Annotated in this window: 57 protein-coding genes and 1 pseudogene (1 of these 58 running past the window's edge); 10 read left to right on the top strand and 48 right to left on the bottom strand. The window is 71.3% G+C overall.

What is annotated here, in order from left to right; translation table 11 throughout:
* Positions 1–94: 94 nt before the first annotated feature.
* Positions 95–412 carry a hypothetical protein gene (locus tag Q0963_RS15210; protein ID WP_299447686.1) on the bottom strand — a complete coding sequence of 106 codons (318 nt, stop codon included), beginning with the start codon at positions 410–412 and terminating at the stop codon, positions 95–97.
* Between the two features lie 52 nt (positions 413–464).
* Positions 465–1,022: a DUF4245 domain-containing protein gene (locus tag Q0963_RS15205; protein WP_299447684.1), complete on the bottom strand. Its 558-nt coding sequence runs from the start codon at positions 1,020–1,022 to the stop codon at positions 465–467.
* Positions 1,023–1,149: 127 nt separating this feature from the next.
* Here Q0963_RS15205 and Q0963_RS15200 point away from each other — a divergent pair, with 127 nt between their 5' ends.
* Genes Q0963_RS15200 through lhgO form a run of 6 tightly spaced genes read left to right on the top strand, consistent with a single transcriptional unit; the run spans position 1,150 to position 7,698 of the window.
* A complete protein-coding gene (locus Q0963_RS15200) occupies positions 1,150–2,079 on the top strand; it encodes a carbohydrate kinase family protein (RefSeq protein WP_299447682.1) in 930 nt (309 codons plus the stop codon).
* Positions 2,076–3,782 (top strand): fumarate hydratase, encoded by a 1,707-nt coding sequence (locus tag Q0963_RS15195; RefSeq protein ID WP_299447680.1) that lies wholly within the window; start codon positions 2,076–2,078, stop codon positions 3,780–3,782. Before Q0963_RS15200 ends, Q0963_RS15195 begins: the two co-directional genes overlap by 4 nt.
* A complete protein-coding gene (locus Q0963_RS15190; RefSeq protein ID WP_299447678.1) occupies positions 3,779–4,300 on the top strand; it encodes a carbonic anhydrase in 522 nt (173 codons plus the stop codon). The genes Q0963_RS15195 and Q0963_RS15190 overlap by 4 nt, the downstream gene beginning before the upstream one ends.
* Positions 4,297–5,133, top strand: coding sequence for an MOSC domain-containing protein (locus tag Q0963_RS15185; protein ID WP_299447676.1), 837 nt, complete (start codon positions 4,297–4,299; stop codon positions 5,131–5,133). Before Q0963_RS15190 ends, Q0963_RS15185 begins: the two co-directional genes overlap by 4 nt.
* Positions 5,134–5,143: 10 nt before the next feature.
* On the top strand, positions 5,144–6,517 hold the full coding sequence (locus Q0963_RS15180; protein ID WP_299447675.1) for a GH1 family beta-glucosidase: 1,374 nt from the start codon (positions 5,144–5,146) through the stop codon (positions 6,515–6,517).
* A complete protein-coding gene (lhgO, locus tag Q0963_RS15175) occupies positions 6,514–7,698 on the top strand; it encodes an L-2-hydroxyglutarate oxidase (RefSeq protein ID WP_299447673.1) in 1,185 nt (394 codons plus the stop codon). Before Q0963_RS15180 ends, lhgO begins: the two co-directional genes overlap by 4 nt.
* A gap of 29 nt (positions 7,699–7,727) precedes the next feature.
* Here the strand turns inward: lhgO and Q0963_RS15170 are convergent, their stop codons facing one another.
* The 4 genes from Q0963_RS15170 to rplM all read right to left on the bottom strand — a co-directional run bounded on the left by Q0963_RS15170 (position 7,728) and on the right by rplM (position 10,683).
* Positions 7,728–8,141 (bottom strand): Ohr family peroxiredoxin, encoded by a 414-nt coding sequence (locus Q0963_RS15170; protein ID WP_299447671.1) that lies wholly within the window; start codon positions 8,139–8,141, stop codon positions 7,728–7,730.
* A gap of 116 nt (positions 8,142–8,257) precedes the next feature.
* On the bottom strand, positions 8,258–9,607 hold the full coding sequence (gene glmM, locus Q0963_RS15165) for a phosphoglucosamine mutase (protein ID WP_299447669.1): 1,350 nt from the start codon (positions 9,605–9,607) through the stop codon (positions 8,258–8,260).
* A gap of 114 nt (positions 9,608–9,721) precedes the next feature.
* Complete coding sequence (gene rpsI, locus Q0963_RS15160) at positions 9,722–10,240, bottom strand: 30S ribosomal protein S9 (RefSeq protein WP_299447667.1); 519 nt, start codon at positions 10,238–10,240, stop codon at positions 9,722–9,724.
* A complete protein-coding gene (gene rplM, locus Q0963_RS15155; protein WP_299447665.1) occupies positions 10,240–10,683 on the bottom strand; it encodes a 50S ribosomal protein L13 in 444 nt (147 codons plus the stop codon). The genes rpsI and rplM overlap by 1 nt, the downstream gene beginning before the upstream one ends.
* Before the next feature lie 233 nt (positions 10,684–10,916).
* Here rplM and Q0963_RS15150 point away from each other — a divergent pair, with 233 nt between their 5' ends.
* Genes Q0963_RS15150 through Q0963_RS15140 form a run of 3 tightly spaced genes read left to right on the top strand, consistent with a single transcriptional unit; the run spans position 10,917 to position 13,515 of the window.
* On the top strand, positions 10,917–11,534 hold the full coding sequence (locus Q0963_RS15150; protein ID WP_299447663.1) for a winged helix-turn-helix domain-containing protein: 618 nt from the start codon (positions 10,917–10,919) through the stop codon (positions 11,532–11,534).
* On the top strand, positions 11,531–12,817 hold the full coding sequence (locus Q0963_RS15145) for an MFS transporter (RefSeq protein ID WP_299447661.1): 1,287 nt from the start codon (positions 11,531–11,533) through the stop codon (positions 12,815–12,817). Before Q0963_RS15150 ends, Q0963_RS15145 begins: the two co-directional genes overlap by 4 nt.
* A 35-nt stretch (positions 12,818–12,852) precedes the next feature.
* Entirely contained in the window at positions 12,853–13,515 is a 663-nt protein-coding gene (locus Q0963_RS15140) for an LmeA family phospholipid-binding protein (RefSeq protein WP_299447659.1), read from the top strand.
* A gap of 19 nt (positions 13,516–13,534) precedes the next feature.
* Here the strand turns inward: Q0963_RS15140 and Q0963_RS15135 are convergent, their stop codons facing one another.
* From Q0963_RS15135 to rpsJ, 40 genes and pseudogenes are all read right to left on the bottom strand, one after another.
* On the bottom strand, positions 13,535–16,621 hold the full coding sequence (locus tag Q0963_RS15135; RefSeq protein ID WP_299447657.1) for an alpha-amylase family glycosyl hydrolase: 3,087 nt from the start codon (positions 16,619–16,621) through the stop codon (positions 13,535–13,537).
* Between the two features lie 115 nt (positions 16,622–16,736).
* On the bottom strand, positions 16,737–18,431 hold the full coding sequence (locus Q0963_RS15130) for an ABC-F family ATP-binding cassette domain-containing protein (RefSeq protein ID WP_299447654.1): 1,695 nt from the start codon (positions 18,429–18,431) through the stop codon (positions 16,737–16,739).
* Between the two features lie 51 nt (positions 18,432–18,482).
* Positions 18,483–19,313 carry a tRNA pseudouridine(38-40) synthase TruA gene (locus Q0963_RS15125; protein WP_299447652.1) on the bottom strand — a complete coding sequence of 277 codons (831 nt, stop codon included), beginning with the start codon at positions 19,311–19,313 and terminating at the stop codon, positions 18,483–18,485.
* Between the two features lie 2 nt (positions 19,314–19,315).
* A complete protein-coding gene (locus Q0963_RS15120) occupies positions 19,316–19,783 on the bottom strand; it encodes a hypothetical protein (RefSeq protein ID WP_299447650.1) in 468 nt (155 codons plus the stop codon).
* Between the two features lie 85 nt (positions 19,784–19,868).
* Positions 19,869–20,579 (bottom strand): 50S ribosomal protein L17, encoded by a 711-nt coding sequence (gene rplQ / locus Q0963_RS15115; protein WP_299447647.1) that lies wholly within the window; start codon positions 20,577–20,579, stop codon positions 19,869–19,871.
* Between the two features lie 42 nt (positions 20,580–20,621).
* A complete protein-coding gene (locus Q0963_RS15110; protein ID WP_299447644.1) occupies positions 20,622–21,656 on the bottom strand; it encodes a DNA-directed RNA polymerase subunit alpha in 1,035 nt (344 codons plus the stop codon).
* Between the two features lie 149 nt (positions 21,657–21,805).
* Positions 21,806–22,414: a 30S ribosomal protein S4 gene (gene rpsD, locus Q0963_RS15105; protein WP_299447641.1), complete on the bottom strand. Its 609-nt coding sequence runs from the start codon at positions 22,412–22,414 to the stop codon at positions 21,806–21,808.
* Between the two features lie 35 nt (positions 22,415–22,449).
* Positions 22,450–22,854: a 30S ribosomal protein S11 gene (gene rpsK / locus Q0963_RS15100; RefSeq protein ID WP_299447639.1), complete on the bottom strand. Its 405-nt coding sequence runs from the start codon at positions 22,852–22,854 to the stop codon at positions 22,450–22,452.
* A gap of 55 nt (positions 22,855–22,909) precedes the next feature.
* Positions 22,910–23,287, bottom strand: a complete 378-nt coding sequence (rpsM, locus tag Q0963_RS15095; RefSeq protein ID WP_299447637.1) for a 30S ribosomal protein S13 — start codon at positions 23,285–23,287, stop codon at positions 22,910–22,912.
* 228 nt (positions 23,288–23,515) lie between these two features.
* Entirely contained in the window at positions 23,516–23,629 is a 114-nt protein-coding gene (rpmJ, locus tag Q0963_RS15090) for a 50S ribosomal protein L36 (protein WP_006592630.1), read from the bottom strand.
* A gap of 33 nt (positions 23,630–23,662) precedes the next feature.
* Entirely contained in the window at positions 23,663–23,884 is a 222-nt protein-coding gene (gene infA, locus Q0963_RS15085; protein ID WP_006946284.1) for a translation initiation factor IF-1, read from the bottom strand.
* A gap of 240 nt (positions 23,885–24,124) precedes the next feature.
* On the bottom strand, positions 24,125–24,793 hold the full coding sequence (locus Q0963_RS15080; protein ID WP_299447603.1) for a hypothetical protein: 669 nt from the start codon (positions 24,791–24,793) through the stop codon (positions 24,125–24,127).
* 280 nt (positions 24,794–25,073) lie between these two features.
* Positions 25,074–26,093 carry a methylmalonyl Co-A mutase-associated GTPase MeaB gene (meaB, locus tag Q0963_RS15075; protein ID WP_299447600.1) on the bottom strand — a complete coding sequence of 340 codons (1,020 nt, stop codon included), beginning with the start codon at positions 26,091–26,093 and terminating at the stop codon, positions 25,074–25,076.
* On the bottom strand, positions 26,090–28,243 hold the full coding sequence (scpA, locus tag Q0963_RS15070; protein ID WP_299447597.1) for a methylmalonyl-CoA mutase: 2,154 nt from the start codon (positions 28,241–28,243) through the stop codon (positions 26,090–26,092). Before scpA ends, meaB begins: the two co-directional genes overlap by 4 nt.
* Complete coding sequence (locus Q0963_RS15065; protein WP_299447594.1) at positions 28,240–29,925, bottom strand: methylmalonyl-CoA mutase subunit beta; 1,686 nt, start codon at positions 29,923–29,925, stop codon at positions 28,240–28,242. Before Q0963_RS15065 ends, scpA begins: the two co-directional genes overlap by 4 nt.
* An 87-nt stretch (positions 29,926–30,012) precedes the next feature.
* Complete coding sequence (gene map, locus Q0963_RS15060; RefSeq protein ID WP_299447593.1) at positions 30,013–30,867, bottom strand: type I methionyl aminopeptidase; 855 nt, start codon at positions 30,865–30,867, stop codon at positions 30,013–30,015.
* Positions 30,868–30,976: 109 nt separating this feature from the next.
* Positions 30,977–31,927, bottom strand: a complete 951-nt coding sequence (locus tag Q0963_RS15055) for a hypothetical protein (protein WP_299447591.1) — start codon at positions 31,925–31,927, stop codon at positions 30,977–30,979.
* 131 nt (positions 31,928–32,058) lie between these two features.
* A complete protein-coding gene (locus Q0963_RS15050; RefSeq protein WP_299447588.1) occupies positions 32,059–32,619 on the bottom strand; it encodes an adenylate kinase in 561 nt (186 codons plus the stop codon).
* On the bottom strand, positions 32,619–33,932 hold the full coding sequence (gene secY / locus Q0963_RS15045; protein ID WP_299447585.1) for a preprotein translocase subunit SecY: 1,314 nt from the start codon (positions 33,930–33,932) through the stop codon (positions 32,619–32,621). The genes Q0963_RS15050 and secY overlap by 1 nt, the downstream gene beginning before the upstream one ends.
* Positions 33,933–34,102: 170 nt before the next feature.
* Positions 34,103–34,591, bottom strand: coding sequence for a 50S ribosomal protein L15 (gene rplO, locus Q0963_RS15040; RefSeq protein WP_299447583.1), 489 nt, complete (start codon positions 34,589–34,591; stop codon positions 34,103–34,105).
* Positions 34,592–34,593: 2 nt separating this feature from the next.
* Positions 34,594–34,776: a 50S ribosomal protein L30 gene (gene rpmD / locus Q0963_RS15035; RefSeq protein WP_299447580.1), complete on the bottom strand. Its 183-nt coding sequence runs from the start codon at positions 34,774–34,776 to the stop codon at positions 34,594–34,596.
* On the bottom strand, positions 34,776–35,417 hold the full coding sequence (rpsE, locus tag Q0963_RS15030) for a 30S ribosomal protein S5 (protein ID WP_299447577.1): 642 nt from the start codon (positions 35,415–35,417) through the stop codon (positions 34,776–34,778). Before rpsE ends, rpmD begins: the two co-directional genes overlap by 1 nt.
* 46 nt (positions 35,418–35,463) lie before the next feature.
* Positions 35,464–35,838, bottom strand: a complete 375-nt coding sequence (gene rplR, locus Q0963_RS15025) for a 50S ribosomal protein L18 (protein WP_299447574.1) — start codon at positions 35,836–35,838, stop codon at positions 35,464–35,466.
* Between the two features lie 3 nt (positions 35,839–35,841).
* Positions 35,842–36,378: a 50S ribosomal protein L6 gene (gene rplF, locus Q0963_RS15020; RefSeq protein WP_299447571.1), complete on the bottom strand. Its 537-nt coding sequence runs from the start codon at positions 36,376–36,378 to the stop codon at positions 35,842–35,844.
* 12 nt (positions 36,379–36,390) lie between these two features.
* The gene (gene rpsH, locus Q0963_RS15015) at positions 36,391–36,789 is read right to left on the bottom strand and encodes a 30S ribosomal protein S8 (protein ID WP_299447568.1); all 399 of its coding nucleotides are present in this window, start codon (positions 36,787–36,789) and stop codon (positions 36,391–36,393) included.
* Positions 36,790–36,898: 109 nt separating this feature from the next.
* On the bottom strand, positions 36,899–37,084 hold the full coding sequence (locus tag Q0963_RS15010) for a type Z 30S ribosomal protein S14 (RefSeq protein WP_145229691.1): 186 nt from the start codon (positions 37,082–37,084) through the stop codon (positions 36,899–36,901).
* A 3-nt stretch (positions 37,085–37,087) separates the two neighbouring features.
* Positions 37,088–37,648, bottom strand: coding sequence for a 50S ribosomal protein L5 (rplE, locus tag Q0963_RS15005; protein WP_299447561.1), 561 nt, complete (start codon positions 37,646–37,648; stop codon positions 37,088–37,090).
* 5 nt (positions 37,649–37,653) lie between these two features.
* Positions 37,654–37,998 carry a 50S ribosomal protein L24 gene (gene rplX / locus Q0963_RS15000; protein ID WP_299447558.1) on the bottom strand — a complete coding sequence of 115 codons (345 nt, stop codon included), beginning with the start codon at positions 37,996–37,998 and terminating at the stop codon, positions 37,654–37,656.
* Positions 37,999–38,000: 2 nt separating this feature from the next.
* Positions 38,001–38,369 (bottom strand): 50S ribosomal protein L14, encoded by a 369-nt coding sequence (gene rplN / locus Q0963_RS14995; RefSeq protein WP_299447555.1) that lies wholly within the window; start codon positions 38,367–38,369, stop codon positions 38,001–38,003.
* A 98-nt stretch (positions 38,370–38,467) separates the two neighbouring features.
* Positions 38,468–38,758, bottom strand: a complete 291-nt coding sequence (rpsQ, locus tag Q0963_RS14990; protein ID WP_299447553.1) for a 30S ribosomal protein S17 — start codon at positions 38,756–38,758, stop codon at positions 38,468–38,470.
* A 20-nt stretch (positions 38,759–38,778) separates the two neighbouring features.
* A pseudogene (gene rpmC / locus Q0963_RS14985) lies at positions 38,779–38,991 on the bottom strand (50S ribosomal protein L29); the annotation flags it as partial.
* The gene (gene rplP / locus Q0963_RS14980) at positions 38,991–39,410 is read right to left on the bottom strand and encodes a 50S ribosomal protein L16 (protein WP_299447549.1); all 420 of its coding nucleotides are present in this window, start codon (positions 39,408–39,410) and stop codon (positions 38,991–38,993) included. The gene rplP and the pseudogene rpmC, both read right to left, overlap by 1 nt.
* A 2-nt stretch (positions 39,411–39,412) precedes the next feature.
* Entirely contained in the window at positions 39,413–40,210 is a 798-nt protein-coding gene (gene rpsC, locus Q0963_RS14975) for a 30S ribosomal protein S3 (protein ID WP_299447546.1), read from the bottom strand.
* Positions 40,210–40,605 carry a 50S ribosomal protein L22 gene (gene rplV, locus Q0963_RS14970; protein ID WP_299447543.1) on the bottom strand — a complete coding sequence of 132 codons (396 nt, stop codon included), beginning with the start codon at positions 40,603–40,605 and terminating at the stop codon, positions 40,210–40,212. Before rplV ends, rpsC begins: the two co-directional genes overlap by 1 nt.
* On the bottom strand, positions 40,605–40,886 hold the full coding sequence (rpsS, locus tag Q0963_RS14965; RefSeq protein WP_299447540.1) for a 30S ribosomal protein S19: 282 nt from the start codon (positions 40,884–40,886) through the stop codon (positions 40,605–40,607). Before rpsS ends, rplV begins: the two co-directional genes overlap by 1 nt.
* A 12-nt stretch (positions 40,887–40,898) precedes the next feature.
* Positions 40,899–41,735 carry a 50S ribosomal protein L2 gene (rplB, locus tag Q0963_RS14960; RefSeq protein WP_299447537.1) on the bottom strand — a complete coding sequence of 279 codons (837 nt, stop codon included), beginning with the start codon at positions 41,733–41,735 and terminating at the stop codon, positions 40,899–40,901.
* Between the two features lie 22 nt (positions 41,736–41,757).
* Positions 41,758–42,057: a 50S ribosomal protein L23 gene (gene rplW, locus Q0963_RS14955; protein WP_299447534.1), complete on the bottom strand. Its 300-nt coding sequence runs from the start codon at positions 42,055–42,057 to the stop codon at positions 41,758–41,760.
* The gene (gene rplD, locus Q0963_RS14950; RefSeq protein WP_299447531.1) at positions 42,054–42,785 is read right to left on the bottom strand and encodes a 50S ribosomal protein L4; all 732 of its coding nucleotides are present in this window, start codon (positions 42,783–42,785) and stop codon (positions 42,054–42,056) included. The genes rplW and rplD overlap by 4 nt, the downstream gene beginning before the upstream one ends.
* A gap of 2 nt (positions 42,786–42,787) precedes the next feature.
* Positions 42,788–43,444, bottom strand: a complete 657-nt coding sequence (gene rplC, locus Q0963_RS14945; RefSeq protein WP_299447529.1) for a 50S ribosomal protein L3 — start codon at positions 43,442–43,444, stop codon at positions 42,788–42,790.
* An 8-nt stretch (positions 43,445–43,452) separates the two neighbouring features.
* Positions 43,453–43,761 carry a 30S ribosomal protein S10 gene (gene rpsJ / locus Q0963_RS14940; protein ID WP_012867945.1) on the bottom strand — a complete coding sequence of 103 codons (309 nt, stop codon included), beginning with the start codon at positions 43,759–43,761 and terminating at the stop codon, positions 43,453–43,455.
* A gap of 387 nt (positions 43,762–44,148) precedes the next feature.
* Here rpsJ and Q0963_RS14935 point away from each other — a divergent pair, with 387 nt between their 5' ends.
* Entirely contained in the window at positions 44,149–44,682 is a 534-nt protein-coding gene (locus tag Q0963_RS14935; RefSeq protein ID WP_299447526.1) for a GNAT family N-acetyltransferase, read from the top strand.
* 80 nt (positions 44,683–44,762) lie between these two features.
* Here the strand turns inward: Q0963_RS14935 and tuf are convergent, their stop codons facing one another.
* Entirely contained in the window at positions 44,763–45,959 is a 1,197-nt protein-coding gene (tuf, locus tag Q0963_RS14930; protein ID WP_299447524.1) for an elongation factor Tu, read from the bottom strand.
* 119 nt (positions 45,960–46,078) lie between these two features.
* Positions 46,079–47,326 carry the 3' portion of an elongation factor G gene (gene fusA, locus Q0963_RS14925; protein WP_299447522.1) on the bottom strand. 867 nt of this gene lie beyond the right edge of the window, so the window shows 1,248 of its 2,115 coding nt (coding positions 868–2,115); its start codon lies off the right edge, out of view; the stop codon is at positions 46,079–46,081.

Here is a 47,326-nt window from a genome sequence, read left to right as displayed (position 1 = left end):
ACCACCGGGACCATCCGCGCCACCGAACCCCAACACCGCACGGTCTGACGCACGTCCGCCACGCCGCGGTGGCAGACCTGGCGACCGCGCTGGGTCACATCCCCCGCTGCATCTCCCACGCGGCCCGCAGGGCTTCGCGGACGGCAGCGAGGTCACCGTTCTCGACGTCGGCGAGGACCTTCATGTGGGCTTCGAGGTTCGGGCGCATCGAGAAGGTGTCGGGGTACCTGTCCAACAAGCGCTCCCGCGACTCCAGGTCCGCACGGACCAGCAGGGTCGACTCGTCGACCTGCCGGGCCACCAACCGGTTCCGCACGCACCAGCGACGACCCCGCGGGTCGTCGCGCAGCCGCACTCCGTCCAACCCCGCCAGGAAGTCCTCGACCTCGCGCCAGGCGCCGCTGTGGGACACGGGCTGATTCTTCCGACCCGATCCTTGCGTCTCAACCGCTACGCGGTCTGAGTCAGCCGACGGGCTGGAGGGACTCGACGAACGTGCCCATCTCCTCGAAGGTGGCCGTCCCGGTGATGAGGGTCGTGAGCTCGCCGGAGCCCTCCTCCGGCACCGACAGCAGACTGTTCTGCACCTTGGAGTCGCGCACGTACTTCTCCCACGTGCGGCCCGCGATCTCGACGGTGCCCTCGAGCGGCGCGCGGTTGGTCTGAGCCGCGATCCAGGCGCGGCTCGGGTCCTGGGTCTGCTCCACGGCGACGAAGGTGCCCGACGGGGTCTTGTAGCCGACGTGCCAGGTCATGAAGTTGTCGGTGACGCGCACGTAGCGGACCGAGGTCGGCGTCCAGCCCGACGGCAGGCCGACCGGCTCGACGATGGGCCAGCCCGACTGCTCCTTGACGTCCGCGGCCGTCGCGCTGACGTTCACCGGCGGACCGCCGACGCTGTTCACCCGCGGGACGAGCAGGATGAGCACGAGCACCATCCCGAGGACGGCGAAGAGGGAGTACACGAGGTTCTTCGTCGACCCGAGGGAGTACCGGCTCCTCGGTGCGGTGGGTGTGCTCACCCCTCCATGGTCGCCGACGAACCCCGGACACGCCCAACCGCCCCCGGGGATAGGGTTTGACACGAGCCGCGCGCGCCCCCTTCCCGGCCGCGCCGCGGCAGGTCCGCTGCAGAGAGGTCAGGATGTCGTGAGCGCCACCGATCCGCCCGTGGTCGTCGTCGGCGAGCTGCTCGTCGACATCGTCAGCTATCCCGACGGCACGACCGCCGAGCACGTCGGTGGCTCCCCCGCCAACGTCGCGCTGGGTCTCGCCCGGCTCGACCACGACACACACATGGCGTGCCTCGTCGGCACCGACCGGCGCGGCGTCCGCTGCGCCGAGCACGTCGAGTCCGGCGGCGTCCACCTCCTGCCGGGCAGCGTGTCCGCCGAGCACCCCACCTCGACCGCCCAGGCGACGATCGACGCCAACGGCGCCGCGTCCTACGTCTTCGACCTGCACTGGGACCTGCCGCCGGTCCAGCTGCCCGCGGGGACCACGCACCTGCACACCGGCTCCATCGCCACCACGCTGCGCCCCGGGGAGGCCGAGGTCACCGCCGCGGTCCACCGCGCCCGCGAGACCGGCACCGTGTCGTACGACCCGAACATGCGCCCCACGATCATGGGAGACGTCGACGAGGTCCGCCCCCGGGTCGAGGAGCTCGTGGCGCTGTCCGACGTCGTCAAGTGCTCCGAGGACGACATCGAGTGGCTCTACCCCGGCGAGCCGGCCTCCGCCGTCATGGCCCGCTGGACCGGCCTCGGCGCCGGCTTCACCGTCGTCACCCTCGGCGGGTCGGGCGTCACGTGGCGGACGTCCGCGGGCGAGGAGGGCTCGGCCGAGGCGCGGGTCAAGGACGTCGTCGACACCGTCGGCGCCGGCGACTCGTTCATGGCGGGCCTGGTCTCCGGGCTCCTCGACGCCGGGCTGCTCGGCGGCGGCCAGGCCCGCGACCGGCTCCGCGCCGCCACCCTCGACGACGTCGCCCCGGCCCTGGACCGCGCCCTCGCGACGAGCGGGGTCACCGTCCGGCACGCGGGCGCCTACGCCCCCACCCGCGAGGAGATCCGATGACCGAGTTCGCCTACGCGGACCTCCTGCCCGTCGGCGCCGACGAGACCCCGTACCGGCTCCTCACGACCGAGGGGGTCGAGGTCGTCGACGGCCCGGGCGGGCGCCGCTTCCTCGAGGTCTCCCCCGAGGCGCTGCGGCTGCTCACCGAGACCGCGATGCACGACATCGCCCACTACCTGCGCCCCGCGCACCTCCAGCAGCTCGCGAACATCCTGGGCGACCCCGAGGCGAGCAGCAACGACAAGTTCGTGGCCCTCGACCTGCTGAAGAACGCGAACATCGCCGCCGGCGGCATCCTGCCGATGTGCCAGGACACCGGCACCGCGATCGTCATGGGCAAGCGCGGCCAGCACGTCCTCACCCCGGGCACCGACGAGGCCGCCATCAGCCGAGGCGTCTACGACGCCTACACCCGCCTCAACCTGCGGTACTCGCAGATGGCGCCGGTGACCATGTGGGACGAGAAGAACACCGGCTCGAACCTGCCCGCCCAGATCGAGCTCTACGCCGACACCGCCCCGGGGCACGAGACGACGTACAAGTTCCTCTTCATGGCCAAGGGCGGCGGCAGCGCGAACAAGTCGTTCCTCTTCCAGGAGACCAAGGCGGTCCTCAACCCCGACGCGATGATGCGCTTCCTCGACGAGAAGCTCCGCAGCCTCGGTACCGCGGCCTGCCCGCCCTACCACCTGGCCATCGTCATCGGCGGCACCAGCGCCGAGTTCGCCCTCAAGACAGCCAAGTACGCAAGCACCAAGTACCTCGACCAGCTGCCCAAGACGGGCGACCCCGCCACGGGCCACGGCTTCCGTGACACCGAGCTGGAGGCGCAGGTCCTCGAGCTGACCCGGCAGTTCGGGATCGGCGCCCAGTTCGGCGGCAAGTACTTCTGCCACGACGTCCGTGTCGTGCGGCTCCCCCGGCACGGCGCCTCGCTGCCGGTGGCCATCGCCGTCTCGTGCTCGGCCGACCGCCAGGTGCTCGGCCGGATCACTCCCGAGGGCGTCTTCCTCGAGCAGCTCGAGACCGACCCGGCCCGCTTCCTCCCCGAGCAGACGCCCGAGGCGCTCCATGCCGACGCCGTCGGCGCTGCGTCTACCGGCGCCGGCGCCGTCGTGCCCATCGACCTGACCCGGCCGATGGACGAGATCCTCGCCGAGCTGACCAAGCACCCGGTCAAGACCCGGCTGTCCCTCACCGGCCCGCTCGTCGTCGCCCGCGACATCGCGCACGCGAAGATCAAGGAGCGCCTCGACGCCGGCGAGGAGATGCCGGCCTACCTCCGCGACCACCCCGTCTACTACGCCGGCCCGGCCAAGACCCCCGAGGGCATGCCGTCGGGCTCGTTCGGGCCGACGACGGCCGGCCGGATGGACTCCTACGTCGAGCAGTTCCAGGCCGCCGGCGGGTCGATGGTCATGCTCGCCAAGGGCAACCGCAGCCAGCAGGTCACCGATGCCTGCCGGGCCCACGGCGGCTTCTACCTCGGCTCCATCGGCGGCCCGGCCGCCCGGCTCGCCCAGGACTGCATCCGCAGCGTCGAGGTGCTCGAGTACCCCGAGCTCGGCATGGAGTCGATCTGGAAGATCGAGGTCGAGGACTTCCCGGCGTTCATCGTCGTCGACGACAAGGGCGAGGACTTCTTCGCGTCGGTCACCAAGCCCGTCGCGTTCACCATCGAGAAGAGGACTGGACTGCTGTGAGCGAGCACACGAGTGTCGGGACCGATAGCGGCTTCGAGGATCTCCTCGCCGCCAACGCGGAGTTCGCACGGAACTTCGACCTTGCCGGGTTCGACGGGGTGGCCCACGCGGGGATCGCCCTCGTGACGTGCATGGACAGCCGGATCGACCCGCTGCGGATGCTCGGGCTCGCGCCCGGCGACGCGAAGATCTTCCGCAACCCCGGCGGCCGGGTCACCCCGCAGGCGCTCGAGGCCCTCGTCCTCGGTGTGCACCTGCTCGGGGTGCGGCGCATCCTCGTCGTCCCGCACACCCGGTGTGCGATGGCCTCGGCCACCGAGGAGGACATCCGGCAGCGCGTCGGCGAGTCCGCCGGGGTGGACGCGTCGTGGCAGCGCTTCGGCGTCGTCGCCGACCAGGACGACGCGCTGCGTCAGGATGTCGCCGCGGTCCGCGCCCACCCGCTCATCGGCGAGCGCGCGCTCGTCGGCGGGTTCGTCTACGACGTCGACACCGGCCTGCTCTCCCGGCGCGTGTGAGCGTCCGCCTCGAGCGCATCGCGCTGCACCCCGTCAAGAGCACCGCCGCCCGCCGCGTCCTCGCGGCCACCGTCGAGCCGTGGGGTCTGCGCGGTGACCGTCGCTGGATGCTCGTCCTCCCCGACGGGGAGTGCCTCACCGCACGCGAGGACCGCCGGCTGTTCACCGTCACCGGCGACACCCCGGCGACCGACCCCGGACTCGACGCCGCGCTCCGACTCCAGGCGGCAGGCCACGACGACCTGACCGTCGACGTGCCGACCGGGGACCCCGTCGACGTCACCGTCCACGGCCGGCCCCTGACCGGCGTCGTGGCCCCGGGTGCCACCGGCTGGCTGCGGGCAGCCCTCGGCCGCGACGACGTCCGGCTCGTGCACGTCGCGACGCCTCGCGCGCTCAACCCGGCCCACGGCCGGCCGGGCGAGGCGACCGCCTTCGCCGACGGCTACCCGGTCACCCTCGCCTCCCGCGCCTCACTGCGGCGGCTGCAGGACTGGGTCGGCGAGACGGCCCTCGAGCGCGGCGAGGACCCGGCCCACCTGACGATCACCCGTTTCCGGCCGAACCTCGTGGTCGACGGTGACCTCGAGGCCTTCGCCGAGGACGCCTGGCGCACGGTCACCGTCGGCGCGGTCACCTTCCGGGTCGTCAAGCCCGTCGACCGCTGCGTCATGACGACGATCGACCCCGCCACCGGGGCCGGCGGCCACGAGCCGATCCGCACCCTCGCCAGGCATCGCGCGTGGGACGGCGCCACGTGGTTCGCCGTCCAGCTGGTCCCGGAGGTCGTGGGCGAGGTACGAGTCGGCGACCTCGTGCAGCCCGGCCGGTAGGTTCTCGGTCATGACGAGCTTCACGCGCACGTTCCCCGACGGCTTCCTCTTCGGCACCGCGACGGCGAGCTACCAGATCGAGGGGGCGGTGGCCGAGGACGGCCGCCGCCCGTCCATCTGGGACACCTTCTCGCACACCCCGGGGAAGGTCGCGAACGGCGACACCGGCGACGTCGCCTGCGACCACTACCACCGGATGCCCGCAGACGTCGCCATCATGACCGACCTCGGCGTCGACGCCTACCGCTTCTCGGTCGCCTGGCCGCGTATCGTCCCCGCCGGCGAGGGCGCACCGAACCCGGCGGGGCTGGCGTTCTACGACCGCCTCGTCGACGAGCTGCTCGGGGCCGGCATCCGACCGGTCGTCACCCTGTATCACTGGGACCTGCCCCAGGCCCTCGACGACCGCGGCGGCTGGCTGAACCGCGACGTCGCCCAGTGGTTCACCGAGTACACGCGCACCGTGGTCGGTGCCCTCGGCGACCGGGTGAGCAACTGGACGACCCTCAACGAGCCGTGGTGCTCGTCGGTGCTCAGCTACGCCATCGGCGACCACGCCCCGGGGCACCACGACACGCTCGAGTCGATGGTCGCCGCCCACCACCTGATGCTCGCCCACGGCGCGGCAGTGCCCGTCATCCGCGAGGAGTGCCCCGGCGCCGAGGTCTCGGTCACCCTCAACCCCACCCAGGTGTGGGGCCCCGCGGACGGCGACGACCTCGACGCCGACGCCGTGCGCCGCGCGGACAACGCCCTCAACGGGCTGTTCTTCGGGCCCATCTTCCACGGCGCCTACCCCGACGGCTTCCTCGACGACACCGCGCACCTCACCGACCACGCCTACATCCACGACGGCGACCTGCGCACGATCTCGGCTCCGCTCGACAACCTCGGGGTCAACAACTACTTCCCCACCCGCGTGCGCGCCGCCCGCGACGGCGAGGACGGTCGCAACCCGATGCCGGGCTGCGACGGGGTCGTCGCCGACCCGCCGCATCCGCCGCTCACCGCGATGGGCTGGGAGCAGTCACCCGAGAGCCACCGCCTCATCATCGAGCGCTCGGCCCGCGAGAGCGGCCTGCCGCTCTACATCACCGAGAACGGCTCGGCCTGGGACGACACCGTGGACGCCGACGGGCAGGTGCACGACGCCGAGCGGGTCACGTACCTGCAGGAGCACCTCGCCGCCGTCGCCGACGCCATCGAGGGCGGCACCGACGTGCGGGGCTACTTCGCGTGGTCGCTGCTGGACAACTTCGAGTGGGCCTACGGCTACGACAAGCGCTTCGGCATCGTCCACGTCGACTACGACAGCCAGGTCCGCACCGTCAAGGACTCGGGGCTGGAGTTCGCGCGCATCATCGCCGCGCACCACGACCGGTGACCCGCCGGGTCCTCGTCGTCGGCGGTGGCATCGTGGGCCTGGCCGTGGCCGAGCGCCTCGCCCGGGACGACCCGAGGACCCACGTCACCGTCGTCGAGAAGGAGGCCGGCTGGGCCCGGCACCAGACCGGACGCAACAGCGGCGTCGTCCACTCCGGCCTCTACTACCCGCCCGGCAGCGCCAAGGCGCGCTGGTGCCGCGCCGGCGCCGAACAGCTCCTCCGGTTCGCGCGGGACGAGGGCGTCCCCCACGCCGTCACCGGCAAGCTCGTCGTCGCCACCGAACCGGCCGAGGTGCCGCGGCTCGCGGCGCTGGGCGAGCGCGGGCTGGCCAACGGCCTGCGGGTCCGGCGGGTCGATCCCCCCGAGGCACGCGAGCTGGAGCCGCACGTCACAGCGGTGGCGGCCCTGCACGTGCCCGAGACGGGCGTCGTTGACTACGCCGCGGTGTGCACGGCCCTGGTCCGCCGGCTCGAGGCGGCAGGTGCCGACCTGCGCACCGGCACCGAGGTGCTCGGGGCCTCCCACGGCCCGACGCACACCGTCGTCGAGACCACGGGCGGCCCCCTGACCGCCGACCTCGTCGTCAACTGCGCCGGGCTCCACACCGATGTCCTGGCGCGTCGGCTCGGCCACGACCCGTCGGTTCGCATCGTGCCCTTCCGGGGTGAGTACCGCGTGCTCGCCCCCGGGGCCGCCCCCCTCGTCCGGGGGCTCGTCTACCCCGTCCCCGACCCCGACCTGCCCTTCCTCGGGGTCCACCTCACTCGTGGCATCGACGGCCAGGTGCACGCCGGCCCCAACGCCGTCCTCGCGCTCGCCCGGGAGGGCTACGGCTGGGCCGTCGTCGACCCGCGGGACGTCGCGGCGACCCTCGCGTTCCCCGGCTTCTGGCGGCTCGCCCGCCGCCAGGTGCGGACCGGCGCGCGCGAGGTCGCCCGCTCGCTGTCGACGCGCCGGTTCGGTGACAGCCTGCGCCGGCTCGTCCCCGAGATCCGCGACGAGGACCTCCTCCCGGCTCCCGCCGGCGTGCGCGCGCAGGCCGTCCGCACCGACGGCCGGCTCGTCGACGACTTCCTCCTCGAACGCTCGCCGCGGTGCGTCCACGTGCTCAACGCCCCGTCCCCGGCGGCGACCGCGGCCCTGGAGATCGCCCGGCACGTCGTCGGCCTCCTCCCGTGACGGGAGGAGGCCGACGGGGCGGTGCGCGGTCAGGCGGGCTTGCCGACGACCGTGACGTCGATGTTGCCGCGGGTGGCCTTGCTGTAGGGGCACACCTCGTGTGCCATCTCGGCGAGCTTCTGCGCGGTCGGCTCGTCGACGCCGGGGATGTGGCTCGTCAGCTCGACGGCGAGCCCGAAGCCGGTGTCGGTCGAGCCGAACAGGACGTTGGCGGTCGTCCTCGCCGCGGAGGCGTCGAGACCCTCCCGCCTCGCCACGAGTGCGAGCGCGCCGTTGTAGCAGGCGGCGTACCCGGCGGCGAAGAGCGTCTCGGGGTTCGCCGTGGGGTTCGACGTGCTGCCGGGCTTGCCGAGCGGGAGGTCGACGACCCCGTCCTCGCTGATCGTCCGGCCGCCTCGCCCGCCGGTGGCGGTCGCGGCGATGGTGTACAGGGTCTCGTTCACACACTCGTGAGGCACGAAGGCTCTCCTTGGGTCGACATCTGTGGCCACACAGCGGAACCACGGTGACCCTCGGTCGATTCCGAACCTTCGACGGGTGAGACGCAGGGCACCGGCCCTCAGAGCGCGAGCCGCTCCTGCACGACGGCGGCGAGCCGCTCGGCGGTGTCCTTCGCCTGCGACTCGGTGCCCGCCTCGACCATGACCCGGACCACCGGCTCGGTGCCGGACTTGCGCAGCAGCACCCGGCCCGAGCCGTCGAGGACGCCCTGGGCGGCCCGCACGGCGTCCTGGACCCCGGCGTCGGCCTCGACCCGGCTCGTGTCGACGCCCTTGACGTTGACCAGGACCTGCGGGAGGCGCGTCATGACCGTCGCGAGCTCCGAGAGCGGCCGCCCCGTCTCGGCGACCCGGGCGGCCAGCATGAGCCCGGTGAGCACGCCGTCGCCGGTCGTGCCGTGCTCGAGGAAGATGACGTGCCCCGACTGCTCGCCGCCGAGCGAGTACCCCGAGCGCCGCATCTCCTCCAGGACGTAGCGGTCCCCGACTCCGGTCTGGGCGACCCGGATGCCATGCCGCTCCATCGCCTGGATGAGGCCGAGGTTGCTCATGACGGTCGCGACGAGGGTGTCGTGCGCGAGGGAGCCGCGCTCTTTGAGGGCCACGGCGAGGATCGCCATGATCTGGTCGCCGTCGACCTCGTTGCCGTCGGCGTCGACCGCGAGGCAGCGGTCGGCGTCCCCGTCGTGGGCGATGCCGAGGTCGGCGCCGTGCGCGACGACCGCCGAGCGCAGCACGTCGAGGTGGGTCGAGCCGTAGCCGTCGTTGATGTTGAGCCCGTCGGGCTGGGTGCCGATCTCGACGACCGTGGCGCCCGCGAGGCGGAACACCTCGGGCGAGACCAGGCTCGCGGCGCCGTGGGCCCCGTCGATGACGACGGTCAGACCGTCGAGCGGGTTGGGGAGCACCCGGAGCAGGTGCGACAGGTAGCGGGTGTGCCCGTCGACCATCGCGACGACGCGGCCGACGTCGGGCCCGGTGGGCCGCGTCCACTCCTGGCCGATCGCGGCCTCGATCTGGTCCTCGACCTCGTCGGGCAGCTTGTGCCCGCCCTTGGCGAAGAACTTGATGCCGTTGTCGGGCATCGCGTTGTGCGAGGCCGAGAGCATCACGCCGAAGTCCGCACCGGCGTCGGCGGTGAGGTAGGCGACGGCCGGGGTGGGCAGGACGCCGGCGTCGTAGACGTCGACCCCGGCCGAGGCGAGGCCGGCGACGACGGCGGCGGAGAGGAACTCCCCCGACGCGCGCGGGTCACGGCCGACGACGGCCTTGGGCCGGTGACCTGGCTCGGCTCCGGCCTGGCCGAGGACGCGGGCCGCAGCGATCGAGACGGACATGGCCAGCTCGGCGGTGATGAGGGGGCCGTTGGCGAGCCCCCGCACGCCATCGGTGCCGAAGAGACGGGACATGGGACGGGCCTTTCTGGTGTACCAGCGACTGAACCTACCGCGATGCGGGCGCAGACGCCGCGACGGCGGCATCCGGGCTGGATGCCGCCGTCGTGGTGTACCGCGGGGCGCGGATCAGCGCTTGCTGTACTGAGGAGCCTTGCGGGCCTTCTTGAGACCGGCCTTCTTGCGCTCCGGGACGCGGGCGTCACGGGTGAGGAGGCCGGCCTTCTTCAGGGCCGGGCGGTTGAGCTCGGGGTCGACCCCGTTGAGCGAGCGGGCGACACCGAGGCGGACGGCACCGGCCTGGCCGGAGGGGCCACCACCGTGCACGCGCACGAGGACGTCGTAGGCACCGTCGAGCTCGAGCACCTTGAGGGGCTCGGCCACGATCTGCTGGTGCACCTTGTTCGGGAAGTACTCGGCCAGGGTGCGGCCGTTGACCTTCCACTCGCCGCTGCCGGGGACGATCCGCACGCGGGCGATGGCCTGCTTGCGGCGGCCGGTGGCGGCACCGGGGGCCGACGCGGTCGGCCGGGGGGCGGTCTCGGCACCGGCGACGGAGCCGGCCTCGGACTCGGAGGTGTACTCGCTGACCGGGGCGTCGTTGACGTCGGTGCCGGCGGTCTCGTCGATCTGGGCGTTCTCGGACATCACTGGGCCACCTGGGTGATCTCGAAGGGCTTGGGCTGCTGCGCGGCGTGCGGGTGCTCGGCGCCGGAGTAGACCTTGAGCTTGGTCAGCTGCTGGCGGCCGAGGGAGGTCTTCGGCAGCATCCCGCGGACGGCCTTCTCGACCGCCTTCTCGGGGTGCTTGGCGAGCAGCTCGGTGTACGACTGCGACTTCAGGCCACCCGGGAACCCGGAGTGGCGGTAGGCCCGCTTCTGCTCCGCCTTGGCGCCGGTGAGGGCGACCTTGTCGGCGTTGATGATGATGACGAAGTCACCGGTGTCGACGTGCGGCGCGAAGGTCGGCTTGTGCTTGCCTCGCAGCAGCGTCGCCGTCTGGGTCGCGAGGCGACCGAGCACGACGTCCGTGGCGTCGATGACGTGCCACGCACGGGTGATCTCGCCCGACTTCGGGGTGTAGGTACGCATGGGAGCTTCCTCATGGTCTCTGGGACGGTTGGCGTATGCCGAGTGCTCCCGGGAGGGAGTGCGGCCCTCGCAAGGGCACACGGCACAACAGTCATCAAGTCTAGGGGGCCCGCGGGAACCGCCCAAATCGTCGGCGCACCCCCGTCGGACCCACGCTGACCTGCACCTTTCTCCTGCACAACTTCTGTGCACACCTCTTGTGCATGGGAAGTGTGCACAGGTATTGTGCACGCGTGACCACCTCGAGCTCCCCCTCCGACGCCCCGACCCCGGACTTCACCGGCGTCCGCCTCGACGCCGCCGCTCTCAAGGTGCTCGCCCATCCGCTGCGCTCCCGGCTCCTCGGCCGCCTGCGGGTCGGCGGTCCCTCGACCGCGACGGCCCTGGCCGCCGACCTCGGCACGAACTCGGGCGCGACGTCGTACCACCTGCGCCGGCTGGAGGCCGTGGGGCTCGTCACCGACACCGGGGAGGGCGACGGGAAGCGCCGCCTGTGGCGTGCCTCCACCGACAGCCACCAGTACGAGCCGAGCGACTTCGCCGGTGACGAGGACGCCGAGACCGCGCTCGGCTGGCTGACCCGCGACTACATCCGGCACCTCGGCGAGCAGTTCGAGCGCTGGCTCGACGTCGAGCACGCGTGGCCGGCCGAGTGGCGGGACGCCTGCGGCATGAGCGACTCGTTCGTCATCGTCACCCCGGAGCAGGCCGAGGCGATGAGCGAGGAGATCCTCGAGGTCATCGCCCGGTACCGACGGGTCGGGCAGGGCAACCCGGCTGCCCGCCGGCTCGCCGTCTACCACCTCGACTTCCCGGTCGACCTCGACCGCGTGCCCGGGGCCGGGCGATGACCGCCGCACCGCTGAGCGCCCGGCAGGCCCGGCGCGTCCTGCTGCTCCTCAGCTTCACCCGGTGGTTCCCGGTCGGCCTCGTCATCGGGGTCGTCACCCTCATCCCGCTCGAGCGCGGGCTGTCCCTGACCCAGCTCGCCGTCGTCATCTCGATGCAGGGCTTCGTCGTCCTCGGCCTCGAGCTGCCGACCGGCGGGGTCGCCGACGCCCTCGGCCGTCGCCCCGTGCTGCTCGCGGCCGCCGTCGTCGCTCTCGTCTCATCGCTGCTGTTCGTGCTCGCCCAGACCTTCGCCGCCTTCGTCGTCGCGCTCCTGCTCCAGGGGGTCTACCGCGCCCTGGACTCCGGGCCGCTCGAGGCCTGGTACGTCGACACCGCCCTCGCGGACGACCCCGACGTCCGGGTCGAGGAGGGCCTGGCCCGGGCCGGGACGGTCCTGGGCGTCGCGATCGCGGCGGGCGCCGTCCTGTCGGGGGGCCTCATCGCGTGGGACCCCGTCCCGTTCCTCGAGCCGCTCGAGGTGCCGTACTGGCTGTCCATCGGCTTCATCGTCGGGCACCTCGTCGCGACCGCCGTCCTGCTGCGCGAGCCCATGAGCCATGTCGACTCCCGCGGCCTGCACCGCGCCGCCGCGTCCGCCCGGCAGGCGCCGCTCGTCGTCCGTGACGGCCTGCGGCTGCTCGGCGCCAACCGGGTCCTCCTCGCGCTCGTCGGCGTCGAGGTCTTCTGGAGCGTCGGGATGATCGGCTTCGAGACCTTCCTGCCGCTCCGGCTGTCCGAGCTCGTCGGGGGCGAGGCCCGGGCGGGAGCGCTCATGGGGCCGGTGTCGGCGGCCGCCTGGGGCCTGTTCGCCGTCGGGTCCTCGCTCGTGGTCCTCCTCGCCCGACGGGTCGGCGTCGCGTGGGCCGCGGCCCTCTCCCGAGCCGCCCAGGGCGCGTTCATCGTCGTCATGGGGCTCATGACCGGTCCGGTGGGTCTCATCACCGCGTTCTTCGTCGTCTACACCGTGCACGGCACCGCCGGACCGGTCCACAGCACCCTGCTGCACCGCCAGGCCGAGGCCCGGAACCGGACGACGGTGCTGTCGATGAACTCGATGGTCGCCGGGGGCTGCTACAGCCTGGGGCTGCTCGTCCTCGGCCCGCTCGCCCAGGCCACGAGCACGGCGACCGGCATCGTCGTCGCCGGAGCCTTCAGCGTCGTCGGGGCCCTGCTGTACTGGCCCGCCCGGCGGCAGGAGCGCAGCATCCCCGCCGCCGAGGCGCACACCGTCGTCGCGGCCTGACCTCCCGAGGGTCCGCCCCGTGGCAGGCTGACGCGATGAAGCAGTTCCTCCTCGGTGTGGCCACGACGGTGCTCGTCGTCGCGATCGGCGCCGCCCTGCTCGTGGCGTCCGTCGGGTCCGGCGTGGCCCCGGCGGGGACACCCCCCTCCCCCGCACCGTCCGGGGTCCGGGTCGAGGCGCCGGACGACCTGGCCGCCGACGAGACCTGGCTCGGCCGGGTCAGGCTGAGCAGCGAGGACGTCGTCTCGGCCGACGGCGGGCTCGTCGACGTCACGGCCGACGGTGAGGGCGTGCGGTTCGGCCCGGACGGCCTGCGGGCGCGGCGGCTCGCGGTCGAGGCCACCCTGCCCTTCGACACTGTCGCGGCACAGGTGGGCGACGGGGTGCGGCTCTACGCGGTGAGCGGCGGCCGTGCCGGCGTCGAGCGCACCGCCACCTTGCTCGGCCGCGACGTCACGGTCCGGGCGACCGGCACCGTGCGCGCCGACCGGGGCCAGCTGCTCATCGAGCCGGAGACCGTCGAGCTCGGCGGCCCCTCCTTCCTCGACGCCGCCGTCAGCGCGGCAGCCCGCGCGCTCGTGACGATCCGCCAGGACGTGCCCGGGATGCCGGACGGGCTGACCCTGCGCGAGGTCGACGTCGACGCCGCGGGCTTCGGGGTACGGCTCGACGGCGCCGACGTCACGATCGGCCGCTGACGGCCCACCGCGGCTCGGGTCAGCCGCCCGCGACGCTCGTGACCGTCGTGACGTGCGTGGCCGAGTCGTACACGAAGGTGGTCTTCGCGCCGTCCGCGGGGACCGTCACCGTGATGTTGGCGCCGTTCGGGGCGCCGCCGGCCCCGTAGTTCTCGTCCCACGACAGCCCGTGCGCGACCTTGAACTCGTAGTCGCCGGCCGGGATCTTCGTCGTCGCCCAGGCGAACACCCCGTCGCCGTCCTTGTCCTGCAGCCAGGGCCGCATGCAGTCGGGCTGCCAGTCACCGGGGCACCCGAGCTCGGACTGGAAGGAGCCCGCCGCGGTGACGATCGTGGTCTCCTCGTCGGACGTCGCCCAGTGGGTGGCGTGGTCGTAGTAGAAGGTCACGGTGCCGTCGGTCTCGTACGAGATGTTCGCGCCGTCACGCACGCCCTTCTCGCCGTAGTTCTCGGTCCAGGCCCGATCCAGGGCCGCCTTGTAGGCGTACGGACCGGCGGGCAGCGTGAAGGCCTTCTTCCAGATCTGGTCCTTGGGGTCCAGCGCCAGCTGGGCCTGGTCGCAGTCCGGCATCCAGTCCGCGGCGCACCCCATCTCGGAGTTGTGCGTGCCCGCCACGGCCACCGTGGTCGGCTGCGTCGCCGGGGGGTCGCCGATCTCGGCCTCGGTCGCCGGTGGTGCCGGCACGACGACCGCAGCCCAGTCCCCGTCGGCGGCGACCCGGCCGCCGACGTCCTCGACGACCGCGCGGTACTCCAGCGGCGTCCCCACCGGGATGCCCGAGACGTCGTGGAACACCCGGAAGGGAGCGTTGTCGTCGGTGCCGATGGTCTGCCACGTCTGCGTGCCCACGGGGCGGTAGAGGAACGTGGTCTGGGCGAAGGTCCCCGACTCGACCTCGGCCGAGATCTCGGCCCGGCCGTGGACCCCGTCCTCGGGGACCACCGTCGTCACCGTCGGCGCCGCAACCTTGGTCTCCATGGGGGCGCTGGCCCGGTAGACGGCCACCGAGAGCGGCGGCACGGTCACCGTGACCTGCCCGTCCTTCGCGGTCCGCAGGGGCTTCGTCGCGCCCAGGACGGGGACGAAGCGACCCCGCGTCGTCCAGGTGTCGAAGGACGCGGACGCCGTGGTCGTGCCGTTGTTGGCGACGACGAGGTACTCGGACTTCTTCTTGGCGTCGACCCGGGATACGGCGAAGATGCCCGCGTCGTCGGCGGCGTAGCGCTGCACCTGGGCGCCGTCGGCGAGCGCCGGGTGCTTGGCCCGCATCGCCGAGAGCTCGGCGATGTGCCGGTACAGCGGGTGGCTCGGGTCGAACCGGTCGCGTGACCCCTCGGGGCCGGCGAGGACGTCCTCGCTGTTGTAGATGTCGACCTGGCTGGCGAACATGTCCTCGCGGGCGAGCTGGTCGCCGCCGGTGCCGATGAACCCCTGCTCGTCGCCGTAGTACGTCACGGGGTTGCCGCGGGTGGTGAACATCAGGGTGTCCGCCAGCTTGACGCGCTTCAGGTGCTCGGCCTCGTCGGCCGAGGCGTCCTTCAGGAACATGGCCACGCGGCCCATGTCGTGGTTCCCGAGGAAGGTCGGCAGCTGGTAGGCGTTGCTGTCGGCGTCGGTGTACCAGTCGTCCTTGGCGAAGAACTCGGCCAGCACGGTCGCGGGGTTGCCCTTGGCGAAGTCGACGCCCTGCTGCTGGAAGCCGAAGTCGAGCGTCGCCTGCAGCTTCCCGGCGGTCGTGTACTCCGACATCACCTGCGGGTTGCCGTCGAAGACCTCCCCGAAGGCGAAGAAGTCGTCGTTGCCGACCCGCTCGGCCTCGCCGAGGATGTCGGGCACGAACTTCTGCCAGAACTCGAGGTTGACGTGCTTGACCGTGTCGATCCGGAAACCGTCGATCCCGAAGTCGACCCAGGTCTTGTAGATGTCACCCATCCCCTCGACGACCTCGGGACGCTCGGTGAACAGGTCGTCCAGGCCGATGAAGTCGCCGTAGGTCGAGGACTCACCGGCGAAGGTGGAGTCGCCGCGGTTGTGGTACATCAGCGGGTCGTTGAGCCACGCCGGGGTCTTGGCGTCCTCGTCGCCCGGGCGCAGGAACGGGGTGTACGGGAAGGACGTGGCGGGGTCCATCGCGGGGAACGCCTGGTTGACGTAGTCACGGTCGTCGAAGACCTCGCCGTCGGCGGTCTCGTACGGGTAGGACTTCTTCGAGCGGTACGTGTACTGCCCCTCCTCGTAGTCGATGACGTCGGCGGTGTGGTTGGTGATGATGTCGAAGAAGACCTTCATCCCCTTGCGGTGGGCCGCGGCGATGAGGGCCTTCATGTCGGCGTTCGTGCCGAGGTGCGGGTCGATGCGGGTGAAGTCGGTGATCCAGTAGCCGTGGTACCCGGCGCTCTCCTGCCCCGGCCCGCCCTGGACCGGCTTGTTCGTGAAGCTCGGGGTGAGCCAGATCGCGGTCGTGCCCAGGCCCTTGATGTAGTCGAGCTTTGACGTCAGGCCCTTGAGGTCGCCGCCGTGGTAGAACGCCTTGTCGGTGGGGTCGAACCCCGTGGTGAGCCGCCCGCCGGTGAGGCCACCACGGTCGTTGGCGGTCGAGCCGTTCGCGAACCGGTCGGCCATGACGAAGTAGAAGCGCTCCCGGGTCAGCGCCTCACGCAGCGAGTCCTGCGCCAGCGCGCGGTCCGCTCCGCTCGTCCCGCCCGCGAGGTCGACCGGGGTGTACGTCACCTCGTGCGTGGCGTCGTCGTAGGCGAACTCGAGCCGGGCGTCACCGGCGAGCACCACCGTGATGTTGGCCCCGTCCAGCTGGCCGCCCGCGCCGTAGTTCTCGGCCCAGCCGTCGTTCAGGGCCACCTTGAACTGCCACGTCCCGGCGGGCAGCGCGAACGTCGCGCTCCAGCGGTCGGTGCCGCCCTCCCGCGCCAGCTCGGACGCCTCGCATCCGGGGTCCCAGTCGGACGGGCAGCCGACCTCGGTCTGCAGGTCACCGACGAGCGCGACGGACTCGGCCGCCGCTGCCGCCGGGACGGTGGTGGCCAGCGCGGGGACGGCGGCGAGCACGACCCCCAGGGCGATGGCGGACAGGCGACGCAGACCGGGCATCGATGCTCCTCGTGTTCACCGCACGGCCGCACGGGCCGGCGACCTCTACCGATGGCGAGACGCTAGTCCTCCGGCGCGCCGATGGCGACCCCAGCTGCGAGGAAGTTCCGGCGACTCAGCGCGGCCGGACGACCCTGCCCTCGTCCCACACCGGCTCGTCGCTGCTCACGACGGTGCCGTCCTGCCGAAAGACGAGGAACCGGTCCAGGCCGCGGGCGAACCACCGGTCGTGGGTCACCGCGACGACCGTCCCCTCGAAGGCCGCGAGGGCGTCCTCGAGCGCCTCGGCCGAGTGCAGGTCGAGGTTGTCGGTCGGCTCGTCGAGCAGCAGCAGCGTCGCCCCGGACAGCTCGAGCAGGAGGATCTGGAGCCTCGCCTGCTGACCGCCCGAGAGGGAGTCGAAGGTCTGCTCGGAGGCGCGTGCCAGCCCGTACCGGTCCAGCGCGCGGGCGGCGAGGTCGCGCGGCATCCCGGCGCGGTGCTCGTCCCCGCGGTGCAGGATCTCGAGCAGCGTCCGGCCGTGCAGCGCCGCATGGTCGTGGGTCTGGGCGAACCAGCCCGGCCGGACCCGCGACCCCAGCACCACGCGACCGCCGTGCTCGACGGGTTGGGGACGGATGTCGCCCACCGGCTCGTGCTCGCGCTCGGGGTCGCTGCCGCCCGCGGCCAGCAGACGGAGGAAGTGCGACTTGCCGGACCCGTTGCTGCCGAGCACCCCGAGCCGTTCCCCGAACCAGATCTCGTCGTCGAACGGGGCGACGAGCCGCTGGCCGTCCACCCGCAGCTCCAGGCCGGTCGCGACGACCGCCCGCTTGGCGGTGCGGCCCCCGCGCAGCCGCATCTGCACCTTCTGCCGCAGCGGGACCGCCTCGGGCGGGCCGGCCTCCTCGAACCGCCGCAGCCGGGTCTCGGCGGCCTGCAGACGCGCCGCCATGTCGGAGTTGTACGCCGCCTTCTGGCGGTACATAACGACGAGGGCCTTGAGCTTCGCGTGCTCCTCGTCCCACCGGCGGCGCAGCTCGTCGAGCCGGGCGTTGCGGTCCTCGCGGGCCTGCTCGTAGGTGCGGAAGCGGCCCGGGTGGACCCAGACGGTGTTGCCGCCGCTGCCGGGCTCCAGGGTCGCGATCCGCGTGGCCACCCGGTCGAGCAGCTCGCGGTCGTGGCTGACGAACAGGACGGTCTTCGGCGACTCGACGAGCCGCTCCTCGAGCCAGCGCTTGGCGGGGACGTCGAGGTAGTTGTCGGGCTCGTCGAGCAGCAGGACCTCGTCGGGGCCGCGCAGCAGGGCCTCGAGGACGAGCCGCTTCTGCTCCCCACCCGAGAGCGTCGTCACCGCGCGCCACTGCGCCCGCTCGAAGGGCATCCCCAGCGCAGCCACCGTGCAGACGTCCCAGAGGGTCTCCCACTCGTACCCGCCGACGTCACCCCAGTCGGCGAGCGCCTGGGCGTAGTCGAGCTGGTCCTGCTCGGACTCCCGCTCCATCATGGCGAGCTCGGTGCGGTCGACGGCCTCGGCCGCGAGCCGCACCGGGTCCGGCGCGACCGACACCAGGAGGTCGCGGACGGTGGAGCCGTCGCGGACCTTGCCGATGAACTGGCGCATCACGCCGAGGCCCCCGCTGCGCGTCACCGCTCCGTCGTGACCGGTGAGGTCGCCGGCGAGGATCCGCAGCAGCGTCGTCTTCCCGGTGCCGTTGGGCCCGATGAGCGCCACCTTGGCGCCGTCGCCCACGCGGAACGTGACCTCGCGCAGCAACGGCCTCCCGTCCGGGAGGGTGAAGCCCACGGCACCGACGTCGAGATGTCCCACGGGACACCATCATCCACGGACGCGCGGGTCGAGCCCACCGGATTTCTGCGGTCAGAGGGTGCGGACGGCCCGGGCCTCGGCGGCGCGCGCGGCCAGGTCGGCGTCCGCGGGGTAGACGACCTGCTCCAGGCTCAGCCCGTGCGCCGGCATGACCTTGACCCGCGCGTCGCGCACCCCGGCGGCGAGCACCTCGGCCGGGAACCCCACCTCGGCCCGGCCCTGCCCGACCGGCAGGACGGCGCCGACGAGGGCGCGCACCATGCTGTGGCAGAAGGCGTCGGCGACGACGGTGCCCTCGAGGACCCCCTCGTCGGTGCGTCGCCACGAGTACTCGAGCAGCGTCCGCACCGTACTGGCGCCCTCGCGCCGCTTGCAGAAGGCCGCGAAGTCGTGGAGCCCCACGAGCGCCCGCGCGGCCGTGTCCATCGCCGTGACGTCGAGGACGTCACGGACCGCGACGGTGTCGTGCCGGCGGAGCGGGTCGGCGCCCCCCGGGTCGTCGACGACCCGGTAGAGGTAGCGGCGGCGCAGGGCGGAGAACCGGGCGTCGAACCCGGCAGGGGCCACACTGACCCGCCGCACGACGAGGTCCGGTGGCAGCACCCCCCGGAGGCGGGCCACCGCGGCCACGTCCGGGGTCCGCTCGGACCGGCCCACGAGCCGGTCGAAGTCCTCGGCCTCCACGTCGGCGTGCGCCACCTGGCCGCGGGCGTGCACCCCGGCGTCGGTGCGTCCGGCGACGGTGAGGCGGACCGGCTCCCGGGCCCGCAGCACGGTGGTGAGGGCGCCGGCGAGCGTCTCCTCGACGGTCCGCCGCCCCGGCTGCGCCGCCCAGCCCGAGAAGTCGGTGCCGTCGTAGGCGAGGTCGATCCGCAGGCGCACCGTCACTCCTCCGGCGGGACCGCGACGACGACGGTCGTGCCGCCGTAGCCGTTCTCGAGGTCGCGCCCCTCGACCCGCACCTCGGGGACGCCGTCGGGGATGACGAGCCCGCTCTGGGTGCGGGTGAACGGCTGCTCGTCGGCATGGTCGTGCGCGAGGTCGTGCCGGCCCAGCTCGTTGCCGTCCGGGTCGAGCACCCGCCAGCCGTCGGCGTAGCGCTCGGGGGTGTCGTACGGCGAGGAGATCGTCACCTCGAGGGTGAACGTGCCGTCGGTCTCGCGACGGAGCTCGGCCGTCTCGACGTCGGGGAAACGCTGCGACGGGTCCACCGTCCCGGTGCCGGGGCTCGCCCCGGGTGACGGCGAGGTCCCGCCGCCGCCGGCCGCCTCCTGCCCGTCCGTGCCACCGCACGCCGTGAGCGCCGCGAGAGCCACCGCGGCGAGGAGGGCACGGACCGTGGGACGGGTCATCCACCGACCCTAACGCGGCGGCCCGGACAACGCCGAGGGCCGCCTCCCGGACGGGAGACGGCCCTCGGTGCGGTGCGGCGGTCGGTCAGGAACCGGCCTTGGTGAAGCCTGCGGCCTCGGCGTCCTCGGCGGACGTGAACCAGACCTCGGCGTGGGTCTGCTCGAACCACTGCCCGTCGGGCTCGTGGAACTTCATCGAGCCCATGTTGCCCTTGATGGCGTACGCCTCGTCCGGGGACGAGCCGTCCTCGTTGGCCTGGACGGCACCCGCGGGGAGCTCGACCGCGGCCGGCTCCTCCTCGGTGGCCTCGACCGGAGCGGCCTCGGCCTCGGTGGTCTCCGCCTCGGTGGCCTTGGCGGCGTCGCGCTTGGCGGCGTCGTCCTTGGCCGAGCGCTTGGTCGCGGCCTCGGCCTCCTTGACGGTGGCCTTCTTCGCGACGGGCTCCCGCACGAGCTCGATGACCGCCATGGGGGCGTTGTCGCCCTTGCGCGGACCGATCTTCGTGATGCGGGTGTACCCGCCGTTGCGCTCGGCCATGTCGGGCGCGATCTCGACGAACAGGCGGTGGACGACACCCTTGTCGCGCACGACGGTCATGACGCGACGGCGGGCCGAGAGGTCACCCCGCTTGGCGAACGTCACGAGGCGCTCGGCCAGCGGGCGGAGCCGCTTGGCCTTGGTCTCGGTGGTCGTGATGCGGTCGTGCTCGAACAGCGAGGTCGCGAGGTTCGCGAGGATGAGCCGCTCGTGAGCGGGGCCGCCTCCGAGACGAGGACCCTTGGTGGGGGTGGGCATTGGTGATCTCCTAGATAAACGTGCCGGCGTGGAGGCGTGCGGTCAGAGCTGCTCGTCCTCGGCGAACGCCGAGTCGTCCTCGCCCTCACCGAAGGTGAAGTCGTCGTAGCGGTCGGCGATGAGGCTCGGGTCGAACCCGGGGGGGCTGTCCTTGAGCGCCAGGCCCATGCCGACGAGCTTGGCCTTGACCTCGTCGATCGACTTCGCACCGAAGTTGCGGATGTCGAGCAGGTCGGCCTCGCTGCGCCCCACGAGCTCACCCACGGTGTGGATGCCCTCGCGCTTGAGGCAGTTGTAGGACCGCACGGTGAGGTCGAGGTCCTCGATCGGGAGGGCGAGGTCCGCGGCGAGCGCGGCGTCGGTCGGCGAGGGGCCCATGTCGATGCCCTCGGCCTCGACGTTGAGCTCACGGGCCAGGCCGAACAGCTCGACGAGCGTCTTGCCCGCGGAGGCGAGCGCGTCGCGCGGGGCCATCGAGCTCTTGGTCTCGACGTCGACGACGAGACGGTCGAAGTCGGTGCGCTGCTCGACGCGGGTGGCCTCGACCTTGTAGGTCACCGTGAGCACCGGGCTGTAGATGGAGTCGACCGGGACGCGGCCGATCTCCTGGTCCCCGGCCTTGTTCTGCACGGCGGAGACGTAGCCACGGCCACGCTCGACGGTGAGCTCCATCTCGACGGTGCCCTTGTCGTTGAGCGTCGCGATGTGCAGGTCGGGGTTGTGCACCTCGACACCGGCCGGCGGGGCGATGTCCGCGGCGGTCACGGCACCCGCGCCCTGCTTGCGCAGGTACATGACGACCGGCTCGTCGTGCTCGGAGGAGACGACGAGGGTCTTGATGTTGAGGATGATCTCGGTGACGTCTTCCTTGACACCGGGAATCGTCGAGAACTCGTGGAGCACGCCGTCGATGCGGATGCTCGTGACGGCCGCGCCCGGGATGCTCGAGAGCAGGGTGCGGCGGAGGGAGTTGCCGAGCGTGTAGCCGAAGCCGGGCTCGAGGGGCTCGATGACGAAACGGCTCCGGGACTCGGAGACGACGTCCTCACTGAGGACGGGACGCTGTGCGATGAGCACGGGAATTCTTCCTTCCCACGGGCGACCGCTATATGACGCCGCGTGATGCGCGGGAGTCTCCTCCCGCAGTGGCCGCACATCGGTCCGTGCGGCCACTCACGAGCCGGGATGCCGCCCCCGCGCGGGGCGGGCGCGGCATCCCGACCCGGTCAGTTCTTCGAGTAGTACTCGACGATGAGCTGCTCGGTGAGCACCGTGTCGATCTGCGCACGGGTCGGCAGCTGGTGCACGAGGATCTGCAGCGTGCCGGGGACGACCTGGAGCCAGGCCGGGATCGGACGCTCGCCGAAGGTCTCGCGGGCGAGCTGGATCGGGAACGTCTCGAGCGACTGCTTGCGGATCGTGATGATGTCGTACTGCTCGACCCGGTAGCTGGGGACGTCGACGCGCTTGCCGTTGACCTCGAAGTGGCCGTGGCTCACGAGCTGGCGCGACTGGCGGCGGGTGCGGGCCAGGCCGGCACGGTAGATGACGTTGTCGAGCCGCGACTCGAGGATCGTCAGGATGTTCTCGCCGGTCTTGCCGGGGCGGTTGGCCGCCTCCTTGTAGTACCGACGGAACTGCTTCTCCATGACGCCGTAGGTGAAGCGGGCCTTCTGCTTCTCCTGCAGCTGGGTCAGGTACTCCTTCTCCTGCATCCGGCGACGGCCGTGCTGGCCGGGCGGGAACGGGCGGAGGTCGAAGTTCTTGTCACCACCGACGAGGTCGGTCTTGAGGCGACGCGACTTCTTCGTGATGGGTCCGGTGTAACGGGCCATGTCTCTCTCTTACCTTTCGCGAAGTCTGTGGTCGCTCAGACGCGGCGGCGCTTGGGCGGGCGGACACCGTTGTGCGGCTGGGGCGTGACGTCCTGGATCGAACCGACCTCGAGGCCGGCTGCGGTCAGGGAGCGGATCGCGGTCTCACGACCGGAACCCGGGCCCTTGACGAAGACGTCGACCTTGCGCATGCCGTGCTCCATGGCCCGACGGGCGGCAGCCTCGGCGGCGGTCTGCGCGGCGAACGGCGTCGACTTGCGGGACCCCTTGAAGCCGACCTGGCCCGCGGAGGCCCAGGCGATGACGGCACCGGTGGGGTCGGTGATCGAGATGATCGTGTTGTTGAACGTGCTCTTGATGTGGGCCTGGCCCACCGCGACGTTCTTCTTCTCCTTGCGGCGCACCTTCTTGGCGCCGGTCGTGCGGCCCTTGGGAGGCATGTGTTTCTCCTACGAAGTCTTCGGATGAAGTGGGGTGACGCGCGTCAGACGCGGGTCACTTACCGGCCTTCTTCTTGCCGGCCACGGTGCGCTTGGGGCCCTTACGGGTCCGCGCGTTGGTCTTGGTCCGCTGGCCGCGCACGGGCAGGCCCCGGCGGTGACGAAGGCCCTCGTAGGACCCGATCTCGACCTTGCGGCGGATGTCCGCGGCGACCTCGCGCCGCAGGTCACCCTCGACCTTGAGGTGCTCCTCGATCCAGTCACGCAGCTTGACGAGCTCGTCGTCGCCGAGGTCCTTGACCCGGGTGTCCGGGCTGACGCCGGTGGCCTCGAGGGCCTTCTGCGCGCTGGTGCGACCAACTCCGAAGATGTAGGTCAGTGCGACCTCTGCGCGCTTGTCGCGCGGGAGGTCGACTCCCATCAGACGTGCCATGTGGGGATGGTTCCTAACTCATGTGGTCCGGAGGTCTGGAGCAACACCGGTCCGGCCCATCCTGGTCCGGTCCTCGGCCTCCGGGCCGAGGGTGACGTCCCGCGCCCACCTGCGATCCAGGTGACCCGTCGGGGGTCGGGTGCTGCGTACTTCTCTTCTCGTGTGCGTCTGCTCGAGTCCGTGACCCGTGCGGCCCCGTGCGGGGCGGTGTACTGCGTCTGACTCGCGTCAGCCCTGGCGCTGCTTGTGGCGCAGGTTCTCGCAGATCACCATGACCCGACCGTTACGGCGGATCACCTTGCACTTGTCACAGATCTTCTTGACGCTCGGCTGAACCTTCATATCGCCTTTGCTGTCTCGTCGATGTTCTGTGTCTCAGCGGTAGCGGAAGACGATGCGGCCGCGGGTCAGGTCGTACGGGCTCAGCTCCACCACGACCCGGTCCTCGGGGAGGATCCGGATGTAGTGCTGTCGCATCTTGCCGGAGATGTGCGCGAGCACCTTGTGACCGTTCGTGAGCTCGACCCGAAACATCGCGTTCGGGAGAGCCTCGACGATCGTGCCCTCGATCTCGATGACGCCGTCCTTCTTGGCCATACCCTCTCAATCCGCCGTTGGGCACCCTGCGTGGTGTCGGGCTACCCATGGAAATCGGCCCCGTGCTACCTCACGCAGGAATACCACCCATGCAAGGACGCACACGTGACCGACGTTCAATGCTACGCCAGCGGCGGTGTGGCGCGAAATCCACGCCGGTCGTGACGACCGACGGGCCGGCCACGCGCGAGGCGTGACCGGCCCGATGGACGAGTGCAGGGGGTCTCGTCCGGGTCCTCGTCAGCGCGAGGAGGTCAGGGCGGCGGTGAGGACCGCGTCCGACCCGGCGCAGAACTGTCGCTGCGCCGTCGTCGACGTGAGGCCCCACAGGTAGAGGTAGTTGCCGCGGTAGCCGTGCGCCACGGGTCCGGCGCAGTCGAGGTACGCCTCCTTGGCCTCGGCCGTCCCGAAGGGGCGGGACGCCGCCGTGACGGCCGACCAGGCGCTGGTGGCCCACGGGGCCGCGAAGTGGTCGAGGTCGTAGTAGTCGGTCCAGGCCTGGGCGACGCCGACCGTCGCGACGATCTCGTTCCACACGTCGACGTGCCCGCCGACCTCGTGGGCCACGACCGCGCTCCAGTCGGCCTGGGTCGCCGTCGAGTAGTAGCTGTTGTACGTGACGGCCCCCTTGGCCGGGCTCGCCTGGGCCGCCCACCCGGTGTTGCCGAAGTCGGCGATGGTCACCGTGAGGGCGCCGCACACGGTGTGCTCGACGACGAGCGGGCAGGTCGCCTCGTGGGCCGCGCGGATGGCGGTGGGGCCGGTGAGGGACGTGGTGCTCGAGGGCTTGGACGGCTTGCCGCCGCCCTTGCCGCCCTTGGCGGCGGCGGCCGAACCGGCGGCGCCGGCGACGAGCACGAGAGCGACGGCAGCCGCGGCTGCGGCGCGTGCGGTGACGGGGGTACGCACAGGGGTCTCCTTCAGGGGCAGGGACGCCGGCGACGGGGGTCCGAGGGCGAGCCCGGTGACTGCACATCCATTGCGGGGACAGGGGAGCAGAGGGATACGGATGTGACAGTCGTGACGACGGCGTGAGGTTGATGATGCGCAGGGGGCGACACGCCCGGCAGGTGCATCCCTCGAAGTTCATCCCTTCAGTCACGGGCGCATCACCCGTCCTGCGCGCACCATGGGCCGTTCAGGCGATGGCGCGGGGCGTCCACCCGCGGAGTCCGGGGGTAAGCGGCGCTCAGGCCGGCGGGGTGCCGGCGGCCCGGCCGGCGCGCAGGTCCGCGGCGAACAGCTCGAGGATGCGGGCCGCACCCTCGACGGCGCTCAGCTCCCCCGTGCGCACCGCCCCCTCGATCCGCGTCCGCTCCCCGCGGACCGCCGCGCAGTCCCGCACCGCGTCGGTGAGGTGGGCGTCGACCATCGCCCACATCCAGTCCTGCTGCTGCTGCGCCCGGCGCGTCTCGAGCGACCCGGCCTCCTCGAGGTGCGCGCGGTGGTCCAGGACCGCCCGCCACACCTCGTCGAGCCCGGCCCCGGTGAGGGCCGAGCAGGTGAGCACCGGGGGCCGGCGCACCTCGCGGCCCGGCATCATGAGGCGCAGCGCCCCGGCCAGGTCACGGGCCGCCCCCCGGGCCGCGACCTCGCCGTCCCCGTCGGCCTTGTTGACGGCGATGACGTCCGCGAGCTCGAGGATCCCGCGCTTGATGCCCTGGAGCTGGTCACCGGCCCGCGCGAGGGTGAGGAGCAGGAAGGTGTCGACCATCTCGGAGACCGCCACCTCGTTCTGCCCCACCCCGACGGTCTCGACGACGACGACGTCGTAGCCGGCGGCCTCCAGGACGAGCATTGACTCGCGGGTCGCCCGGGCCACGCCGCCGAGCTGGCGGCCCGCCGGGCTCGGCCGGACGAACGCGCCGTCGCTGGCGGCCAGCGCTGCCATCCGGGTCCGGTCGCCGAGGATCGAGCCGCCGGTCCGCCGCGAGCTCGGGTCCACGGCGACGACGGCGACGCGGTGCCCACGCTCGACAAGCCGCACCCCGAGGGCGTCGATGAACGTCGACTTGCCGGCGCCCGGCACCCCGGTGATCCCGACCCGCACGGCTCCCCCGGTGCGGTCGGCGAGCGCGGCGAGCAGCGTGCGGGACTGCTCCCGGTGGTCCTCCCGCCGGGACTCGAGCAGGGTGATGGCGCGGGCGACCGCCTGGCGGGAGCCCTCCCGCACCCCGGCGGCGAGCTCGTCGACGGGGACGGGCCTCACCCGAGGCGCTCGCGCAGGTTGGCGACGAGGGTGAGGGCCGCGGCGCTGATGACGGTCCCCGGCGGGTAGATGGCGTCGGCCCCCGCGGCGCGCAGGGCCTCGTGGTCCTGGTCCGGGATGACCCCGCCGACGACGATGACGAGGTCCGGGCGGCCGAGGTCGTCCAGCGCCCGGCGCAGGGCCGGGACGAGGGTGAGGTGCCCGGCGGCGAGCGAGCTGACCCCCACGACGTGGACGTCGGCCTCGACGGCCTGCCGGGCGACCTCCTCCGGGGTCTGGAACAGCGGGCCCACGTCGACGTCGAAGCCGAGGTCCGCGAACGCCGTCGCGATGACCTTCTGCCCCCGGTCGTGCCCGTCCTGGCCCATCTTCGCGACGAGGATGCGCGGGCGGCGGCCCTGTTCCTCCTCGAACGCCTCGACCGCTGCCTGGGCCTGCCGGACGGTCTCGTCCTCCCCCGCCTCGGCGCTGTACACGCCCCCGATCGTACGGATCTGGGCGGTGTAGCGGCCGAAGGCCACCTCCATCGCCGCCGACATCTCTCCCACGGTCGCCTGGGCCCGGGCCGCGTCGATCGCGAGGGCGAGCAGGTTGGTGCTCATCGAGCCGTCCGACCCGGCCCGGGCCGCCTCGGTCATCCGGTCGAGGGCGGCCCGGCACGCGTCCTCGTCGCGTTCGGCACGCAGCCGCTCCAGCTGGGCGATCTGGCTCGCCCGCACGGCGGCGTTGTCGACCCGCAGGACCTCGATCGGCTCGTCCTCGTCGGCGGGGTAGGTGTTGACCCCGATGACGGGCTGCTGACCGGAGTCGATCCGGGCCTGGGCGCGGGCCGCGGCCTCCTCGATCCGCATCTTCGGGATGCCGGCCTCGATGGCCTTCGCCATGCCGCCGGCCTCCTCGACCTCCTCGATGTGCTGCCAGGCCCGGCGGGCCAGGTCGTGGGTCAGCCGCTCGACGTACGCCGACCCGCCCCACGGGTCGATGACCCGGGTCGTGCCCGACTCGTGCTGCAGGAGCAGCTGGGTGTTGCGGGCGATCCGCGCCGAGAAGTCGGTGGGCAGGGCGATCGCCTCGTCGAGGGCGTTGGTGTGCAGGCTCTGGGTGTGCCCCTGGGTGGCCGCCATGGCCTCGGCGGCGGTCCGGACGACGTTGTTGAACACGTCCTGCGCGGTGAGCGACCAGCCGGAGGTCTGGCAGTGGGTGCGCAGCGAGAGCGACTTGGGGTTGGTGGCCCCCTGCGCCCGCACGAGGCGCGCCCACAGCAGGCGGGCGGCCCGCATCTTGGCCACCTCCATGTACACGTTCATCCCGATGGCCCAGAAGAACGACAGCCGCGGCGCGAACCGGTCGACGTCGAGCCCGACGGCCTTCCCGGCACGGAGGTACTCGACGCCGTCCGCCAGGGTGTAGGCGAGCTCGAGGTCCTGGGTCGCCCCGGCCTCCTGCATGTGGTAGCCGGAGATGGAGATCGAGTTGTAGCGGGGCATCTCCTGGCTCGTGAACGCGAAGATGTCGCTGATGATCCGCATCGAGGGCTCGGGCGGGTAGATGTAGGTGTTGCGGACCATGAACTCCTTGAGGATGTCGTTCTGGATGGTCCCCGTGAGGCGGTCCGGGCTCACCCCCTGCTCCTCGGCGGCGACGACGTAGAGCGCGAGGACGGGGATGACGGCGCCGTTCATCGTCATCGACACCGACATCCGGTCCAGCGGGATCCCGTCGAAGAGGGTGCGCATGTCGTAGATCGAGTCGATGGCCACCCCCGCCATCCCGACGTCGCCGGCCACCCGCGGGTGGTCGGAGTCGTACCCGCGGTGGGTCGCGAGGTCGAAGGCGACCGACAGCCCCTTCTGCCCGGCGGCGAGGTTGCGCCGGTAGAAGGCGTTGGACTCCTCGGCGGTCGAGAAGCCGGCGTACTGGCGGATCGTCCACGGCTGGGTCGTGTACATCGTCGGGTAGGGGCCGCGCAGGTACGGCGGCGCTCCGGGGACGGTGTCGAGGAAGTCGAGACCGGCGAGGTCGCGCTCGGTGTAGAGCGGAGGCACCTCGACGCCCTCGGGCGTCGTCCACGGCCGGCCGGCGGGTGGCGGTGTGGCGGTCTGCGGCTCGCCGGGCCCGAGGTCCAGCGCGACGAAGTCGGGAATGCTCATCGGGTCGCTCCAGTGGTCGGGGCGCCGAGCCGGTCGAGGACGTCGGTGAGGAATGCGACGGCATCGACGCCGTCGTCCACCGTGTCGTCGACGACGACGGGCCCGGGCTCCTCGGTCGCCGCGATGCCGCCGGCCGCGAGGAGGTTGGTGACGAAGGACCGCCGGGCTCCGCCGTCCGCCGGTGCGCCGGTGGCAGGCACGGTGACCTGCGGGGAGCCGAGCGCGCGCGCACGGTCCCGCAGGGCCTCGAAGGGCGCGGCGTCCCGGCGGGGCTCGAAGGCGCCGGGATGCGTCGGCAGGTCGGCGCGGGGGCGCCTCTCGGCAACGGCTGCTGCCAGGTCGGGGTACAGCGAGACGCCGGTCAGGGGGCGCGCCCGGACGGCGATGAGACGCGCGCGTTCGGCCGCCGTCGCGTCCACCCACTGCTGCAGCAGCCCGCCGGCGCGGGCCGCCTCCACTCCCCCGGCCCGCTCGAGCTCCTGGAAGCGCGCCCAGACCCGCTCGGCCACGTCGTCGGTGAGCGACTCGAGGTACCAGGACCCGCCGCCGGGGTCGGTGACCCGCCCGACGTTCGACTCCTCGGCGAGCAGGATCTGGGTGTTGCGGGCAAGGCGCCTCGAGAAGCGTCCGGGCAGACCGGCGACGGTGTCGTGGGGCAGGACGGTGATGGCGTCGGCGCCGCCGATCGACGCGCCGAAGGTGGCCACGGTGTTGCGCAGGACGTTGACGAACGGGTCCTCCCGGCTGGCCATCCGCAGGCTCGTCACGGCATGGGTGCGCGCGCCTCGGTCGGCCTCGGGGACACCGCAGGCCTCCCCCACCCGGGCCCAGACCCGGCGCAGCGCCCGCAGCGTAGCCGCGGTGAGGAACTGGTCCGCGGTGGCGCTGACCCGGAACTCGACGTGGGGGAAGGCGTCAGCGGGCGACACCCCGGCGGCGTCGAGGTGGCGCAGGTAGTGGACCCCGGTCGCCACGGCCACGGCGAGCGCGTCGACCTCGCTCGCGCCGGCGTCGTGCAGGACGCGGGCGTCGACGGTGATCGCCCGCCACCCGGGCCGGCCACCGCAGGCCCCGACCAGGTCGGCGAGGGGCGCCAGGTCGGGCGCGACGCCCGTCCGCAGCGCGGCCCCGACGGGGTCGAGACCGAGGTTGCCGCCGACGCTGTCCCGGTCGGCGAGCACCTCGAGCAGCGCCCGCGCGGCGGCCGGCTGGTCGGTGAAGGACGACACGGCGACCGGCGCGAGGTCGGGCCGGACGTCGGCGAGCACCTCGGGCAGGTCGGCCACGGCGAGCCCGTCGTCACCGACGTGGACCCACACCGACGTCACCCCGTGCTCGAGGTCGTCCAGGACGGCGGTCCGCGCCCGGCGCGGGTCGGGCTCGTCGTGCAGCTGCCGCACGTCCCAGGGCGCTGCCCCGTCCCGGATGGCGCGCCCCCGGGTGAACGGCATCGCGCCGGGCACCCCGAGCGGCCGATCGGTGCGCAGGTAGAGCCCGCGCGTGGTGAGGCCGCCGTCGAGCGCCGTCCGCAGGGCCTCCTCGGCGTCCTCGGGCGCGGTGTGCCCGCCGTCGTCGCGCCCGCGGTCGAGCACCCGGGCCACGAGCTGCTGCCAGTCCTCGCGGGTCCGGGGCTCGAACCCGTCGGCGAGGGGCATGATTCCGCCCTCGGTCACCTGCGTCATCGGGCCTCCTGGTCGGCGTCCGGTCCGCCGTTCACCCTAGCCACGCGGGCCGCGGACCTCACCGAGAGATTGGGCACACCCCGCCCGTCAGGCCGGGGCGAGAGCCGCGTACCGGAGCCCGAGCGCGGCGAGCCGCTGCTCGCCACCGTCGAGCGCGGTGAGCACGTGCAGGCCGGCCTCGGTGACCGCCACCGAGTGCTCCCAGTGCGCCGCCCGGGACCCGTCCTTGGTCACGACGGTCCACTCGTCCTCGAGGACGGTGTTGTCCTGGTCGCCCAGGGTGACCATCGGCTCGATGCAGATGGTCGTGCCCTCGACGACCCGGGGCCCGCGCCCGGAGACGCGGTAGTTGGGCACCTGCGGGTCCATGTGCATCGAAGTGCCGATGCCGTGGCCCACGTAGTCCTCGACGATGCCGTACTCGCGGCCGCGGCGCCGGCCCGCCTCGGTGAGGGAGTCCTCGACGGCGGCCCCCACGTCGTAGAGGTCGCCGCCGACGCGCAGCGCGCCGATGCCGGCCCAGAGCGAGGCCTCGGTGTCGTCGATGAGCTCGAGGTCGGCCGCCGAGGCGGCCTCGCGGCCACCGACGACGAGGCTGATCGCCGCGTCGCCGTTCCAGCCGGCGACCTCGGCGCCGCAGTCGATCGACAGCAGGTCACCGGCCTCCAGCACCCGGCCGCCGGGGATGCCGTGCACGATCTCGGCGTTGACCGAGGTGCACAGGGTGTGCCGGTAGCCCGGGACGAGCTGGAAGTTGGGGACACCGCCGTGGTCGCGGATGTGGGCCTCGGCGAGCGCGTCGAGGTCCTGCGTCGTCATCCCCGGCTGGACCGAGGTGGCGAGCAGGTCGAGGGTGCGCCCGACGAGCAGCCCCGCGGTGCGCATCATCGCGAGCTGCTCCGGGGTGCGCCCCTCGCACCGGTCCCTGCTGAACATTCCCATGCCGCCGCACCCTACCGGCGCGCCCGCCCGCCTCCCCAACTCCGTCGAACGACGAGAACATGCCGCCACCTCCGCGAGCCGCACGGCATGTTCTCGTCGGTCGACCGCGTCAGGGCAGGACGAGGCCGGACGGCTCGTACCCCAGCGAGCGGGCCACCCGGAGCACCAGCGACCGGCAGCGCGGCGGGCGCAGGTCCTCGGCCCACACCTCGTGCACCGTCCACCCCTCCTCCACGGCGAGCTCGCGGCGCAGCGAGTCGGCGCTGCGCCGGGCGCGCGGGGCGTGCACCGCGCCCTGGTACTCGGCGACGACCCCCGCCCGCCGCCAGACGAGGTCGCCCTCGCCGATGAACTCCCCGAACCGGTCCGTCAGCAGGCCGTTGACCTCGGGCTCGGGGAGGCCCGCCGCGCCGAAGAGCAGCCGCGTCCGCGACTCCTGCGGCGACCGCACGCCGGCACGCACCAGCCCCAGGGCCTGTCGCAGCGCGACCGCGCGCCGCGGGCGGACCCGCCGGGCCAGCGCGGCGCGGAGCCGGGCGACCCCGGCGGACTCCGCCCGGAGCACGCCGTCCGCGGCGTCGAGCCGGGCCACGGCTGCGTCCCCCGCGACGACGAGGTCGTCGACGCTGAGCCGGCGGCGGCCGAGGTCGCCGAGGTCGCACCACGTGTCGGCCAGTCCCACGACCGGCACGCCGCCGACAAGCGCGACCTCCCGGGACTCCACGCCCCGGTGGCCGCGGCAGCCCCGGCGCGACACCTGGCCCGAGTCCGAGCGGGTCACGACGTCGAGGACCGCACGGCCCTCGAGGTCCGCCGGAAGGGGGATGCCCCAGAGCACGGCCGCCGTCACGTGGGAGTAGGCGGCGCCGTCGGCCAGACCGGCCGCCACCGCGCGCGCCCGGTCGGCGGTGCTCAGCGGGGCATCGTGACACCGCGCCCCGCGGGTCGGGGCCCGCAGGTCCGAGCGCCGCAACCGGTGCGGCCCCACCCCGAGGCGCTGCGCGTCGGCGACCCCGAAGGGCGCGTCGCGCAGGGCGGGTGGGAGTGGGCTCGGCCGCATCCCCGCATCGTGGCCCGAACCGGCGGCGCTGCCGTGGCGTCATCCACAGGCTCGGGTCGAACGACGAGAACATGCCGCGTGGCCTCGGGGCCACACGGCATGTTCTCGTCGTTCGACTGCGGGGGTGGTGCTCAGCCGAGGGCGGCGACGACCCGGTCGGTGACCTCGTCGACCGCGCCGTCGCCGTCGACTTCGACGAGCAGCCCGCGCTCGCGGTAGGTCTGCGACAGCGGCCGCGTCTCGCGGTGGTAGATGGCCATCCGCTCGCGGATGACGTCCTCGGTGTCGTCGGCGCGGCCCTCGGAGTCGGCGCGCTTGAGGAGCCGGGCCACGACGACGTCGTCGTCGACGGTCAGCTCGAGCACGCGGTCCAGCGCGGTGCCCTGCGCGGCGAGCATGGTGTCGAGGGCCTCAACCTGGGTGAGGGTGCGGGGGTAGCCGTCGAGGAGGAAGCCGCCCGCGCAGTCGTCCGAGGCGATCCGGTCCTCGACGATGGCGTTCGTGACCTCGTCGGACACGTAGCCGCCCGAGGCGAGGATCTGCTTGACCTGCAGGCCAAGCTCGGTCTCGTCCTTGATGTTGGCCCGGAAGATGTCACCGGTGGAGATGGCGGGGATGCCGTAGTGCTCGGCGATCCGGGACGCCTGGGTGCCCTTACCGGCACCGGGGGGACCGAGGATGATCAAACGCATCAGCGGAGGAACCCTTCATAGTGTCGCTGCTGCAGCTGCGCCTCGATCTGCTTCACCGTCTCCAGACCGACACCGACGATGATGAGGATCGAGGTGCCGCCGAAGGGGAAGTTCTGGTTCGCGTCCACGAGGACCAGCGCGATGAGCGGGAGCAGGGAGACCAGCGCGAGGTAGATCGCGCCCGGCACGGTGATCCGGGTGAGGACGTAGTTGAGGTACTCGGCCGTGGGTCGCCCGGCGCGGATACCTGGGATGAAGCCGCCGTACTTCTTCATGTTGTCGGCGACCTCGGTCGGGTTGAACGTGATCGAGACGTAGAAGAACGTGAAGAAGAGGATGAGCGCGGTGTACAGGGCCATGTAGTACGGGTGGTCGCCGAGGACGAGGTGGGCGTTGATCCAGTCGACCCAGCCCGCGTTGACCCCGTCGGGGCTGGCGTTGAACTGCGCCAGGAGGCTCGGCAGGGTGAGCAGCGAGCTCGCGAAGATGACGGGGATGACACCGGCCATGTTGACCTTGAGCGGGATGTACGTCGACGTCCCGCCGTAGACGCGCCGCCCCACCATCCGCTTCGCGTACTGGACCGGGATGCGCCGCTGGCTCTGCTCGACGAAGACGACGAGGGCGATGACGACGAAGCCCAGGGCGATGACGCTGAGGAAGATCGACCAGCCGGAGCGCTGCTGGATGGCCCACAGCGAGGACGGGAACTGCGCGGTGATCGAGACGAAGATCAGCAGCGACATCCCGTTGCCGACGCCCTTGTCGGTGATCATCTCGCCGAGCCACATGATGAGGCCGGTGCCGGCCGTCATGGTGAGGACCATGATGAGGATCGTCACCGTGGAGTCGTCGGTGAGGATGTTCGTGCAGGCCGGGTTGTTGAACAGCGTCGACGGGTTCTGCGCGAAGGTGATGAGCGTCGAGCTCTGTAGGACCGCGAGACCGATGGTCAGGTACCGCGTGTACTGCGTCATCTTCGCCTGGCCGGCTTGACCCTCCTTCTTGAGGGCCTCGAACCGTGGGATCACCACGGTGAGCAGCTGGACGATGATGCTGGCCGTGATGTACGGCATGATCCCCAGCGCGAAGATCGACAGCTGGAGCAGGGCCCCACCGCTGAACAGGTTGATGAGGCCGAGGAGCTGGTTGCTGTTGTCCGCCCCCGAGATGCACTGCTGGACGAGCTGGTAGCTGACGCCCGGCGTCGGCACGTGCGAGCCGAGCCGGAAGATCACGATGATGAACAGCGTGAAGAGCAGCTTCCTGCGCAGGTCGGGCGTCTTGAACGCACGGCCGAAGGCGGTGAGCACAGGGTCCTCCAGTAGTGCGGCCGGAGCGAGGGCCGCGTCGTCAACGATCCGTCACAACATACCCGTAGGCCCCGGCAGCGCCGGAACCCAGGGCGGGGTGAACGCGGCGCAGGGCCGGCTCCGAAGGTCTCTTGCGGAGCCGGCCCTGCGACACGCGGTCACGGTGGGCGTCAGGCGGTGGTCGCCGAACCGCCCGCCGCTTCGATCTTCGCCGTGGCGCTCGCCGAGAACGCGTGGGCGGTCACGGAGACCGCCACGTCGATCTCGCCGGTGCCGAGCACCTTGACGGGGAACCCGTCACGGACGGCGCCCTTGGCGACCAGGTCCTCGACGGTCACGTCGCCACCCTGGGGGTAGAGCGACGCGAGCTTGTCGAGGTTCACGACCTGGTACTCGGTCTTGAACGGGTTCTTGAAGCCGCGGAGCTTCGGGAACCGCATGTGCAGCGGCGTCGTGCCGCCCTGGAACCCGGCCGGCACCTGGTACCGGGCCTTGGTGCCCTTGGTGCCTCGGCCGGCGGTCTTGCCGCGGCGGCCACCTTCGCCTCGACCCACGCGGATCTTGGCGGACTTGGCACCCGGAGCCGGGCGCAGGTGGTGCACCTTCAGTGCGGACGCCTCGCGCCCCGCGGTCTTCGCGGCCTTCGTGGTGTCGGCCATGCTCACTCAACCTCCTCGACAGCGACCAGGTGGGTCACCGTCTTGACCATCCCGCGGATCTCGGGACGGTCCTCCTTGACGACGACGTCGCCGATTCGCTTCAGCCCGAGGGAGCGCAGGGTCTCCCGCTGGTTCTGCTTGCCACCGATCCCGGACCGGGTCTGGATGACCTTGAGACGACCCATCACGCACCTGCCTTCGCCTCGGCCAGGCCGGCGGCCTGGGCACGGAGCATCGCCGCGGGGGCGACCCGGTCGACGGGCAGGCCACGGCGGGCCGCGACGGCCTCGGGCCGCTCCAGGCCCTGGAGGGCCGCGACGACCGCGTGGACGATGTTGATGGCGTTGTCGGAGCCGAGGCTCTTGGACAGCACGTCGTGGATGCCGGCGCACTCGAGCACCGCGCGGACCGGACCACCGGCGATGACACCGGTACCGGGGCTGGCGGGGCGGAGCATGACGACACCGGCGGCGGCCTCACCCTGGACGGGGTGGGGGATGGTGCCCTGGATGCGCGGGACGCGGAAGAAGTTCTTCTTCGCCTCCTCGACACCCTTGGCGATCGCCGCGGGCACCTCCTTGGCCTTGCCGTAGCCGACACCGACGGTGCCGTCACCGTCGCCCACGACGACGAGCGCCGTGAAGCTGAAGCGGCGACCGCCCTTGACGACCTTGGCGACGCGGTTGATGGTCACGACGCGCTCGAGGTACTGGTTCTTCTCGGGCTCCCGGGAGTCCCGGCCGCCGCGACGGTCGTCGCGGTTGCCGCGTCGGTCGCCGCGCTCGGCGCCGCCGGTCCCGGTGCCTCGACGCTGGGGTCCTGGCATCAGATGTTCCTCTTCTCGACGTTCGTGGTGGTACGGGCAGCGTGGGTCACAGCGACAGCCCGCCTTCCCGAGCGCCGTCCGCGATGGCGGCGACGCGACCGTGGTACCGGTTGCCACCGCGGTCGAACACGACGGCCTCGATACCCGCGGCCTTGGCCCGCTCGGCGACGAGCTCACCGACCTTCTTGGCCTTGGCGACCTTGTCACCCTCGAAGGTGCGCAGGTCCGGCTCCATGGTCGAGGCGGACGCGACGGTCTTGCCCGCCGTGTCGTCGACGACCTGGACGAAGACGTGCCGCGACGAGCGGGACACGACGAGGCGGGGACGCCCGGCGGTGCCGGTGACGACCTTGCGGACGCGGAAGTGGCGACGGCTGCGCGCGGCCACCTTGCCCTTGGCGCGCTTGACGATCATGGCCATGGCTTACTTACCAGCCTTTCCGACCTTGCGGCGGATGTGCTCGCCCGCGTAGCGGACGCCCTTGCCCTTGTACGGGTCGGGCTTGCGGAGCTTGCGGATGTTCGCAGCGGTCTCACCGACGAGCTGCTTGTCGATGCCCTGGACCGAGAACCGGGTCTGGTTCTCGACCGCGAAGGTGATGCCCGACGGCGGCTCGACGGTGATCGAGTGCGAGTAGCCGAGGGCGAACTCGAGGGTGGAGCCCTTGGCCTGCACGCGGTAACCCGTGCCGTGGATCTCGAGCTTCTTCTCGTAGCCCTCGGTGACACCGAGCACCATGTTGTTGATGAGCGAGCGGGTCAGGCCGTGGAGCGAGCGCGACTCGCGCTCGTCGTCGGGGCGCTTGACCTCGATGGTGCCGTCGTTCTGGGCGACGGTGATCGGCTCGGCCACGGTGTGGCTGAGCTCGCCCTTCGGGCCCTTGACGGTGACGTGCTGACCGTTGATGGTCACGTCGACACCGGAGGGGACGGAGACGGGGAGACGTCCGATTCGCGACATGGCTGCTACCCCTTACCAGACGTAGGCGAGGACTTCCCCACCTACACCCTTGTTGGCGGCCTGCCTGTCGGTCAGCAGGCCGGAGGACGTCGAGATGATCGCGACACCGAGGCCACCGAGCACCTTGGGCAGGTTGGTGGACTTGGCGTACACGCGCAGGCCGGGCTTGCTCACGCGCCGGAGGCCGGCGATGGAGCGCTCCCGGTTGGGGCCGTACTTGAGCTGGACGACGAGGGTCTTGCCGACCTCGGCGTCCTCGACGGTCCAGCCGGCGATGTAGCCCTCGGCCTCGAGGATCTCGGCGATGTGGCTCTTGAGCTTCGAGAACGGCATGGTGACGTCGTCCTTGTGCGCCGAGTTGGCGTTACGGACGCGGGTCAACATGTCCGCGATCGGGTCTGTCATGGTCATTGGGCTACTCCGCCCTCTCTCACCGCGGTTTCCTCCGGGAGTGCTCCCGGCGGACCTTCGATGTAGATGGTCTGTGGATGAGATGCCGCGGATGCGGCGGGGACTGGAACTACCAGCTGCTCTTGGTGACGCCCGGGAGCTCGCCGCGGTGGGCCATCTCCCGAAGGCAGATCCGGCACAGGCCGAACTTGCGGTACACCGAGTGCGGACGGCCGCAGCGCTGGCAGCGGGTGTAGCCGCGGACAGCGAACTTCGGCTTCTTGTTCGCCTTGTTGACGAGGGCGGTCTTGGCCATGGCTCAGTTCTCCTTGAACGGGAAGCCGAGCGCCTTGAGCAGCGCGCGACCCTCGTCGTCGTTCGTCGCGGTCGTGACGACCGTGATGTCCATGCCGCGGACCCGGTCGATCTTGTCCTGGTCGATCTCGTGGAACATCGACTGCTCGGTGAGACCGAAGGTGTAGTTGCCACGCCCGTCGAACTGCTTCGGGGACAGGCCGCGGAAGTCGCGGATGCGCGGGAGAGCGGTCGTCACGAGACGGTCGAGGAACTCCCACATCCGGTCGCCGCGCAGCGTGGTGTGCGCGCCGATCGGCATGCCCTCACGGAGCTTGAACTGAGCGATGGACTTGCGGGCCCGGGTGACGATCGGCTTCTGGCCGGTGATCGCCGTGAGGTCGCGGATCGCGCCCTCGATGAGCTTGCTGTCCTTGGCGGCGTCGCCGACACCCATGTTGACGACGACCTTGGTCACGCCGGGGATCTGCATGACGTTGGAGTAGTCGAACTGGTCCCGGAGCGAGGTCTTGATCTCGTCCTGGTAGCGCGCCTTGAGGCGGGGCTTGGTCGCGGTGTCTGCCATCTCTCTCACAGGTCCTTGCCCGAGCGGGCGCCGACGCGCACCCGGGTCGTCTTCTGGCGGCCGTCGCGCTCGACGGTCTCGACGCGCGTCTTGATCCGGGTGGGCTTGTTGTCGGACGGGTCGACGATGGCCACGTTGCTCACGTGGATCGGGGACTCCTGGACGATGAGCCCGCCGGTGCGGCTGCCCCGGCCGGACTCGCCGGCCTTGGTGTGCCGGGTGACCCGGTTGACACCCTCGACCGTCACGCGCCCGGTCTCGCGGTTGACCGCGATGACCTTGCCCGTGCTGCCCTTGTCCTTGCCGGCGAGCACCTGGACGGTGTCGCCCTTCTTGATCTTGTTGGCCATGGTCAGAGCACCTCCGGCGCCAGGCTGATGATCTTCATGAAGCGCTTCTCGCGCAGCTCGCGGCCCACGGGGCCGAAGATGCGCGTCCCGCGCGGGTCTCCGTCGTTGCGGAGGATGACCGCGGCGTTCTCGTCGAAGCGGATGTAGGACCCGTCGGCACGACGGCGCTCCTTCTTCGTCCGCACGATGACGGCCTTGACGACGTCACCCTTCTTGACGTTTCCGCCGGGGATCGCGTCCTTGACGGTGGCGACGATCGTGTCGCCGATGCCGGCGTACCGGCGACCGGAGCCACCGAGAACACGGATGCAGAGAATCTCCTTCGCACCGGTGTTGTCGGCGACTCGCAGTCGCGACTCCTGCTGGATCACTGTTATCTCCTAGATGTCGTGCTGGTTCTCCACGCCAGGGGCGTAGAGCCTGGCCGAACTACGGCGGGGGGTGCGGGGGGCGTGCCCCCCGCAGGGCATTACTTGGCCTTCTCGAGGACCTCGACGACGCGCCAGCGCTTGGTCGCCGAGAGGGGGCGGGTCTCCATGATGAGGACCCGGTCGCCGACGCCGGCCGAGTTGGCCTCGTCGTGCGCCTTCACCTTGCTCGAGCGGCGCATGACCTTGCCGTAGAGGGCGTGCTTGACGCGGTCCTCGACCTCGACGACGACGGTCTTGTCCATCTTGTCGCTGACCACGTAGCCCTGGCGGGTCTTGCGGTAGCTGCGGTCGATCGTCGACGTCACGGTCTCGTCCTTCTTCTCGCTCACTTGGCCTCACCCTTCACGCCGATGCCGAGCTCGCGCTCACGCATCTCGGTGTAGATCCGGGCGATGTCCTTGCGGACGGCGCGGAGCCGGCCGTGGTTGTCCAGCTGGCCGGTGGCCGACTGGAACCGGAGGTTGAACAGCTCCTCCTTGGCCTTGCGCAGCTCGTCGACCAGACGGTCGTCCTCGAAGCCACGCAGCTCCGTGGGGCTCAGGTCCTTGGAACCGACTGCCATCAGAAGTCACCACCCTCACGCTGGACGAAGCGGCACTTCATCGGCAGCTTGTGCATGGCGAGGCGCATGGCCTCGCGCGCAATGTCCTCCGGAACACCGGAGAGCTCGAACATGATCCGGCCCGGCTTCACGTTGGCGATCCACCACTCGGGCGAACCCTTACCGGACCCCATGCGGGTCTCGGCCGGCTTCTTGGTGAGCGGACGGTCCGGGTAGATGTTGATCCAGACCTTTCCGCCACGCTTGATGTATCGGGTCATCGCGATACGCGCTGACTCGATCTGACGGTTCGTGACGTAGGCGGGCTCGAGAGCCTGGATGCCGTAGTCGCCGAACGCGATCGTCGTACCGCCCTTGGCCATCCCGGAACGACCGGGGTGGTGCTGCTTGCGGTGCTTGACTCGACGGGGAATCAACATGGTCAGGACTCCTCGGTCTTCGCGGCCGGGGCCTGCTCGGCCGGGGCCTGCTCAGCGGCGGGGGCCTCGGTGCGACGGGCACGCGCGGGACGGTCGGCGCCGTCACGACGCGGGCCACGACCCTGACGCGGCGCGGTGGCCTGCTGGGCCGCCAGCTCGCGAGCGGTCATGTCGCCCTTGTAGATCCACACCTTGACGCCGATGCGCCCGAACGTGGTCTTGGCCTCGTACAGGCCGTAGTCGATCTGCGCGCGCAGGGTGTGCAGCGGCACGCGACCCTCGCGGTAGAACTCGGTACGGCTCATCTCCGCGCCGCCGAGGCGGCCGGAGACCTGGACACGGATGCCCTTGGCGCCGGCGCGGGTGGCGGACTGCATGCCCTTGCGCATGGCGCGACGGAAGGAGACACGGGCCGACAGCTGCTCGGCGATGCCCTGCGCGACGAGCTGGGCCTCGACCTCGGGGTTCTTGACCTCGAGGATGTTGAGCTGCACCTGCTTGCCGGTGAGCTTCTCGAGCTCACCGCGGATGCGGTCGGCCTCGGCGCCGCGGCGGCCGATGACGATGCCGGGACGCGCGGTGTGGATGTCGACGCGGACCCGGTCACGGGTGCGCTCGATGTCGACGCGGGCGATACCGGCGCGGTCCATGCCCGTGGACATGAGCTTGCGGATCGCCACGTCCTCCTTGACGTAGTCGCGGTAGCGCTGACCCTCCTTGGTGGAGTCGGCGAACCAACGGCTCTTGTGCTCCGTGGTGATCCCGAGACGGAAGCCGTGCGGGTTGACCTTCTGGCCCATCAGCGAGTGCCTCCGTTCGTGCTCGTGGGCTTGGGCGCGACGACCACGGTGATGTGGCTCGTGCGCTTGTTGATCCGGCTGGCGCGGCCCTGCGCCCGAGGGCGGAACCGCTTCATCGTGGGGCCCTCGTCGACGAAGGCCTTGGCGACGACGAGCTCACGCTCGTCGAAGCGCTCGGCGGTCTTGTCGGCCTGGACCCGGGCGTTGGCGATCGCGGACTCGAGGACCTTCAGGACCGGCTCGCTCGCGCTCTGCGGAGCGAAGCGCAGGACCGAGATGGCCTCGACGGTGTTCTTGCCGCGGATGAGGTCGACGACCCGGCGCGCCTTCATGGGCGTCACCCGGACGTGGCGAGCGATCGCCCGCGCCTCGAGGATGCTGTTCTCGGTGGCCATCAGCGACGACGTCCCTTCTTGTCGTCCTTCACGTGACCCTTGAAGGTGCGGGTCGGTGCGAACTCGCCGAGCTTGTGGCCGACCATCGCCTCGGTGACGAACACCGGGACGTGCTTGCGGCCGTCGTGGACGGCGAGGGTGTGACCGAGCATGTCGGGCGAGACGACCGACCGGCGCGACCAGGTCTTGATGACGTTCTTGCTGCCCGCTTCGTTCTGAGCGTCCACCTTCTTCTGAAGGTGGTCGTCGATGAAGGGGCCCTTCTTCAAGCTACGAGGCATTCCAGGCTCCTATCAGCGCTTCTTGCCAGTACGGCGGCGGCGGACGATCATCTTGTCGCTGGGCTTGCCGGGGCGGCGGGTGCGGCCCTCGGGCTTGCCCCACGGCGACACGGGGTGACGACCACCGGAGGTCCGGCCCTCACCACCACCGTGCGGGTGGTCCACCGGGTTCATGACGACACCACGGACGGTCGGGCGCTTGCCCTTCCAGCGCATGCGGCCGGCCTTGCCCCAGTTGATGTTCGACTGCTCGGCGTTGCCGACCTCGCCGACGGTGGCGCGGCAGCGCACGTCGACGTTGCGGATCTCGCCGGACGGCATACGCAGCTGCGCGTAGGGGCCGTCCTTGGCGACGAGCTGCACGCGGACACCGGCCGAGCGGGCGATCTTCGCACCGCCACCGGGCCGGAGCTCGACGGCGTGGACGACCGTACCGGTCGGGATGTGCCGCAGCGGCAGGCTGTTGCCGGGCTTGATGTCGGCAGCCGGGCCGTTCTCGACGGCCATGCCCTGCACCAGGCCCTTGGGGGCCAGGATGTAGCGCTTCTCGCCGTCGGCGTAATGCAGGAGCGCGATGCGCGCCGTGCGGTTGGGGTCGTACTCGATGTGAGCGACCTTGGCGGGGACGCCGTCCTTGTCGTGACGACGGAAGTCGATCACGCGGTAGGCGCGCTTGTGGCCCCCACCGATGTGGCGGGTGGTGATACGGCCGTTGTTGTTGCGGCCCCCACTCTTGGACAGCGGGCGGACGAGGGACTTCTCGGGGGTGGAGCGGGTGACTTCGACGAAGTCGGCCACGCTCGACCCGCGACGCCCCGGCGTCGTCGGCTTGTACTTACGGATACCCATGTCTGTTCAGTCCTCAGCTTCCTCAGGCGCCGGCGCTGCCGAAGATGTCGATCGAGCCCTCGCGGAGGGTGACGATCGCGCGCTTGGTGTCCTTGCGCTTGCCGATGCCGAACCGCGTACGGCGGGTCTTGCCCTGGCGGTTCATGGTGTGCACCGAGTCGACCTTGACGCCGAAGACCTGCTCGACGGCGATCTTGATCTCGGTCTTGTTCGAGCGCGGGTCGACGAGGAAGGTGTACTTGCCCTCGTCGAGCAGCCCGTAGGACTTCTCGGACACGACCGGCGCGATCAGGATGTCGCGGGGGTTCTTGGCCTGGCTCACTTCTCGTCCTCCCCGTTGTCGCTGCCGGCAACGCCGACGTCGTCGTTGTCGGCGGCACCGTCAGCGGGGCCCGGCTCGGCCTTGGCTGCGGTCTTCTTCGCCGCGGCCTTCTTGGCCGGCTTGGACGCCTGGACCGTCTCACCGGTGAACGCCTCGTAGGCGGCCTTGGTGAAGACGACGTCGTCGGCGCACAGCACGTCGTAGGTGTTGAGCTGGTCGACCGCGAGCACGTGCACCTCGGCGAGGTTGCGCACCGACTTCATCGAGACGATGTCGGTACGGTCCAGCACGACGAGCACGTTCGGCCGCTCGGTGAGACCGGCGAACAGGGTGCGCGCGTCCTTGGTCGAGGGGGCCTCGCCGGTGGCGATGGCCTCGACGACGTGGATGCGGCCGTGACGGGCCCGGTCCGAGAGGGCGCCACGCAGGGCGGCGGCCTTCATCTTCTTGGGGGTCCGCTGGGCGTAGTCCCGCGGCTGCGGGCCGTGGACGGTGCCACCGCCGGCGAACTGCGGGGCGCGGGTCGAGCCCTGACGGGCGCGGCCGGTGCCCTTCTGGCGGTACGGCTTGCGACCGCCACCACGGACCTCACCGCGCGTCTTCGTCGCGTGCGTGCCCTGGCGGGCGGCGGCGAGCTGCGCGACGACGACCTGGTGGATCAGCGGCACGTTGGTCTGGACGTCGAAGATCTCCGAGGGGAGGGTGACGTCGAGCGTCTTGGTAGCCATGGTCAGGCCCCCTTCGCGGCCGAGCGGACGAGGACGACCGCGCCGCGCGGGCCGGGGACGGCGCCCTTGACCAGCAGCAGGCCCTTGTCGGCGTCCACGGCGTGGATGGTGAGGTTCTGCGTCGTCTGGCGCACGCCGCCCATGCGGCCGGCCATGCGCATGCCCTTGAACACGCGACCGGGGGTGGCACACCCGCCGATCGAGCCGGGCTTGCGGTGGTTCTTGTGCGAACCGTGCGAGGAGCTGACGCCGTGGAAGCCGTGACGCTTCATGACACCGGCGAAGCCCTTGCCCTTGGTCGTCGCCGAGACGTCGACGGCCTGGCCGGCCTCGAACGTGTCGGCGCCGATCTCCTGGCCGAGGGTGTACTCACCGGCGTCCGCGGTGCGGATCTCGATGAGGAAGCGGCGCGGCGTGACGCCGGCCTTGTCGAAGTGGCCGGTGAGCGGCTTGGTCACCTTGCGCGGGTCGATCGCGCCGAAGCCGAGCTGGACGGCGGAGTAGCCGTCGGTCCCGGCGTCGCGGACCTGGGTCACGACGTTGGGGCCGGCCTGGATCACGGTGACGGGCACGAGGCGGTTGGTCTCGTCCCACATCTGGGTCATGCCGAGCTTGGTACCCAGCAGACCCTTCTGGGTCTTCGTGGCAGTGGTGGTCATCGCGAGCCTCAGAGCTTGATCTCGATGTTGACGTCAGCCGGGAGGTCGAGACGCATCAGCGAGTCGACGGCCTTGGGCGTCGGGTCGATGATGTCGATGAGGCGCTTGTGCGTGCGCATCTCGAAGTGCTCGCGGCTGTCCTTGTACTTGTGCGGCGACCGGATGACGCAGAACACGTTCTTCTCCGTCGGCAGCGGCACGGGGCCGACCACGGTCGCACCCGCGCGGGTCACGGTGTCGACGATCTTGCGCGCCGAGCTGTCGATGACCTCGTGGTCATACGACTTCAACCGGATGCGGATCTTCTGTCCCGCCATCTGATGTTCCGTCTCTCTCTCGCCGTCCATGTGTCTCAGTGCGGCTCCGAGGCCTCCGACCCCCGAGGTCGGGCGTGTCGCCCTAACTCCGCTCACGAGCGGCGTGCGGGAACCCGCACCACGTCCGTGGGATCTTCAGCCCGGTGGAACCGGGGGGCCTGGCTCTTCGCAGACGAGCCGCCCCGCCGACCGGCGGTTCGAGTCCTCGTCGCGGTGGGCGTGATGGACCCTCTCGGATCGCTCACGCACGCCAAGCAACCCAGCCAGTGTGCCAGAGGCCGGGCCCCTCCTCCAAATCGGGCCCTACACCCGCCCGGCCCCTCCCCCACGCACCCCCGACCACGCGGCGCGTCCCCCGGGAGGCCCGCCGGCGAGGAGGATGGGGCGATGAGCCACCGCCGCCGTAGGAACGCCCCGCTGGGGCGCCCCACCCTCGTGACCGAGCGGCTCACACTGCGGCCCCTCACCTGGGACGACCTGGCGGACGTCGAGGCACTCGACGCCGACCCGGAGGTCACCCGGTTCCTCGAGCCGGCCGGGACGGCGCACCAGGTGCACGACCGGATGCTCGCCCGGTTCGACCCCGGGAACGACGCGATGGGGCTCGGCTACTGGGCGGGCCTGGAGGGCCACCGGTTCGTCGGCTGGTGGCTCCTCACCCCGGCGGCCCCCGGCCTCGCCGAGATCGGGTGGCGCCTCCACGTCCGGGCGTGGGGCCGTGGGCTGGCCACCGAGGGCGCCCGGGCCCTCCTCGACCACGGCTTCGGCGCAGCGGGGCTCGAGCGCGTCGTCGCCGACACCGCGGTCGACAACCTCCCCTCCCGCGGGGTGATGCGCCGCCTGGGGATGCGCCCGACGGGCCTGCGCGACGGGGCCTGGGCGGGCGAGCTGACCCGCGCGGAGTGGCTCGCGACCCGCTGACCCCCCGATGACGGCGAAGGACCCCCGCACCAGGAGCGGTGCGGGGGCCCTTCGGTGTGCCGGTGGTGACCGGCGTCAGGTCACTGGTTGATCTTGGTGACCCGGCCGGCGCCGACGGTACGGCCGCCCTCGCGGATGGCGAAGCGCAGGCCCTCCTCCATGGCGATCGGCTGGATGAGCTCGACCGACATCTCGGTGTTGTCGCCGGGCATGACCATCTCGGTGCCCTCGGGCAGCTTCACGACACCGGTGACGTCCGTGGTCCGGAAGTAGAACTGCGGACGGTAGTTGTCGTAGAACGGCGTGTGCCGGCCACCCTCGTCCTTGGACAGGATGTAGACGTTGGCCTCGAAGTTGGTGTGCGGCGTGATGGAGCCGGGCTTGACCACGACCTGGCCGCGCTCGACGTCCTCACGCTTGATGCCACGCAGGAGCAGGCCGACGTTCTCGCCCGCACGACCCTCGTCGAGGAGCTTGCGGAACATCTCGATGCCGGTCGCGGTGGTCTTGGTCGCCGGGCCGGTGTGGATGCCGACGATCTCGACCTCCTCGTTGACCTTGAGGATGCCGCGCTCGATACGACCGGTGACGACGGTGCCACGACCGGTGATCGTGAAGACGTCCTCGACGGGCATGAGGAACGGCTTGTCGGTGTCGCGCTCGGGCTCCGGGATGTAGGTGTCCACGGCGTCCATGAGCTCGAGGACCGTCTGGCCCCACTCGGCGTCGCCCTCGAGCGCCTTGAGCGCCGAGACCTTGACGACCGGGAGGTCGTCGCCCGGGAACTCGTAGGACGTGAGGAGCTCACGCACCTCCATCTCGACGAGCTCGAGGATCTCCTCGTCGTCGACCATGTCGGCCTTGTTGAGCGCCACGACGATGTAGGGGACGCCGACCTGGCGGGCCAGGAGGACGTGCTCCTTCGTCTGGGGCATCGGGCCGTCGGTGGCCGCCACGACCAGGATCGCGCCGTCCATCTGGGCGGCACCCGTGATCATGTTCTTCACGTAGTCCGCGTGACCCGGGCAGTCGACGTGAGCGTAGTGACGCTGCTCCGTCTGGTACTCGATGTGCGCGATGGAGATGGTGATACCGCGCTGCTTCTCCTCAGGCGCCTTGTCGATGTCGTCGAACGCGAACTGGGGGTTCAGGTCCGGGTACTTGTCGTGCAGGACCTTTGAGATCGCAGCCGTCAGCGTCGTCTTCCCGTGGTCGATGTGACCGATGGTTCCGATGTTGACGTGCGGCTTGGTCCGCTCGAACTTTGCCTTCGCCACTGTGATGTCCTCCTCAGGACTCTCTTCTGGGTAACGCCGAAACGACCGGGCAGGACGTGGCGTCGTCTATGGGATGGGTTGGGATGCTTCTCTACAGAGACCAGCGACCAGTCTAGCGGTCACTCGCCCCGGGTCTTCTTGATGATCTCCTCGGCCACGGACTTGGGGACCTCGGCGTAGGAGTCGAACTCCATCGAGTAGTTCGCCCGGCCCTGGGTCTTGGACCGCAGGTCCCCGACGTAGCCGAACATCTCCGACAGCGGGACGAGCCCGCGGACGATCTTGGCGCCGCTGATGTCCTCCATGGCCTGGATCTGGCCACGGCGGGAGTTGATGTCGCCGATGACCTCGCCCATGTAGTCCTCGGGCGTGCGGACCTCGACGGCCATCATCGGCTCGAGGAGGACCGGGTCGCACTTGCGCACGGCCTCCTTGAGCGCCATGGAGCCGGCGATCTTGAACGCCATCTCCGAGGAGTCGACGTCGTGGGCCGCACCGTCCAGGAGCGTCGCCTTGATCCCGACGAGCGGGTAGCCGGCGAGGATGCCGTACTGCATGGCGTCCTGGATACCGGCGTTGACCGACGGGATGTACTCGCGCGGGACGCGACCGCCGGTGACCTTGTTGTCGAACTCGTACAGCTCGCCCTCGGCCGTGTCGAGCGGCTCGAGCGCGATCTGGATCTTCGCGAACTGGCCCGACCCACCCGTCTGCTTCTTGTGGGTGTAGTCGAAGCGCTCGAGGCCGCGGCGGATCGTCTCGCGGTAGGCGACCTGCGGCTTGCCGACGTTCGCCTCGACCTTGAACTCGCGCTTCATCCGGTCGACGAGGATGTCGAGGTGGAGCTCGCCCATGCCGGCGATGATCGTCTGGCCGGTCTCCTCGTCGAGGTTGACCTGGAACGTCGGGTCCTCCTCGGCGAGCTTCTGGATCGCCATCGACAGCTTCTCCTGGTCACCCTTGGTCTTGGGCTCGATGGCCACCTGGATGACGGGCTCGGGGAAGGTCATCGACTCGAGGACGACGGGGTGGTCGATGTTGCACAGGGTGTCGCCCGTGGTCGTCGACTTCAGGCCGATGGCGGCGTAGATGTGCCCCGCCATCGCCTCCTCGACCGGGTTCTCCTTGTTGGCGTGCATCTGGAAGAGCTTCCCGATGCGCTCCTTCTTGATCTTGGTGCTGTTGAGCACCTGGGTCCCCGACGAGATGTGGCCGGAGTAGACCCGGATGAAGGTGAGCGTGCCGAAGAACGGGTGCGAGGCGACCTTGAAGGCGAGCGCGGAGAACGGCTCGTCCTTGCTCGGCTTGCGCGAGATGTGCTCGTCCTCGTTGCCGGGCGCGTGACCCTGCATCGCGGGGACGTCGAT

Origin of the sequence: uncultured Phycicoccus sp., from assembly GCF_947495705.1 — a bacterium.
In the GTDB taxonomy this organism is placed as follows: domain Bacteria; phylum Actinomycetota; class Actinomycetes; order Actinomycetales; family Dermatophilaceae; genus Phycicoccus.
The sequence above is the reverse complement of the archived record's forward strand: the minus strand, read 5'-3'. Positions and strand labels throughout refer to the sequence as shown.

What these genes read in the sequence shown, in the direction of transcription:
- Q0963_RS15195 (WP_299447680.1), top strand. Translation starts at nt 2,076, where the DNA reads ATGACCGAGTTCGCCTACGCGGACCTCCTGCCCGTCGGCGCCGACGAG.
- Q0963_RS15180 (WP_299447675.1), top strand. Translation starts at nt 5,144, where the DNA reads ATGACGAGCTTCACGCGCACGTTCCCCGACGGCTTCCTCTTCGGCACC.
- glmM (WP_299447669.1), bottom strand. Translation starts at nt 9,607, where the DNA reads ATGTCCCGTCTCTTCGGCACCGATGGCGTGCGGGGGCTCGCCAACGGC.
- rpsI (WP_299447667.1), bottom strand. Translation starts at nt 10,240, where the DNA reads ATGTCCGAGAACGCCCAGATCGACGAGACCGCCGGCACCGACGTCAAC.
- rplM (WP_299447665.1), bottom strand. Translation starts at nt 10,683, where the DNA reads ATGCGTACCTACACCCCGAAGTCGGGCGAGATCACCCGTGCGTGGCAC.
- Q0963_RS15145 (WP_299447661.1), top strand. Translation starts at nt 11,531, where the DNA reads ATGACCGCCGCACCGCTGAGCGCCCGGCAGGCCCGGCGCGTCCTGCTG.
- Q0963_RS15140 (WP_299447659.1), top strand. Translation starts at nt 12,853, where the DNA reads ATGAAGCAGTTCCTCCTCGGTGTGGCCACGACGGTGCTCGTCGTCGCG.
- Q0963_RS15135 (WP_299447657.1), bottom strand. Translation starts at nt 16,621, where the DNA reads ATGCCCGGTCTGCGTCGCCTGTCCGCCATCGCCCTGGGGGTCGTGCTC.
- Q0963_RS15120 (WP_299447650.1), bottom strand. Translation starts at nt 19,783, where the DNA reads ATGACCCGTCCCACGGTCCGTGCCCTCCTCGCCGCGGTGGCTCTCGCG.
- rplQ (WP_299447647.1), bottom strand. Translation starts at nt 20,579, where the DNA reads ATGCCCACCCCCACCAAGGGTCCTCGTCTCGGAGGCGGCCCCGCTCAC.
- rpsD (WP_299447641.1), bottom strand. Translation starts at nt 22,414, where the DNA reads ATGGCCCGTTACACCGGACCCATCACGAAGAAGTCGCGTCGCCTCAAG.
- rpsK (WP_299447639.1), bottom strand. Translation starts at nt 22,854, where the DNA reads ATGCCTCCCAAGGGCCGCACGACCGGCGCCAAGAAGGTGCGCCGCAAG.
- rpsM (WP_299447637.1), bottom strand. Translation starts at nt 23,287, where the DNA reads ATGGCACGTCTGATGGGAGTCGACCTCCCGCGCGACAAGCGCGCAGAG.
- rpmJ (WP_006592630.1), bottom strand. Translation starts at nt 23,629, where the DNA reads ATGAAGGTTCAGCCGAGCGTCAAGAAGATCTGTGACAAGTGCAAGGTG.
- infA (WP_006946284.1), bottom strand. Translation starts at nt 23,884, where the DNA reads ATGGCCAAGAAGGACGGCGTCATCGAGATCGAGGGCACGATCGTCGAG.
- scpA (WP_299447597.1), bottom strand. Translation starts at nt 28,243, where the DNA reads ATGAGCATTCCCGACTTCGTCGCGCTGGACCTCGGGCCCGGCGAGCCG.
- Q0963_RS15065 (WP_299447594.1), bottom strand. Translation starts at nt 29,925, where the DNA reads ATGACGCAGGTGACCGAGGGCGGAATCATGCCCCTCGCCGACGGGTTC.
- map (WP_299447593.1), bottom strand. Translation starts at nt 30,867, where the DNA reads ATGGGAATGTTCAGCAGGGACCGGTGCGAGGGGCGCACCCCGGAGCAG.
- Q0963_RS15055 (WP_299447591.1), bottom strand. Translation starts at nt 31,927, where the DNA reads ATGCGGCCGAGCCCACTCCCACCCGCCCTGCGCGACGCGCCCTTCGGG.
- Q0963_RS15050 (WP_299447588.1), bottom strand. Translation starts at nt 32,619, where the DNA reads ATGCGTTTGATCATCCTCGGTCCCCCCGGTGCCGGTAAGGGCACCCAG.
- rplO (WP_299447583.1), bottom strand. Translation starts at nt 34,591, where the DNA reads ATGGCCGACACCACGAAGGCCGCGAAGACCGCGGGGCGCGAGGCGTCC.
- rpmD (WP_299447580.1), bottom strand. Translation starts at nt 34,776, where the DNA reads ATGGGTCGTCTCAAGGTCATCCAGACCCGGTCCGGGATCGGTGGCAAG.
- rpsE (WP_299447577.1), bottom strand. Translation starts at nt 35,417, where the DNA reads ATGCCAGGACCCCAGCGTCGAGGCACCGGGACCGGCGGCGCCGAGCGC.
- rplR (WP_299447574.1), bottom strand. Translation starts at nt 35,838, where the DNA reads ATGGCCATGATCGTCAAGCGCGCCAAGGGCAAGGTGGCCGCGCGCAGC.
- rplF (WP_299447571.1), bottom strand. Translation starts at nt 36,378, where the DNA reads ATGTCGCGAATCGGACGTCTCCCCGTCTCCGTCCCCTCCGGTGTCGAC.
- rpsH (WP_299447568.1), bottom strand. Translation starts at nt 36,789, where the DNA reads ATGACCATGACAGACCCGATCGCGGACATGTTGACCCGCGTCCGTAAC.
- Q0963_RS15010 (WP_145229691.1), bottom strand. Translation starts at nt 37,084, where the DNA reads ATGGCCAAGACCGCCCTCGTCAACAAGGCGAACAAGAAGCCGAAGTTC.
- rplE (WP_299447561.1), bottom strand. Translation starts at nt 37,648, where the DNA reads ATGGCAGACACCGCGACCAAGCCCCGCCTCAAGGCGCGCTACCAGGAC.
- rplX (WP_299447558.1), bottom strand. Translation starts at nt 37,998, where the DNA reads ATGGCCAACAAGATCAAGAAGGGCGACACCGTCCAGGTGCTCGCCGGC.
- rplP (WP_299447549.1), bottom strand. Translation starts at nt 39,410, where the DNA reads ATGTTGATTCCCCGTCGAGTCAAGCACCGCAAGCAGCACCACCCCGGT.
- rpsC (WP_299447546.1), bottom strand. Translation starts at nt 40,210, where the DNA reads ATGGGCCAGAAGGTCAACCCGCACGGCTTCCGTCTCGGGATCACCACG.
- rplV (WP_299447543.1), bottom strand. Translation starts at nt 40,605, where the DNA reads ATGGCCACCGAGAACAGCATCCTCGAGGCGCGGGCGATCGCTCGCCAC.
- rpsS (WP_299447540.1), bottom strand. Translation starts at nt 40,886, where the DNA reads ATGCCTCGTAGCTTGAAGAAGGGCCCCTTCATCGACGACCACCTTCAG.
- rplB (WP_299447537.1), bottom strand. Translation starts at nt 41,735, where the DNA reads ATGGGTATCCGTAAGTACAAGCCGACGACGCCGGGGCGTCGCGGGTCG.
- rplD (WP_299447531.1), bottom strand. Translation starts at nt 42,785, where the DNA reads ATGGCTACCAAGACGCTCGACGTCACCCTCCCCTCGGAGATCTTCGAC.
- rplC (WP_299447529.1), bottom strand. Translation starts at nt 43,444, where the DNA reads ATGACCACCACTGCCACGAAGACCCAGAAGGGTCTGCTGGGTACCAAG.
- rpsJ (WP_012867945.1), bottom strand. Translation starts at nt 43,761, where the DNA reads ATGGCGGGACAGAAGATCCGCATCCGGTTGAAGTCGTATGACCACGAG.
- Q0963_RS14935 (WP_299447526.1), top strand. Translation starts at nt 44,149, where the DNA reads ATGAGCCACCGCCGCCGTAGGAACGCCCCGCTGGGGCGCCCCACCCTC.